50 protein-coding genes are annotated in these 57,521 nt (G+C 60.5%); 10 read left to right on the top strand and 40 right to left on the bottom strand.

Going from position 1 to position 57,521, the window contains the following annotated elements:
* Nucleotides 1-140: 140 nt before the first annotated feature.
* A complete protein-coding gene (locus FQ192_RS31910; RefSeq protein ID WP_149662031.1) occupies nucleotides 141-1,379 on the bottom strand; it encodes an acyl-CoA dehydrogenase family protein in 1,239 nt (412 codons plus the stop codon).
* A gap of 367 nt (nucleotides 1,380-1,746) precedes the next feature.
* Between FQ192_RS31910 and sfnG the strand changes: the two genes are divergently transcribed.
* Nucleotides 1,747-2,841: a dimethylsulfone monooxygenase SfnG gene (gene sfnG / locus FQ192_RS31900; protein WP_149662029.1), complete on the top strand. Its 1,095-nt coding sequence runs from the start codon at nucleotides 1,747-1,749 to the stop codon at nucleotides 2,839-2,841.
* A 135-nt stretch (nucleotides 2,842-2,976) separates the two neighbouring features.
* On the opposite strand, the gene FQ192_RS31895 is transcribed toward sfnG, so the two are convergent.
* Complete coding sequence (locus tag FQ192_RS31895) at nucleotides 2,977-3,456, bottom strand: nuclear transport factor 2 family protein (protein WP_133836485.1); 480 nt, start codon at nucleotides 3,454-3,456, stop codon at nucleotides 2,977-2,979.
* 49 nt (nucleotides 3,457-3,505) lie between these two features.
* Complete coding sequence (locus FQ192_RS31890) at nucleotides 3,506-4,075, bottom strand: TetR/AcrR family transcriptional regulator (protein WP_149662028.1); 570 nt, start codon at nucleotides 4,073-4,075, stop codon at nucleotides 3,506-3,508.
* Between the two features lie 218 nt (nucleotides 4,076-4,293).
* Here FQ192_RS31890 and pssA point away from each other — a divergent pair, with 218 nt between their 5' ends.
* Nucleotides 4,294-5,637 (top strand): CDP-diacylglycerol--serine O-phosphatidyltransferase, encoded by a 1,344-nt coding sequence (gene pssA, locus FQ192_RS31885; RefSeq protein WP_149662027.1) that lies wholly within the window; start codon nucleotides 4,294-4,296, stop codon nucleotides 5,635-5,637.
* Nucleotides 5,638-5,798: 161 nt separating this feature from the next.
* Here pssA and efeO (FQ192_RS31880) read toward each other — a convergent pair whose 3' ends face one another.
* The 7 genes from efeO (FQ192_RS31880) to FQ192_RS31850 form a co-directional block, all read right to left on the bottom strand.
* Nucleotides 5,799-6,623 (bottom strand): iron uptake system protein EfeO, encoded by an 825-nt coding sequence (efeO, locus tag FQ192_RS31880; RefSeq protein WP_149662026.1) that lies wholly within the window; start codon nucleotides 6,621-6,623, stop codon nucleotides 5,799-5,801.
* Between the two features lie 21 nt (nucleotides 6,624-6,644).
* Nucleotides 6,645-7,940 (bottom strand): iron uptake transporter deferrochelatase/peroxidase subunit, encoded by a 1,296-nt coding sequence (gene efeB / locus FQ192_RS31875; RefSeq protein ID WP_149662025.1) that lies wholly within the window; start codon nucleotides 7,938-7,940, stop codon nucleotides 6,645-6,647.
* Nucleotides 7,941-7,958: 18 nt separating this feature from the next.
* On the bottom strand, nucleotides 7,959-9,158 hold the full coding sequence (efeO, locus tag FQ192_RS31870) for an iron uptake system protein EfeO (protein ID WP_149662024.1): 1,200 nt from the start codon (nucleotides 9,156-9,158) through the stop codon (nucleotides 7,959-7,961).
* Nucleotides 9,159-9,166: 8 nt separating this feature from the next.
* Nucleotides 9,167-10,006, bottom strand: a complete 840-nt coding sequence (gene efeU / locus FQ192_RS31865; RefSeq protein WP_149662023.1) for an iron uptake transporter permease EfeU — start codon at nucleotides 10,004-10,006, stop codon at nucleotides 9,167-9,169.
* A gap of 113 nt (nucleotides 10,007-10,119) precedes the next feature.
* On the bottom strand, nucleotides 10,120-11,127 hold the full coding sequence (locus FQ192_RS31860) for a DUF3829 domain-containing protein (RefSeq protein ID WP_178129302.1): 1,008 nt from the start codon (nucleotides 11,125-11,127) through the stop codon (nucleotides 10,120-10,122).
* Nucleotides 11,124-12,848: a J domain-containing protein gene (locus FQ192_RS31855; protein WP_149662021.1), complete on the bottom strand. Its 1,725-nt coding sequence runs from the start codon at nucleotides 12,846-12,848 to the stop codon at nucleotides 11,124-11,126. Before FQ192_RS31855 ends, FQ192_RS31860 begins: the two co-directional genes overlap by 4 nt.
* The gene (locus tag FQ192_RS31850) at nucleotides 12,845-14,548 is read right to left on the bottom strand and encodes a molecular chaperone HscC (protein WP_149662037.1); all 1,704 of its coding nucleotides are present in this window, start codon (nucleotides 14,546-14,548) and stop codon (nucleotides 12,845-12,847) included. Before FQ192_RS31850 ends, FQ192_RS31855 begins: the two co-directional genes overlap by 4 nt.
* Before the next feature lie 156 nt (nucleotides 14,549-14,704).
* Here FQ192_RS31850 and FQ192_RS31845 point away from each other — a divergent pair, with 156 nt between their 5' ends.
* The 6 genes from FQ192_RS31845 (at nucleotide 14,705) to FQ192_RS31820 (ending at nucleotide 21,743) form a co-directional block, all read left to right on the top strand.
* Nucleotides 14,705-15,721 carry an AraC family transcriptional regulator gene (locus FQ192_RS31845; protein ID WP_149662020.1) on the top strand — a complete coding sequence of 339 codons (1,017 nt, stop codon included), beginning with the start codon at nucleotides 14,705-14,707 and terminating at the stop codon, nucleotides 15,719-15,721.
* A gap of 314 nt (nucleotides 15,722-16,035) precedes the next feature.
* Nucleotides 16,036-17,700, top strand: a complete 1,665-nt coding sequence (locus tag FQ192_RS31840) for an AMP-binding protein (RefSeq protein WP_149662019.1) — start codon at nucleotides 16,036-16,038, stop codon at nucleotides 17,698-17,700.
* A gap of 16 nt (nucleotides 17,701-17,716) precedes the next feature.
* Complete coding sequence (locus FQ192_RS31835; protein WP_149662018.1) at nucleotides 17,717-18,478, top strand: SDR family NAD(P)-dependent oxidoreductase; 762 nt, start codon at nucleotides 17,717-17,719, stop codon at nucleotides 18,476-18,478.
* 12 nt (nucleotides 18,479-18,490) lie between these two features.
* On the top strand, nucleotides 18,491-19,684 hold the full coding sequence (locus tag FQ192_RS31830; RefSeq protein ID WP_149662017.1) for an acetyl-CoA C-acyltransferase: 1,194 nt from the start codon (nucleotides 18,491-18,493) through the stop codon (nucleotides 19,682-19,684).
* A gap of 144 nt (nucleotides 19,685-19,828) precedes the next feature.
* A complete protein-coding gene (locus FQ192_RS31825; RefSeq protein WP_149662016.1) occupies nucleotides 19,829-20,956 on the top strand; it encodes an acyl-CoA dehydrogenase in 1,128 nt (375 codons plus the stop codon).
* A gap of 13 nt (nucleotides 20,957-20,969) precedes the next feature.
* The gene (locus tag FQ192_RS31820) at nucleotides 20,970-21,743 is read left to right on the top strand and encodes an enoyl-CoA hydratase (protein WP_149662015.1); all 774 of its coding nucleotides are present in this window, start codon (nucleotides 20,970-20,972) and stop codon (nucleotides 21,741-21,743) included.
* 92 nt (nucleotides 21,744-21,835) lie between these two features.
* Here FQ192_RS31820 and FQ192_RS31815 read toward each other — a convergent pair whose 3' ends face one another.
* From FQ192_RS31815 to argH, 11 genes are all read right to left on the bottom strand, one after another.
* The gene (locus FQ192_RS31815) at nucleotides 21,836-22,987 is read right to left on the bottom strand and encodes an acyl-CoA dehydrogenase family protein (protein WP_149662014.1); all 1,152 of its coding nucleotides are present in this window, start codon (nucleotides 22,985-22,987) and stop codon (nucleotides 21,836-21,838) included.
* 3 nt (nucleotides 22,988-22,990) lie between these two features.
* On the bottom strand, nucleotides 22,991-24,097 hold the full coding sequence (locus FQ192_RS31810) for an enoyl-CoA hydratase/isomerase family protein (RefSeq protein ID WP_149662013.1): 1,107 nt from the start codon (nucleotides 24,095-24,097) through the stop codon (nucleotides 22,991-22,993).
* A gap of 300 nt (nucleotides 24,098-24,397) precedes the next feature.
* Nucleotides 24,398-25,093 carry an HPP family protein gene (locus FQ192_RS31805; protein WP_149662012.1) on the bottom strand — a complete coding sequence of 232 codons (696 nt, stop codon included), beginning with the start codon at nucleotides 25,091-25,093 and terminating at the stop codon, nucleotides 24,398-24,400.
* A gap of 158 nt (nucleotides 25,094-25,251) precedes the next feature.
* The gene (locus tag FQ192_RS31800) at nucleotides 25,252-26,430 is read right to left on the bottom strand and encodes an MFS transporter (protein ID WP_149662011.1); all 1,179 of its coding nucleotides are present in this window, start codon (nucleotides 26,428-26,430) and stop codon (nucleotides 25,252-25,254) included.
* Between the two features lie 21 nt (nucleotides 26,431-26,451).
* Nucleotides 26,452-27,891 carry an MmgE/PrpD family protein gene (locus FQ192_RS31795; protein WP_149662036.1) on the bottom strand — a complete coding sequence of 480 codons (1,440 nt, stop codon included), beginning with the start codon at nucleotides 27,889-27,891 and terminating at the stop codon, nucleotides 26,452-26,454.
* 29 nt (nucleotides 27,892-27,920) lie between these two features.
* Nucleotides 27,921-28,808 carry a polysaccharide deacetylase gene (locus FQ192_RS31790; protein ID WP_149662010.1) on the bottom strand — a complete coding sequence of 296 codons (888 nt, stop codon included), beginning with the start codon at nucleotides 28,806-28,808 and terminating at the stop codon, nucleotides 27,921-27,923.
* Nucleotides 28,801-29,649 carry a polysaccharide deacetylase gene (locus FQ192_RS31785; protein ID WP_149662009.1) on the bottom strand — a complete coding sequence of 283 codons (849 nt, stop codon included), beginning with the start codon at nucleotides 29,647-29,649 and terminating at the stop codon, nucleotides 28,801-28,803. The genes FQ192_RS31790 and FQ192_RS31785 overlap by 8 nt, the downstream gene beginning before the upstream one ends.
* 373 nt (nucleotides 29,650-30,022) lie before the next feature.
* The gene (locus FQ192_RS31780) at nucleotides 30,023-30,847 is read right to left on the bottom strand and encodes an ABC transporter substrate-binding protein (protein ID WP_149662008.1); all 825 of its coding nucleotides are present in this window, start codon (nucleotides 30,845-30,847) and stop codon (nucleotides 30,023-30,025) included.
* Nucleotides 30,848-30,900: 53 nt separating this feature from the next.
* Nucleotides 30,901-31,665, bottom strand: coding sequence for an amino acid ABC transporter ATP-binding protein (locus FQ192_RS31775; protein ID WP_149662007.1), 765 nt, complete (start codon nucleotides 31,663-31,665; stop codon nucleotides 30,901-30,903).
* Between the two features lie 10 nt (nucleotides 31,666-31,675).
* Nucleotides 31,676-32,554 (bottom strand): amino acid ABC transporter permease, encoded by an 879-nt coding sequence (locus FQ192_RS31770; protein WP_133839463.1) that lies wholly within the window; start codon nucleotides 32,552-32,554, stop codon nucleotides 31,676-31,678.
* A gap of 209 nt (nucleotides 32,555-32,763) precedes the next feature.
* Nucleotides 32,764-34,191, bottom strand: coding sequence for an argininosuccinate lyase (argH, locus tag FQ192_RS31765; protein ID WP_149662006.1), 1,428 nt, complete (start codon nucleotides 34,189-34,191; stop codon nucleotides 32,764-32,766).
* A gap of 295 nt (nucleotides 34,192-34,486) precedes the next feature.
* Here argH and FQ192_RS31760 point away from each other — a divergent pair, with 295 nt between their 5' ends.
* Nucleotides 34,487-35,452, top strand: coding sequence for a LysR family transcriptional regulator (locus tag FQ192_RS31760; RefSeq protein WP_149662005.1), 966 nt, complete (start codon nucleotides 34,487-34,489; stop codon nucleotides 35,450-35,452).
* 295 nt (nucleotides 35,453-35,747) lie between these two features.
* Here the strand turns inward: FQ192_RS31760 and FQ192_RS31755 are convergent, their stop codons facing one another.
* From FQ192_RS31755 to arnB, 12 genes are all read right to left on the bottom strand, one after another.
* Entirely contained in the window at nucleotides 35,748-36,461 is a 714-nt protein-coding gene (locus FQ192_RS31755) for a DUF4225 domain-containing protein (protein ID WP_149662004.1), read from the bottom strand.
* The gene (locus tag FQ192_RS31750) at nucleotides 36,449-36,943 is read right to left on the bottom strand and encodes an Hcp family type VI secretion system effector (protein WP_149662003.1); all 495 of its coding nucleotides are present in this window, start codon (nucleotides 36,941-36,943) and stop codon (nucleotides 36,449-36,451) included. The genes FQ192_RS31755 and FQ192_RS31750 overlap by 13 nt, the downstream gene beginning before the upstream one ends.
* A 107-nt stretch (nucleotides 36,944-37,050) precedes the next feature.
* On the bottom strand, nucleotides 37,051-37,569 hold the full coding sequence (locus FQ192_RS31745; RefSeq protein ID WP_149662002.1) for a GNAT family N-acetyltransferase: 519 nt from the start codon (nucleotides 37,567-37,569) through the stop codon (nucleotides 37,051-37,053).
* Nucleotides 37,570-37,665: 96 nt separating this feature from the next.
* Nucleotides 37,666-39,192, bottom strand: coding sequence for a glycosyltransferase family 39 protein (locus FQ192_RS31740; protein WP_256672425.1), 1,527 nt, complete (start codon nucleotides 39,190-39,192; stop codon nucleotides 37,666-37,668).
* A gap of 62 nt (nucleotides 39,193-39,254) precedes the next feature.
* Nucleotides 39,255-40,634, bottom strand: coding sequence for a UDP-glucose/GDP-mannose dehydrogenase family protein (locus FQ192_RS31735; RefSeq protein ID WP_149662001.1), 1,380 nt, complete (start codon nucleotides 40,632-40,634; stop codon nucleotides 39,255-39,257).
* Nucleotides 40,631-41,044, bottom strand: coding sequence for a 4-amino-4-deoxy-L-arabinose-phosphoundecaprenol flippase subunit ArnF (gene arnF, locus FQ192_RS31730; protein ID WP_149662000.1), 414 nt, complete (start codon nucleotides 41,042-41,044; stop codon nucleotides 40,631-40,633). Before arnF ends, FQ192_RS31735 begins: the two co-directional genes overlap by 4 nt.
* Complete coding sequence (gene arnE / locus FQ192_RS31725; RefSeq protein WP_149661999.1) at nucleotides 41,041-41,385, bottom strand: 4-amino-4-deoxy-L-arabinose-phosphoundecaprenol flippase subunit ArnE; 345 nt, start codon at nucleotides 41,383-41,385, stop codon at nucleotides 41,041-41,043. Before arnE ends, arnF begins: the two co-directional genes overlap by 4 nt.
* Entirely contained in the window at nucleotides 41,382-43,031 is a 1,650-nt protein-coding gene (arnT, locus tag FQ192_RS31720) for a lipid IV(A) 4-amino-4-deoxy-L-arabinosyltransferase (RefSeq protein ID WP_149661998.1), read from the bottom strand. Before arnT (FQ192_RS31720) ends, arnE begins: the two co-directional genes overlap by 4 nt.
* On the bottom strand, nucleotides 43,028-43,912 hold the full coding sequence (arnD, locus tag FQ192_RS31715; protein WP_149661997.1) for a 4-deoxy-4-formamido-L-arabinose-phosphoundecaprenol deformylase: 885 nt from the start codon (nucleotides 43,910-43,912) through the stop codon (nucleotides 43,028-43,030). Before arnD ends, arnT (FQ192_RS31720) begins: the two co-directional genes overlap by 4 nt.
* Entirely contained in the window at nucleotides 43,912-45,903 is a 1,992-nt protein-coding gene (arnA, locus tag FQ192_RS31710; protein ID WP_149661996.1) for a bifunctional UDP-4-amino-4-deoxy-L-arabinose formyltransferase/UDP-glucuronic acid oxidase ArnA, read from the bottom strand. The genes arnD and arnA overlap by 1 nt, the downstream gene beginning before the upstream one ends.
* Nucleotides 45,900-46,919: an undecaprenyl-phosphate 4-deoxy-4-formamido-L-arabinose transferase gene (arnC, locus tag FQ192_RS31705; RefSeq protein WP_149661995.1), complete on the bottom strand. Its 1,020-nt coding sequence runs from the start codon at nucleotides 46,917-46,919 to the stop codon at nucleotides 45,900-45,902. Before arnC ends, arnA begins: the two co-directional genes overlap by 4 nt.
* A complete protein-coding gene (gene arnB / locus FQ192_RS31700; protein ID WP_149661994.1) occupies nucleotides 46,916-48,064 on the bottom strand; it encodes a UDP-4-amino-4-deoxy-L-arabinose aminotransferase in 1,149 nt (382 codons plus the stop codon). Before arnB ends, arnC begins: the two co-directional genes overlap by 4 nt.
* Before the next feature lie 374 nt (nucleotides 48,065-48,438).
* On the opposite strand from arnB, the gene xerC reads away from it, so the two are divergent.
* Complete coding sequence (gene xerC, locus FQ192_RS31695) at nucleotides 48,439-49,377, top strand: tyrosine recombinase XerC (RefSeq protein WP_372242378.1); 939 nt, start codon at nucleotides 48,439-48,441, stop codon at nucleotides 49,375-49,377.
* 33 nt (nucleotides 49,378-49,410) lie between these two features.
* Here xerC and FQ192_RS31690 read toward each other — a convergent pair whose 3' ends face one another.
* The 7 genes from FQ192_RS31690 to FQ192_RS31655 form a co-directional block, all read right to left on the bottom strand.
* On the bottom strand, nucleotides 49,411-50,913 hold the full coding sequence (locus FQ192_RS31690) for a glycosyltransferase family 39 protein (protein ID WP_149661993.1): 1,503 nt from the start codon (nucleotides 50,911-50,913) through the stop codon (nucleotides 49,411-49,413).
* A gap of 145 nt (nucleotides 50,914-51,058) precedes the next feature.
* Nucleotides 51,059-52,780: a lipid IV(A) 4-amino-4-deoxy-L-arabinosyltransferase gene (arnT, locus tag FQ192_RS31680; protein ID WP_149661992.1), complete on the bottom strand. Its 1,722-nt coding sequence runs from the start codon at nucleotides 52,778-52,780 to the stop codon at nucleotides 51,059-51,061.
* A gap of 149 nt (nucleotides 52,781-52,929) precedes the next feature.
* Complete coding sequence (locus tag FQ192_RS31675) at nucleotides 52,930-53,607, bottom strand: histidine phosphatase family protein (RefSeq protein ID WP_372242377.1); 678 nt, start codon at nucleotides 53,605-53,607, stop codon at nucleotides 52,930-52,932.
* A 326-nt stretch (nucleotides 53,608-53,933) separates the two neighbouring features.
* Nucleotides 53,934-54,482 (bottom strand): membrane integrity-associated transporter subunit PqiC, encoded by a 549-nt coding sequence (locus tag FQ192_RS31670; RefSeq protein ID WP_149661991.1) that lies wholly within the window; start codon nucleotides 54,480-54,482, stop codon nucleotides 53,934-53,936.
* A gap of 17 nt (nucleotides 54,483-54,499) precedes the next feature.
* Nucleotides 54,500-56,155 carry an intermembrane transport protein PqiB gene (locus FQ192_RS31665; RefSeq protein ID WP_149661990.1) on the bottom strand — a complete coding sequence of 552 codons (1,656 nt, stop codon included), beginning with the start codon at nucleotides 56,153-56,155 and terminating at the stop codon, nucleotides 54,500-54,502.
* On the bottom strand, nucleotides 56,136-56,783 hold the full coding sequence (locus FQ192_RS31660) for a paraquat-inducible protein A (RefSeq protein WP_149661989.1): 648 nt from the start codon (nucleotides 56,781-56,783) through the stop codon (nucleotides 56,136-56,138). The genes FQ192_RS31665 and FQ192_RS31660 overlap by 20 nt, the downstream gene beginning before the upstream one ends.
* Entirely contained in the window at nucleotides 56,780-57,376 is a 597-nt protein-coding gene (locus FQ192_RS31655) for a paraquat-inducible protein A (protein ID WP_149661988.1), read from the bottom strand. The genes FQ192_RS31660 and FQ192_RS31655 overlap by 4 nt, the downstream gene beginning before the upstream one ends.
* Nucleotides 57,377-57,521: the final 145 nt, after the last annotated feature.

Raw genomic sequence — 57,521 nt, 5'->3', positions numbered from 1 at the left:
AAGGCCGGTATCTTACCCATATCGAACCTTTGCGGCGACCCGTCTGGCCTCTTCGCGGGCAAGCCTCGCTCCTACAGGGGAACGCATTCCAAAATGTAGGAGCGAGGCTTGCCCGCGAAGGCGTCATCCCTGACGACACATTACTTACGCTCAGGCCCATTCCCGATCTGCCACACAAACGGCGGCTCGGTTCCGTTGATTGCCCAATCCCCGATAATCCGCGCCTTGTAGATCACCGGATTGTGCGACGACACCGTCCGCGCATTGCGCCAATGCCGGTCCAGGGATTTCCCTTCACGAATGTCCGAAGCCCCCAGGGCATTGAACAGCTCGGTGGTTGCGCGCTGGATCAATTCGGTGACCACCACCTGCGCCTTGCCCGATTCGATTTCCGCCGCGACATTGGCGGCACGCTCCAAAACGTCATCGCCAGAGAAGCGTGCCTCATAAGCTTTCTGCGCCGGTTGCGCCGCCCTCAAGGTACTGGCCTCGGCGGCATACACCAACGCCGCAATCTCACCGACTACTTGCTGAATCTGCGCATCCTGACTCACATGCTGCGCATTGCCATGGCTGTAGATGCGTTTGCGCTCGCGCACCTGCTGCGCCACATCGCGCAGCGCCGCGCGACCGATGCCGGCCAGGGTCGCCAGCAACACCAATTGATAGAACGCAGTCTGGTATTTAAAGCGGGTGGCGAAATCGATGAGGTTCTCGGCGTCGACTTCGGCATCGATAAACCGCGACGTGCCGCTGCCGGTGGTGCGCTGACCGAAACCGTCCCAGTCATCGCTCTGCACAATGCCGGGCTGGCGAGTGCGCACGGCGGCGATCACGTCGCCACCGGTGTCGCTGCGCCGGGCGTAGACGTCGATCCAGTCGGAAAACAGACTGCCGGTGCTGTAGAACTTCTCGCCGTTGAGCCGCCATTGATCGCCATGGGGCGAGACTTTGGTGATCACATCGCCGATGGCCACGCTGCCGATTTCAGTCCAGGCGCAACCGACGATGTCGCCGGCCACAAAGCGCTTGAACCAGACGTCCCGTGCCGGGCCGGGGGCGGCGTTGAGGCGATCCTCGGCAAAGGCGAAATGCCCGCGCAAGGCTTGCGGGACATTGGAATCGGCTTCGGCCAGTTCGATTAACAGTTCGAACAACTGCGGCACCGAGGCACCGCCACCGCCGTACTCCACCGGCACGCGCACCGCGCCGAATCCGGCCTCCTTGAGCCATTGGATCGGTTCGTAGGGCAAGCGGCGGGTTTGTTCGCGTTCAACGGCGCCGGCGGCGATGCGCTCGAAGATTGGCCGGAATCGTGCTGCGAGGGTTTCGTAGTCGGTGCCGGTGGAGAGGGGGTTGATTACCTGGTGATCGGTCATGGGGCTGTTCCTGAGTCGGCAGTAGAGACAGGGTCGATTGCACGGTCCATGCCGAAGCGGTCGGGCCAGGTTTTATTGCGCTAAGTGGATTTCAGCGAGACGTCAGGTGTTGCTGCACCAACAGCGCAGCAGCAAATTGTCCGGGAGACAGCCTCTATCTATGGCAAACGGCACTTCCTGTGGCGAGGGGGCTTGCCCCCGTTGGACTGCGCAGCAGGCCCCTGCTTTTCAGGGATAAGCGGGGCCGCTTCGCGACCCAACGGGGGCAAGCCCCCTCGCCACAGTTCTCGTTCGCCAAAAGAAATTCGGTGCTGGCACGGTTGCTGCTCTGTCCCAAAGACTTCTCCAACGTCCCGAGGACACGCCAATGAGTCAGCAAGCCGTCAAATTTGCCTACTGGGTACCAAACGTCAGCGGCGGGCTGGTGGTCAGCAAGATCGAGCAACGCACCCACTGGGGCATCGACTACAACCGCAAACTGGCGCAACTGGCCGAGGCGGCGGGATTCGAATACGCCTTGACCCAGATTCGTTTCACCGCCGGTTACGGCGCCGAGTTCCAACACGAATCGGTCGCCTTCAGCCACGCGCTGCTGGCCGCCACCACCACCCTCAAAGTCATCGCGGCGATCCTGCCTGGCCCATGGCAACCGGCGCTGGCAGCCAAGCAACTGGCGACCATCGATCAACTCACCAATGGCCGGGTAGCAGTGAACATCGTCAGCGGCTGGTTCAAAGGTGAATTCCAGGCCATCGGCGAACATTGGCTGGAACACGACGAACGCTATCGCCGTTCCGAAGAATTCATCCGCTCGCTCAAGGGCATCTGGAGCCAGGACAACTTCACTTTCCGTGGCGATTTCTATCGTTTCGACAATTACAGCCTCAAGCCCAAGCCACTGGGCCAGCCGGAAATCTTCCAGGGCGGCAGCTCACGCGCCGCCCGAGACATGGCGGCGCGGGTGTCGGATTGGTACTTCACCAACGGCAATACCCCGGAAGGCATCAAGGCCCAGGTCGATGACATTCGAATCAAGGCGGCGGCGAACAATCACTCGGTCAAGGTTGGGGTGAATGCTTTCATCATCGCCCGCGACACCGAAGAAGAAGCCCGCGCCGTCCTGGCGCAGATCATCGACCAGGCCGATCCGGAAGCGGTGAATGCCTTTGGTGATGCGGCGAAACAGGCGGGCAGGGCGTCGCCGGAAGGCGAGGGCAACTGGGCCAAGTCGACGTTCGAGGACCTGGTGCAGTACAACGACGGGTTCAAAACCAACCTGATCGGCACGCCACTGCAGATTGCCGAGCGCATCGTGGCGTTGAAAGCGGTGGGCGTGGACCTGGTGCTGGCGGGGTTCCTGCATTTCCAGGAAGAGGTGGAGTATTTCGGCAATCGGGTGTTGCCGTTGGTGCGGGAGCTTGAGGCCAAGGCTGGCGTGAAAGAACAAGCGGCAGTCGCCTAAACACCCTAACCCTTGCCTAATGATCGCTCCCACGCTCCGCGTGGGAATGCATCCCGTGACGTTCTGCGTCACATCGAACGCGGAGCGTCCGTGGCGGCATTCCCACGCAGGCGCGTGGGAACGATCGGTCTCGGTTTACAGACCGAGATCGGACAGGCCCGGATGATCGTCGGGACGTCGCCCCAGCGGCCAATGGAATTTACGCTCGCTTTCCTTGATCGGCATGTCGTTGATGCAGGCAAAACGGTTAGCCATCAAACCATTCTCATCGAACTCCCAGTTTTCGTTGCCGTAGGAGCGGAACCAGTTGCCCGAGTCATCGTGCCATTCATAGGCGTAGCGCACGGCGATGCGGTTGTCGGTGAAGGCCCAGAGTTCCTTGATCAGCCGGTAGTCCAGTTCCTTGGCCCATTTGCGGGTCAGGAAGCCTTTGGCTTCTTCGCGGTTGTAGGCGAATTCGGCGCGGTTACGCCATTTGGTGTCCAGGGTGTAGGCCAGGGACACACGCTGCGGGTCGCGAGAGTTCCAGCCGTCTTCGGCCAGACGAACTTTTTCAATGGCCGATTCACGGGTGAACGGCGGTAATGGCGGACGAACTTCGGCATTAGATGACATTTGAGTGTCTCCTTATAAAACTAAAGTTAACAACGGCTTGATTAAGCAGTTACAGGTCCAATAACTTTCGCGCCATGCATTGCGCATTATCGGCGGCACTGTGATCACCCATCACAAGCGCTACGGTAATGGCTCCATCGATCAGGATCAGCAGCTGTTTGGCCAGTGCCTGCGGATCGGTGGCGCCATGTTCGGTGCAAAGCTCGCGCACGTAGTCGAGCAGTTTCTGTTTGTGGTCCTTGGCGACTAGGCGGACCGGGTCTTGCGGGTCGCCGGTTTCGCCGCTGGTGTTAATAAAGGCGCAGCCGCGAAAGCCTTCGGAGTTGAACCAGCGGGTGAGCACGGTAAACAGGTTGAGCAGCCGGTCGGCCGGGGTCGGGGCCGGGGCCTTGTCGACTTCAGTCCTGAACCAGAGCATCCAGCGCTCGTCGCGGCGTTGCAGGGCGGCGACGGTCAGCTCCTCCTTGTTGGCGAAGTAGCGGTAGATACTCTTTCTGGAGACCCCGGCGGTTTTCACCAGAAGATCCATGCCGGTGGCAGCGATGCCACTTTTGTAGATCAACTTTTCGGTGACATCCAGGATGATGTTGCGTGTGTCGTTGCTAGTAATTTCGTTCATGGGGCAAACAGTAGAACGATCGTTCTCCTTGGTCAATCGGATATTTTTGGTGCCTGTGAAATTGTCTTCGCGGGCAAGCCTCGCTCCTACAGTTAAACGCACTCCCCTGTAGGAGCGAGGCTTGCCCGCGAAGAGGCCTTCACAGACACTCACAAGACCCAAGGCGATCCATGGTGTAAGCTCTCGGGTTCTTCGGATTCGACCTTTTTGCGAGCCCTATGCCGTCGCTTTTCAAACGCTCTCTGCTGCCCAAACTGCGCAGTTTTCCGCTGACCGCCGATGCCGTCACCATCCTTTCTGGCGCCGCCGAATACCGGCGTTGCCTGCTGGAGAAGATCGCCCAGGCGACGCAGCGCATCTATATCGTCGCGTTGTACCTGCAACAGGACGAAGCCGGCCAGGAAATCCTCGATGCCTTGCACGCCGCCAAACTGGCGCGTCCGGAGCTGGACGTGGTGGTGGTCGTTGACTGGTTGCGCGCCCAGCGTGGCTTGATCGGCGCCGGCAAGCAGCCGGGCAACTCCGCGTGGTATCAGGAAATGACCCGCACCCACGCCAGCGTTGTGCCGGTGTATGGCGTGCCGGTGCAGACCCGCGAACTGTTCGGCGTGCTGCACTTGAAGGGTTTCGTGATCGACGATTGCGTGATCTACAGCGGCGCGAGCCTGAACAACGTTTACCTGCACAAATTCGACAAGTACCGCTACGACCGCTATCACCTGCTGCAGAACAGCGCGCTGGCCGATTCCATGCAGCACCTGATCCAGCACGGCCTGATCGCCTCCAAAGCGGTGCATCGCCTCGACCTGCCGAACCTGCCGACCACCCGCAGCCTGCGCAACGACATCGGCGACCTGCGCAGCCGCCTCAAGCACGCGACGTACGACACCACACTGGGCAGCACCGCCAAAGGTGGTCTGTCGGTCAGTCCGTTGCTCGGCGTAGGCAAGAACAACCCGCTAAGCCGGGTAATCTGCGAGTTGATCGCCAGCGCCCAGCATCAGCTGACCATCTGCACGCCGTACTTCAACCTGCCGCTGCAAGTCACCCGGGAAATCAACCGGGCCCTGGCTCGTGGGGTGAAGATCGACATCATCGTCGGCGACAAGACCGCTAACGACTTCTACATCCCGCCGAGCGAGCCGTTCAAAGTCATCGCGGCGCTGCCATACCTTTACGAGATCAGCCTGCGTCGCTTCGCCAAGCGCCATCAGCGCAACATCGACAGCGGCCAGTTGAACCTGCACCTGTGGCGCGACGGCGACAACACCTATCACCTCAAGGGCATGTGGATCGATCAGCGCTACACCTTACTGACCGGCAACAACCTCAACCCACGGGCGTTCCGGCTCGATCTGGAAAACGCCTTGCTGATCGACGACCCGAAAAGCGAATTGCAGGCACCGCGCAATAAAGAACTGGCAGAGATTTTCGAGAACACCCGGCGCGTCGAGCGTTACCTGGACCTCGAAACCCTGCCGGAATACCCGGTGGCGGTGGCCAAGTTTCTCAAGCGGGTGAGTCGAGTGCGGATTGAGCGGTTGCTCTATCGGATGTTGTGAGGGGTAACACAGGCTGGTTGCTGTATTGCTTTTGAGAATGCCTTCGCGGGCAAGCCTCGCTCCTACATTGGTTTTGTGTCAAATCACAATAATGTGACCGACCCATAACCCCGTAGGAGCAAGGCTTGCCCGCGAAGGGGCCCAGCCAGACGCTAAAAAACTCAGTTCAGCCCCAGCTTCCCACGCAACGTCGACAAATCTTCAGCCAAGGTATTCACCGGCCCAACCAGCGCCTTACGGTCAGCTTCCTTCACTTTGTCGTAAGTCTCGAAACCGCCATCCTTGGTTTTGTACTTGGCCAGGATCTTGTCCACGGTCGCAAAGTTCTTGTCGACTTTGGCGATGAACGCCGCGTCTTGCTTCTCGATCTGCGGGTGGAACAGGTCGACGATTTTCTTCGCGCCGTCGATGTTGCCCTGGAAGTCATAGAGGTCGGTGTGGCTGTAGCGGTCTTCTTCACCGGAAATCTTGGTCGCTGCAACTTCTTCCAGCAGGGCAGCGGCACCGCCGACGACTTTCTCAGGCGGGAAGGTCAGGCCGGCGACGCGGGCTTGCAGGTCCTTGACGTCTTTGTTCAGGCCGTCGGCCAGTGCGTCCAGACCCTGGGTGCTTTTTTCCGAGAACAGCGTGTATTCGATGCGGTGGAAACCGGTGAAGTCTTCGGCTTTCACGCCTTTTTCGTGGTCGTCGACCCGGGAGTCGATGGACGCATCCAGGTCACTGAACAGCTCGGCAATCGGTTCGATCGACTCGTAGAACACGCGGGTCGGTGCGTAGAGCTTTTGCGCGGTGGCCAGGTCGCCTTTCTTCACGGCGTCGGTGAATTTCTGGGTGTGCTCGCCCAGTTGGTCCAGTTGTTCGGTGACGTAGATCTTGTAGTCCGAGACCGGTCCCACCAGATCCAGCGGCGCCGTCGCCGCAAAAGCCGAAAACGGGGTGTTGAGCAAGCCAAGGGTCAGCATTAACGCGAGTGGCGACTTTTTCATGGGACGGTTCCGTGTTGGGGGCTATGCAGTTTTTGTGGGTTGTGTCGCGGCAAGCAGCGAGCGACCGATAAAGTCCTTGTCGCCCGAGACACCCGGCAAGGTGAAGAAGTACCCGCCGCCCACTGGCTTGAGGTATTCCTCCAACGGTTCACCGTTGAGTCGGGTCTGGACGGTGATGAAGCCTTTTTCCAGGTCCGCTTGGTAGCAGATGAACAGCAGGCCCATTTCGAGCTGGCCGTTCTTGTTCACGCCGTTGGAGTAGTTGAACGGTCGGCGCAGGATCAGGTTGGCCTGGGTCGCGGCGGTGCGCGGGTTGGCCAGGCGGATGTGCGCGTCGAGCTTGGTCAACTTGCCTTGCGGGTCCTTGGCGTAGTCCGGGACCTGGCCTTCATGCTCGCCGCCCATCGGTGCGCCGGTGCTTTTGACCCGGCCGAGGATGCTTTCCTGTTCCTGCAGGGGCGTGCGGTCCCAGCGTTCGACGAAGTTGCGGATGATCCGCACCGCTTGATAGCTGCCATTCGCAGCCCAGGCCGGTTCGTCGCTGCCAGGCTGGACCCAGACGATGCTGTCCATGGCCTTGGCATCGTTGGAATCGGGGTTGGCCGAGCCATCACGAAAGCCCAAAAAGTTACGCGCGCTTTGCGCCGGCACACCGGGTTTGGCCGGGGCTTGCGGCGGCACGCTGCCTTCCTGTTTCCAGCGCACCAGCAGCAGGTCCGGCAGGTTTTTCACGATGTCGCGCAGGGCGTGGATGTTGGTGTCGGTGGTGTTGGCGCAGAACTGCAAGCTCAAGTCGCCATGGCAGCAATCCGCTTCCAGGGCATCGTTGGGAAAACCGACCATGCGGATCAGGCGCTTGGGTTTGGCGTTGGCCAGGCCGAAGCGCTCGTCGAACAGCGACTCGCCGACGGACACGGTGATGGTCAGGTTGTCCGGCGTGACCACTGGGCCGAGGATCCCCGAATCCACCGGCGGCAACTTCGGATCGACTTGGGTCACCGGGCCGCCCTTCATCAGGAACGCGATGCGCTCGTTGAGGGTGCGGAACAGCCGCTCCAGGTCTTCCCGGTCGCTGGCCAGTACATCGAACGACACCAACATGCCCGACGCCGGGCGCGGCGTGACGATGCCGCTCTGGTGCTGGCCGTAAAAGGCGTGGCGGTCTTCGGTCTTTTCGCTGCTCGGGGCTTCGGTCACCTGGCTGGACGCGGCCATCGCCGGGCAGCTCAGGGCACTGCCGGCCAACGCGACACCGGCGGCGCCCATGCCCATCAAGACGCGGCGACGCTGGGCGGAAAACTGTTCTAAGTCTTTCATCTAAAAGTCGTCTTCTGCTTACAGGCCGGAAAGGCCAAGGGCTGGATCGATTTCGTCGAGCAAGGCGGCCAGGGCCTTGGCCTTGTCGGCGATCTGTTTGCGCTGCTCGGCACTGACCGTGTCGTAGCTGGCGTAGCCATCCTTGACCTGGAAGCCGTTGAGTTCGGCGTCGAATGCGGCGATGGCGCTGTCGATCTTCGGCAGCAGCTCGGCGGCCGACTTGCTCAGCAACGGCCGCAACAGGTCGACCACTTTGCGGGTCACGTCGAGGTTGGCGACGAAGCCGTTCAGGTCGGTGTGGCTGTAGCGCTCCTCTTCACCGCTGCTGGCGCGTACGTCGGCGATGCTGTTGAGGGTGCGCACCACGATGCTCACCAACTGCTCCGGTGGCAGGGATTGGGCGAGCAATTGCTGTTTGAGCGTGGTGATGTCGATGATCAATTGCATGGCCACCGGCGTCAGGGCGTCGAGTTTGCGTTGCTGGAACAGCGCGTATTCGAGGCGATGGAAACCGGTGAAGGCCGGATCCTGTTCGCGTTTTTCGAAGTAATCGGCCCGGGCGTTGACGGCGTTGTCCAGCTCGGCCAGCCGCTGTGCCGCCGGGGCGATCCGCTGATAGGCGACGCGGGCCGGCACGTAAAGCGCCTGGGCTTGCGCCAGGTCGCCGGCCTCGATGGCGTCTTTGAGCGCGGTCGTGGCTCTGATCAGCGCGCTGCTCTGGCTGCTCAGGTACACGCGAAATTCCGACAGCGGCCCGATGAACGCAACCATCGACGGCCGGGCCTTGGCGGCAGCATCGGACGCGGCGGTCGGCGTCACGTGCAAGGTGCCGCGCGGGTTGCTGAGCAAACCGCAAGTGATCGCATAGTCGCCGGGGGCCAGGTTGGCGTTGATCACCTGGCTCAGGCCCGGCGCGATGTTTTCCCGCTCTTCGACCACCAGCACGCCGTCGAGGATTTCCCATTCCACCGCCCGGTCGGAGCGGTTGACGATGCGGAAACTCGAATGCCCGGCCGGGACCGTCAGCGCATTCGGCTCACAACTTTTAGGGTGAATGTTCACCACCACTTCATCGTGGTTGGTCTGGCGCTTGGCCGCGGCCATTTTCGAGGCGTAGTAGAACAGGCCGCCGGCCGCGATCATCACGATCACCGAACCGGCCACCGCCCAGCGCAGCGCGCGGGGAGGGGAAGCCACGGGAGGAGTTGGCGTTGACATGAAAGCCCTTACTGGCTGGAAACGGAAGAAGGTTGCTTGGTGGGCGCGGGGGCGGGGAGGAAGAACATCACCAGCGCCACCACCAGATAAATCAGATATGCGCCGAGGGTGCTGACGGTGGGTGCGTCCTGGTAACCGAACATGCCGGCCAGCACCGAGCCCAGCGGGCCGTCCATCGGCAGCGTGGCGCTGAAGTCGAAGAGCACGGTTTGCAGGTGATTCCACACGCCGGCTTCGTGCAGGGCTTGCACCGAGTTGGAGAGGATGCCGGCGGCCACCACGAGGATGAACAGGCCAGTCCAGCGGAAGAACGCGCCGAGGTTCAGGCGCATGCTGCCGGTATAGATGAGGAAGCCGACGATGATCGCCAGGACCAGACCGAGCAGGGCGCCAATCGGTGCCCCGGGGCCTTCGCTTTGCTGGAACACCGCGAGCAGGAAAAATACGGTTTCCAGGCCTTCCCGGGCCACGGCGAAAAACACCATCGCGATCAGCGCCGTGACCTGATGCTTGGAACCGGCCAGGGCGTGATCGAGGGACACGTGCAGGGAATGCTTGATCGAACGCGCCACCTTGCGCATCCAGAACACCATCGAACTGAGGATGCCGACGGCGACCAGACCGACGATGCCTTCGAACAGTTCCTGTTGCTTCTGCGGGAACTCGGCGCTCATCAACTCCAGGCCACCGCCGACCAGCAGGGCCAGCGCAGCGGCGAGAAACACGCCAATCCACACGGCGGGCATCCACTGGCCACGACCGGTCTGCTTGAGGTAACTGGCAATGATGCCGACGATCAACGCGGCTTCAATGCCTTCGCGCAGCATGATCAAAAAGGGAACAAGCATTCAGCACCGTAGTGTTAGTTAGGTTGCTAATTTGTAACATAATGACACTCATTCTCATATGCCATCTATTGACTTTAGCTGAACCTAAGCTGAACACCTGATCAAGTGCCCCTTTAAAACAGTGGATTCACCCGGTCGTTGTACACCTCGATCAACTGATCATAGCGGCGTCCGATCCGCTCATAGTCGTCACTCAATTGTTGCGGCGGGGCTTTGGCGGCCCAGTCGTCGCGCAGTGTGTTGACCGCGTCCAGGTAATGCTTGCCGGGCAAGCGCACGTAGTTCCAGATGGTTTCCGGGTAATCGGCATTGCTGGTGGCCGGGTGGGCTTGCAGGTATTGGCTGCCGTCGTCCCAGGCTTGTTGCAGCGCAAGGGTCGCGCCGCTCAGGTCATTGGCACTAAAGCGCTGCTCACGAACACGCTCGTCGAGCTTGAGCATCAGGGTTCGCGCTTCGAGCATGTAGGTGAGGATGTGCGCGTACTTGAGTTGATCCCGCGTCTTGAGCTGTTCGAGCTGGACCTGGCGCAGAGCCTGGTCCTGTGTATCCAGCGCACGGCGCAGTTGGTCAGAGGCGTCGAGGTAGTCGTTGACCAGCGGGATAAACAGGGCGTCGCGCTCGGCCTTGTCAGCGGGACTGACGGAATAGAGGGGTTTGGGGCTGAAAAAATCGAAGCTCCCGGCCGCTTCGTTGGCGGCCGTCAGCATCGCTTCAAAACGATTTTGCAACGGTAGCAACTCAGGTGCCGACTTCTGCAGATTGTCTTTTTGCGCGGTGTTCAGCCGACAGCCATACGCCGCGTGAACACTCGGGTAGTCAAGCCCCTCGCGCACGCTGACCATCGGCTCGAAGTCTTCGGGGAAACGCGCTTTCAGGGTCGGATCGACGGGTCTACCGCGCTTCAAGTAGTGGCTATAGGCATGACGCCAGCGGCTGTCGACCGCGTTCAGGCAGGCAATCAACGGACGCAGGGCAGTGGCTTTTTCCTGCTCTGCGAGGCCGGGCTGTTGGAGCCAACGCTGAATCGGCGCCAGCAGGGTGTTCTGATGTTCCCGCAACATGCCAAGAAAAGTCACTGTGAGCACGGCGGTGATGACGATTGCCTTGATGCGTCTGCTCATGGCCGAACCTCCCGTGCAGGTGATTGCCCATACCATTGCGCCTGGGTGGGGGCGATCCGGCATTCCTGACGGCTGTCCAGAGATCCGTTGCAGCCACGCTTGGCAAACGGTTGCAAACCTTGATCCGGGCCCATCAACTGACTGCTGACAATGATGTAAACCAGGAACGTCGTACCGATGACCCCGATCATCAGCGCTATCGATGCTGCCGCGCTCAAGGCAGGCAGCCGCACCTCGGGCCGCTTGATGGTTAACGCCTGCGGCCAGGCCACGCGACTCAATCCGCCCAGCGTCAGCAGCACCACGGTGTAGCTGGCAAAGGCTGCTGCGCCACAGCAGGCCCAGGTCAGCGCCCCCATCAACCAACAAGGCAGCAACTCACGCAGCACCAGTGGAGCAGGGCGCCTGAAACTGAGCCGGGGCGATAAAACGCTGCTCAAGCGCACATCCAATGACCAGAACCGGTCCGCCATCGGGCACCAGGCCCACAGCAACGCCGCGCCAGGCGTCGCCAGCACACAGAGCCAGAACAGCATTGCGGCGAAGCTGGCGCCGAGCCCGGATTGATCACTGAGGTATTCACCGGCGGCCCACGTGAGCGATGCCCCAAGCAACCCGGCGAACATCGGCCAGGCGCGGCGGGGCTGCATCAGCGCCTTCCAGAAATACGGATCGCCGTTGGGCATGGCTTGGCATCGCGCCGGGTCCAGGCGCCGCAGCTTCTCGCTGAGCGTGCGGCAGGCGTTCCAGTCCGCTTCAAAGAAACGCCGAGCGAAGGCGCTTCGCTCGGTGTCGGTCATCGGCGTCAACAACAAGCGCGATGCGCGGCTCAGGGGATCACGATCATTCAGGACCGCCAGGCGTTCCAGTGTTTCAAGAAACGCTTGCTCGTCTTGACGCTGCACCAGTGCCGACCAATAAGCGGGCGGGCAACGCCCTCCATTTTCGGCCGCATTCCACTGCTGATGGGAGCACAGCGTTTCGAACACATGCTGCGACCAGAAACTCGACTCCAACAGTAAACGGGCCAACGTTGCATTGAACCAGTCGTGGCGTTCGAACGACTGCAGCCAGTCGACTTTCTTAAGCACCCGATAGCGCTTGATGAAGGCGTCGACCTGGCCTGCGTCCAGCCGCTCGCGCAAATCCTCTTCCACTTGCTCGCAGTGTGCGCGAAGCACCCACTCAAGCTCGTGCGGCGATAAATCCGGGCGTTGCCAGGCGGTGAACCAGCGGAACTGCTCCATCCCCCAGGCGATCAACAATCGCCTGTCGTCGCGCGGTGACAGGCATAACGTTAGTAACTGATCTTCGAACTCCCGGCTGCAATGAGACACCCGGGCCTGGGCCAGACGCTGATCGAGTTGATCAGCCGTAACGTCTTCGAGTAACTGCGCCGCCCGATGTGCGCCGTGGGTGCGCTCAACCTCCAGATGCTCCAGCTCAAAACTGAGCACCGGTTCAAGCGGCGGCGCGGCAGGCTCTGTTTCCGTGGTGACGGGGTGCTGAGTGAGCGGCGCCATCGCCGGTTCACGAGGCCTCGATTCCATCGCCGGTTCGCGGCGGCTCCATTCCAGCGCCTGTTCGTAGGCTTCGCGCAGACGCTGAAAACCGCTGGGGTCTTCATCCGGGCGGTGGGCTTTGAGCAGGGTTGCGTATTGGCGCTTGATGCTGCGTGAATCGGCATCGGCTTCCAGCCCCAGAATGGCCCAGCAATTCACCGCCACACGCCTTGTTCCAGCTCATCGAGCTGTTGCGTCAGTTGCAGGCGCAGTTCGCGAATCGCGCGTTCATCCTGGGTATCGAGCACTTGCTGGAAGCGATTGGCGATTTGATCGATGCGTTGGCGCAAATCGCCGAGGCTTTCCTGATACAGCCGCTCGAGACGGGCATTGAGCAGGCTGTTGACCTGCTGCTCGCGCGGATGAACCTTGAGGTTGGCCAGTGCGGCCAGGCGTTGCTGGATCTCATCGGGAGCGAGGACGCCGGGATTGTTTTCGATCACCAGGACCCGGCGCTCACCCGTGCGGTTGATCAGCGCCTCGGCTTCGAGCAGGCCGTTGTTATCGTAGGTGAAGCGTACATCGATGCTGATCTCGCCCGCCGGCGCCACGGGCACCTCAATGTCCATTTCCCCCAGGTAAATGTTTTCTTTTACCCAGCGACTTTCGCCCTGATAGATCTTCAACTGCACCACGCGCTGATGGTGGCGCAGGGTTGAGACCGTTTTGACCCGGCTCACCGGCACCACACAGTTACGCTCGATAATCGGCAGGTAGTGACCGGCTTGCGCATTTTCGCCGACGCTGACCGCGACTTCGATCCCGAGGGTGTACGGGCAAACGTCGGTCAACACCACCTCTTCCAGTGCCGCATCCCGGGCCTTGAGGGCCGCTTGCACCGCCGCGCCCAGCGCAATCGATTCGTCCGGGTTGAGCGCAATCGAAGGAAACCGGCCGAACAGCCCGGCGACCATGCGCCGAATCATCGGCATGCGGGTCGTACCGCCCACCAGCAGCACTTCATCCAGCTCCGACGGCCGAATGCGCGCGTCGCGCAGCGCGGTTTCGATCGGCGTACGCAGGCGCATCAGCAGCGGCGCGCAGAGGTCGGCCAGTTGCGCCTGGGTGAACGTCTGCTCCCATTGGCCGTCGCCATGGCGCAGGACGAAGGTCGCGCTGTCGGCCTGGCCAAGGGCATGGCGCACACGCTCGGCTTCGCGGCGCAAACGATGGGCGATCGTCGGCTCGGTCAGCGAGGGCAGGTCGATGCGATTGGCGTGGGCGGCGGTAAAGGCCTGCACCAGCACGGTGTCGAAGTCTTCACCACCGAGAAAGTTATCGCCGGCGCTGGCGCGCACTTCCATGACGCCATCGAACAGTTCGAGGATCGACACATCGAATGTACCGCCACCGAGGTCGAACACCAGGAACGAACTGGCGCTGTCACGTTGATGCAGTCCGTAGGCGAGGGCGGCCGCCGTCGGTTCGTTGATCAGCCGCTCGACCTTGAGCCCGGCCAGTTCGCCGGCGATTTTCGTGGCTTTGCGCTGCCCGTCATTGAAATAGGCGGGGACGCTGATGACGGCTTCAGTGACCGTTTCGCCATAGTGGCGCTCGACGTCTTCCTTCAGGCTGCGCAGCACCAGTGCCGACAACTCTTCCGGGCGGAACGAGCGGGTGCCAAGGCGCAGTTCATGGGCACTGCCCATGTGGCGCTTGAACAATGCCGCCGTCAGGTGAGGATGCGTCTGCAAACGCTCTTTGGCGGCCTGACCGACCAGCACCCGACCCTCGTCATCGAGGCCCACCACGCTTGGGGTCAACAGGCTTTCCAGGGCGTTGGGGACCAGTTCGGGCGCGCCATTGCGCCACACCGCAACCAGGCTGTTGGTCGTGCCCAAATCAATGCCGACGATCATAACGTTCACAACTCCATGTCCATTACCGGAATTCCCGGCAACAGCCTATCGGCCATCCGCTGCGGTAATTGAGTCGGCTTTTGCACAAGACTGGCTTTTTACGGCGTGCTGCCTAAGATGGCCGACAGATTATTCAGTGCGCTCGAGTGACGTTCAATGTCGGAAAAGGACACCATCTCTATCCAACTGGTGCGCGAAGCGCTGCTGCAAAGCTGCGCCCCCGGCACCGCGACTGACGAGGTGTTGCATAAAGTCGGCATCGATCCGGCGTTGCTGTTGAGCCCCGGCGCCCGGGTTCCGGCCACCGCATACGCTCGTTTGTGGCGCCTGCTGGCCCGGCGCGGCGACGATGAGTTTTTTGGCATGGACCCGCGCCAGCTCAAATCCGGCAGCCTGGCGTTTCTGTGTCGCTGCGCCATGGTCCAGCCGAACCTCGCCGCAGGCCTCACTTCGGGCCTGGGCTTCTTGTCATTGATGCTCGAACACCTGCCCGCGCAACTGGTGCGCCAGCAAAGCCTGGCGGAAATCGTCTTGCTCGAAGACGACCAGGCCCCACGCCGGGCCTTCACCTATTTCACCTACTGGATGATCGTGCACGGCGTCGCCTGTTGGCTGGCGGGGCGGCGGATTCCGATCATGGCCATCGAACTGCGCTGCCCGGCGCCGGATTTTTGCGATGACTATCAGGTGATGTTTTCCGAGAACCTGCGCTTCGACCGGCCGCGCACACGGATGATTTTCGCCGCCGATTGCCTGGACCTGCCGATCAAGCGCAGCCCCGAAGAGCTCAAACGCTTCCTGGCTCACGCGCCGGCCAACATCCTGGTCAAATACCGCGACCCGGAGAGCCTGGCCAGTCGGATCAAGCATGACCTGCGGCAACTGCCCGCCGAGCAATGGCCGGAAACCGAAGCCCTGGCGCATCAGTTGTGCATGTCCGCCTCGACGCTACGCCGGCGCTTGGCCGAAGAAGGGCAGACCTGGCAGGGCCTCAAAGACAGCGTGCGCAAGGAGTTGGCCATTGTCTGGCTGGCCGAACCCTCAATCAGCTTTGTCGAGATAGCGGCGCGCTTGGGGTTTGCTGATGCGAGTTCGTTCTACAAGGCGTTTCGCAAGTGGTCGGGGACCAATCCGGGGCATTATCGAAGCCTTATCCTTAACGAAGCCAGCTAGACACCGATCGTTCCCACGCTCCGCGTGGGAATGCCTCAATGGACGCTCTGCGTCCACTGTTGGGACGCGGAGCGTCCCGGGCTGCATTCCCACGCAGAGCGTGGGAACGATCAGGGGGTGTGTACGCCCCGGTCCTGTAGGAGCGAGGCTTGCCCGCGAAGGCGGCCTTCCAGGCGCCACGCCTCTCAATCCTTGGCCAAACCAGTCACGCAACTTGATAGCTTTGACCATTGCCCCACACCCCGCGCAGCGCGAGTATTCCTCTGTTAATTACGGTTCCCCCCACCTAATAAAAATACAGAGGGATTCTGGCAATGCGCGATTACTTGTCTGCCACATCGAAGTTCGATTACCAGCACACCGTAAATGCCGCGCTCGACGGCGATTTGACGGCGCTTAATGCCTGTATTGAATGCTGCGACCGCCATGCATTGCCGGGGCGCATCGCGCTGTTCTGGGAAGGCCGCGACGGCTCCAGCGCGACCTACACCTTCAGCGATTTGCAGGACAAAGCCGCGCGTTTCGCCAATTTTCTCCTGGCCCAGGGCGTGCAGAAGGGTGACAAGGTCGCCGGCCTGCTGCCACGCAATATCGAATTGCTGATCGCCGTGTTCGCCACCTGGCGCATCGGCGCGGTCTATCAGCCGTTGTTTACCGCGTTCGGCCCGAAAGCCATCGAACACCGTTTGAGCAGTTCCTGCGCCAAAGTGGTGGTCACCGACGCGGTCAATCGGCCAAAACTTGCGGAAGTCGCCGATTGCCCGACCATCGTCACCGTCGGCGGGCCCAAAGGGCAGGGCATTGTCCGGGGCGACTACAGTTTCTGGGCCGAACTGGCCAACTATTCCTCCGAGTGCGAACCGGTACTGCTGAGCGGCGAAGACCCGTTCCTGCTGATGTTCACCTCGGGCACCACCGGCCCGTCGAAAGCCTTGTCCGTACCGCTCAAAGCCATCGTCGCGTTCCAGAGCTACACCCGCGACGCCGTGGACCTGCGCCCGGAAGACGCATTCTGGAACGTCGCCGATCCGGGTTGGGCCTACGGCATTTATTTCGGCGTGACCGGCCCGATGTCGATGGGGCATCCGATCACCTTCTACGATGGCCCGTTCACCCTCGAAAGCACCTGCCGGGTGATCAACAAATACGGGATCACCAACCTCACCGGCTCGCCGACCGCTTACCGTTTGCTGATTGCCGGCGGCAACGAGTTCGCCAAGTCGATCAAGGGCCGGCTGCGCATTGTCAGCAGCGCGGGCGAGCCGCTGAACCCGGAAGTGATCCGCTGGTTCGCCGACAACCTCGGCGTGGTGATCCACGACCATTACGGCCAGACCGAACTCGGCATGGTCCTGTGTAACCACCATGGCCTGGACCACCCGATCCACATGGGCGCCGCCGGTTTTGCCTCGCCGGGCCACCGCATCGTGGTGCTGGACGATGAGTACAAGGAACTCGGCGTCGGCCAACCTGGCATCCTGGCCATCGACCGCACCCAGTCGCCGATGTGCTGGTTCAACGGCTATGAAGGCGCGCCGACCAAGGCCTTCGTCGGCAACTATTACCTGAGCGGCGACACCGTCGAGTGGAACCCGGACGGCAGCATCAGCTTCGTCGGCCGCAGCGACGATGTCATCACCACCTCCGGCTACCGCGTCGGCCCGTTCGACGTGGAAAGTGCATTGATCGAACACCCGGCCGTGATCGAAGCCGCCGTGGTCGGCAAACCTGACCCGGAACGCACCGAGCTGGTGAAAGCCTTCGTCGTGATCTGCGAGCAGTACCGCGCCACACCCGAGCTGGCCGAAGAGTTGCGCCAACACGTGCGCAAGCGCCTGGCCGCGCACTCATACCCCCGTGAAATCGAATTTGTCAGCGAGTTGCCGAAAACCCCAAGCGGCAAATTGCAGCGCTTTATCTTGCGCAACCAGGAAATCGCCAAGGCTCAAGAGGCCGCGGCTCACAAAGCTTCTGCTTGAATCGAAGGAAAATTAGATGCAGATCGAAAACAAGGTTTTTCTCGTCACCGGCGGCGCGTCCGGCCTGGGTGCCGCCACCGCTGAAATGCTGGTGACTGCCGGCGCCAAAGTGATGCTGGTGGACATGAATGCCGAGGCCGTTGCGGCTCAGGCTCAGCGTCTGGGCGCGCAAAGCGTGGTGGCCGATATCAGCAACGAAGCCGCCGCCGAAGCCGCTGTTGCGGCGACGGTGAAGGCCTTCGGTGGCCTGCACGGCCTGGTGAACTGCGCCGGCATCGTGCGGGGCGAGAAGATCCTCGGCAAAACCGGCCCGCACGGGTTGGCCAGTTTCAGCCAGGTGATCAACGTCAACCTGATCGGCAGCTTCAACATGCTGCGCCTGGCCGCAGCGGCCATCGCTGAAACTGAGGCGGATGCTGACGGCGAACGCGGCGTGATCATTAACACTGCATCGGCGGCCGCCTACGACGGCCAGATCGGTCAAGCCGCCTACGCCGCGTCCAAAGGCGCCATCGTCAGCCTGACCTTGCCCGCCGCCCGTGAACTGGCGCGCTTCGGCATCCGCGTGATGACCATCGCTCCCGGCATCTTCGAAACACCGATGATGGCCGGCATGACCGACGAAGTCCGCGCATCCCTGGCCGCTGGGGTGCCGTTTCCGCCGCGCCTCGGTAAACCGGGCGAGTACGCCGCGCTGGTCAGGCATATCATTGAAAACAGCATGCTCAACGGCGAGGTGATCCGTCTCGACGGTGCCTTGCGTATGGCCGCCAAGTAAGGAGGATTTGTCATGACCCTTTCCAACGATCCGATTGTTATCGTCAGCGCCGTCCGCACCCCGATGGGCGGTTTCCAGGGCGAACTGAAAAGCCTGACCGCGCCGCAACTCGGTGCGGCGGCGATCAAGGCTGCCGTTGAGCGTGCCGGCGTCGCTGCCGACGCGGTCGATGAAGTCCTGTTCGGTTGCGTATTGCCCGCCGGCCTCGGCCAGGCGCCGGCACGTCAGGCCGCATTGGGTGCCGGGCTGGATAAGTCGACCCGTTGCACCACCGTGAACAAGATGTGCGGTTCCGGTATGGAAACCACGATCCTCGCCCACGACATGCTGGTCGCCGGCAGTGCCGAGGTGATCATCGCCGGCGGCATGGAAAGCATGTCCAACTCGCCGTACTTGCTGGACCGTGCCCGCAGCGGTTATCGCATGGGCCATGGCCGGGTGCTGGATTCGATGTTCCTCGACGGCCTCGAAGACGCCTACGACAAAGGGCGCCTGATGGGCACCTTCGCCGAAGATTGCGCCGAGACCAACGGTTTCACCCGTGAAGCCCAGGACGCGTTTGCCATCGCCTCGACCACTCGCGCACAGCAGGCGATCCAGGACGGCAGCTTCAAGGCCGAAATCGTGCCGCTGACCGTGACCGTCGGTAAAGAACAGGTGCTGGTCAGCCACGACGAACAGCCACCGAAAGCCAAACTGGACAAGATCGCCTCGCTGAAACCCGCGTTCCGCGACGGCGGCACCGTGACCGCGGCCAACTCCAGTTCGATTTCTGACGGTGCGGCGGCGTTGGTACTGATGCGTCAGTCCGAGGCGCAGAAGCGTGGGCTCAAGCCCTTGGCGGTGATTCACGGCCACGCGGCGTTTGCCGATACCCCGGGCCTGTTCCCGGTGGCGCCGGTCGGTGCGATCAAGAAACTGATGAAGAAAACCGGTTGGTCGTTGGACGAAGTCGAGTTGTTCGAAATCAACGAAGCGTTCGCGGTCGTCAGTCTGGTGACCATGACCAAACTGGAAATCCCCCACGAGAAGGTCAACATCCATGGCGGCGCTTGCGCCTTGGGCCACCCGATCGGTGCGTCCGGCGCGCGGATCCTCGTGACCCTGCTCTCGGCCCTGCGCCAGAAAGGCCTGAAACGCGGCGTTGCAGCGATTTGCATCGGCGGCGGTGAAGCCACCGCCATGGCCGTGGAATGCCTCTATTGATGCGCCCCCGTTCTCTGTAGGAGCGAGGCTTGCCCGCGAAGGCGTCCGTCCAGTCGATATTGATGTTGACTGACACACCGTCTTCGCGGGCAAGCCTCGCTCCTACAATGAAAGGCGCACCAAGACTCAAATTAAGGATTCACCATGATTCCCAATGACGAACAAATGCAGATCAGCGAAGCCGCCCGGCAATTCGCGCAGGAGCGGCTCAAACCGTTCGCCGCCGAATGGGACCGTGAGCATCGCTTCCCCAAAGAAGCCATCGGCGAGATGGCCGAGCTGGGTTTCTTCGGCATGTTGGTGCCCGAAGAGTGGGGCGGTTGCGACACCGGTTACCTGGCCTACGCCATGGCCCTGGAAGAAATCGCTGCCGGCGACGGCGCTTGCTCGACGATCATGAGCGTGCACAACTCGGTCGGTTGCGTGCCGATCCTCAAGTACGGCACCGACGAACAGAAAGAACGCTTCCTCAAGCCACTGGCGAGCGGTTCGATGCTCGGCGCCTTTGCCCTGACAGAGCCCCAGGCCGGTTCCGACGCCAGCGGTTTGAAAACCCGTGCGCGCCTGGAAGGCGATCACTACGTGCTCAACGGCTGCAAACAGTTCATTACCTCCGGGCAGAACGCCGGGGTGGTGATCGTGTTCGCCGTGACTGATCCAAGCGCCGGTAAACGCGGGATCACCGCGCTGATCGTGCCCACCGATTCACCGGGCTACAAAGTCGCCCGAGTCGAGGACAAACTCGGTCAGCACGCCTCCGACACCTGCCAGATCCTGTTCGAAGACGTGAAGGTGCCGGTCGCCAACCGTCTGGGCGAGGAGGGCGAAGGTTACCGGATCGCCCTGGCCAACCTGGAAGGCGGGCGGGTCGGCATCGCGTCGCAATCGGTGGGCATGGCTCGCGCGGCGTTTGAAGCGGCTCGCGATTACGCCCGTGAGCGCGAGAGCTTCGGCAAGCCGATCATCGAGCACCAGGCTGTCGCATTCCGCCTGGCGGACATGGCGACCCAGATCGCCGTGGCCCGGCAGATGGTGCATTACGCCGCCGCGCTGCGGGATAGCGGCAAACCGGCCCTGGTCGAAGCCTCGATGGCCAAACTGTTCGCCTCGGAAATGGCCGAGAAGGTATGCTCCGCCGCGCTGCAAACCCTGGGCGGTTACGGTTACCTGAACGACTTCCCGCTGGAGCGGATCTACCGCGACGTACGGGTGTGCCAGATCTACGAAGGCACCAGCGATATTCAGCGCATGGTTATTTCGCGCAATCTTTAAGAAGGAAATCTTTATGACCTATGAAACGATTTTGCTGGAAACCCACGGCCGCGTTGGCCTGATCACCCTCAACCGTCCGCAAGCCTTGAACGCGTTGAACGCGCAGATCGTCAGCGAACTGAACCACGCCCTCGATGGCCTGGAAGCCGATTCCAACATCGGCTGCATCGTGCTGACCGGCTCGAAAAAAGCCTTCGCCGCCGGTGCCGACATCAAGGAAATGGCCGAGCTGACATACCCGCAGATCTACCTCGATGACCTGTTCAGCGACAGCGACCGCGTGGCCAATCGCCGCAAGCCGATCATTGCCGCCGTTAACGGCTTCGCACTGGGCGGTGGCTGTGAATTGGCGCTGATGTGCGACTTCATCCTCGCCGGCGACAACGCCAAATTCGGCCAGCCGGAAATCAACCTCGGCGTATTGCCGGGCATGGGCGGAACCCAGCGCCTGACCCGCGCCGTGGGCAAGGCCAAAGCCATGGAAATGTGCCTCAGCGGCCGCTTGATCGATGCGGTGGAAGCGGAACGTTGCGGGATTGTTGCGCGGATCGTGCCGGCCGATGAGCTGCTGGACGAAGCGCTGAAAGTCGCGGCGTTGATTGCCAAGAAGTCGTTGCCGATTGCCATGATGATCAAGGAAAGCGTGAACCGCGCGTTTGAAGTCAGCCTGTCGGAAGGTGTGCGCTTTGAGCGTCGAGTGTTCCATGCGGCGTTTGCGACGCAGGACCAGAAGGAAGGGATGGCGGCGTTTATTGCCAAGCGTGAAGCCGAATTCCAAGGCAAGTGATGTAGCGTTCCGATCGTTCCCACGCTCTGCGTGGGAACGATCAACGTCAACAATCTGTAGGAGCGAGGCTTGCCCGCGAAGCTTTTAAGGCTTCACACCAGATAGTTCTTCAGTTCCCGCGCAATCACCATCCGCTGTATCTCGCTCGACCCTTCATAAATCTGCGTAATCCGCGCATCCCGGTAATAACGCTCCACCGGGTAATCCTCCAGATACCCGTAACCGCCATGAATCTGCATCGCTGAGGAACACACCTTCTCGGCCATTTCCGACGCAAACAACTTGGCCTGTGACGCCTCCGACAGACACGGCTTGCCGGCACTGCGCAACCGCGCGGCGTGCAGGATCAACAACCGCGCCGCGTTCAGCCGGGTGTGCATGTCCGCCAGCATATTCGCGATGCTCTGGTGTTCGTTGATCGTCTTGCCGAATTGCACCCGCTCCCGGGAATAGGTCAGCGCCGCTTCAAACGCCGCACGGGCGATGCCCAGTGCCTGCGCGGCGATGCCGATGCGGCCGCCTTCGAGGTTGGAGAGGGCGATGGCCAGGCCTTTGCCGCGATCACCCAGCAGGTTGGCTTCGGGAATCGTGCAATTGCTCAGGGTCACCGCGCAGGTGTCGGAAGCGCGGATGCCCATCTTGTGTTCGGTGCGATCCACGATGAACCCCGGCGTTTCGGTCGGCACCAGGAACGCCGAGATGCCGCGTTTGCCCAGGTCCGGATCGGTCACCGCAAACACAATCGCCAGTTTCGCCCGCTTGCCGTTGCTGACGAATTGCTTGGCGCCGTTGAGCACCCACTGGCCGTCCCGCAGTTCGGCGCGGGTGCGCAGGTTGTGGGCCTCGGAGCCGGCTTGCGGTTCGGTCAGGCAGAAGCAGCCGATGGCCTGACCGCTGGCCAGGTCCGGCAGCCAGGTTTTTTTCTGTTCTTCAGTGCCGTAGTTCAAAACCGGCCCACAACCCACGGAGTTGTGGATGCTCATCAACGCGCCGGTAGCACCGTCGCCGGCCGAAATCTCTTCCACAGCCAGGGCGTAGGCGACGTAATCAACGTAAGTGCCGCCCCATTCCTCAGGCACCACCATACCCAGCAGACCCAACTCACCCATCTTCGCCACCAGAGCGTCGTCGATCCAGCCAGCCTTTTCCCAAGCCTGGGCGTGTGGCGCGATCTCGCCACGGGCAAAGTCCCGGGCCATGTCGCGGATCATTACTTGCTCTTCGCTCAATTCGATATCGTGCATGACTCAGTTCCCGCTCTGCTCAAAACCGGTGAAGAAACTCTCGACGTGCTCGGCATGCAGCGCCTGCAAGGTCGGCGGGTTCCAGCGCGGTTTTTTGTCTTTGTCGATCAGCAAGGCGCGCACGCCTTCGATCAGGTCGCCGCGCTCGAACCACTGGCGGTCCAGGTGCAGCTCAAGGGCGAAGCATTGTTCGAGGCTCAGCTTGCGCCCGCGCCGAAGCATTTCCAGGGTTACGCCCATGGCCAGCGGCGAACGGCTTTCCAGCAGGTCGGCGGTGGTTTTCGCCCATTCGTGGCTGTCGGCGACGGTTACTTCGCGCAGTTGCTCCACCATACTCGCCACGTCCGGCAGGGCGAAGAAGTGGTCGATGGCCGGGCGCAGCGCAATCAGCGGCGCGTCGGACAGCTGTTGCACGGCGAGTTTGGCCAGCACGCCTTGCAGGTCCTTGAGCGGCGATTCGCGCCATTCAAGGTGATCGAGTTTTTCGTCCAGCGTGCCCAGCTTGACGCTTTCCAGGTACCAGTCGGCCAGGCCGCAATACAGCGCATCGGCGGCGCGGATCTGCACGCCGCTCACGCCCAGGTAAATCCCCAGTTCGCCGGGAACCCGTGGCAGGAAGTGACTGCCGCCAACATCCGGGAAATAACCAATGGCCACTTCCGGCATCGCCAGACGGCTGCGCTCGGTCACCACGCGCATGTCGGCGCCTTGCACCAGGCCCATGCCGCCGCCCAGCACATAGCCGTCCATCAAGGCCAGGACCGGTTTGCAGTAGTGGTGGATGGCGAGGTCGAGGGCGTATTCCTCGACGAAGAAGTCTTCGTGCAGGGTCTCGCCGTTTTTGTAGCTGTCGTACAGCGAACGAATATCGCCGCCGGCACAGAAGGCTTTCTCGCCAGCGCCGCGCAACACCACGGCGTTGACCTGCGAATCCTCGGCCCAGGCATCGAGCTGGCGTTGCAGGCGGCGGACCATGTCCAGGGTGAGGGCGTTGAGACCGGCGGGGCGATTGAGGGTCAGATGACCAATGCGATTGCGAACCTCGGCCAGCACTTCAATTTGCGTGGCATCCATGGCAATGGCCTCCTGGGATGAAACCTGAGCAGTCATCGATAACTCCCTGCTTTTATTGTTCTTTATAGAGAAACTCGCGCGCGAGCGATGCTGGATCGTAACAGTGCAAATTTGTGATGTACAACCGGCATACGTGCAGGTTCTTTCTGCGTTTTTACCTTAGTGCAAAATCAAAAGATCGCAGCCTGAATCGTTTATTGAAGGCGCACGAACCCTGTGGCGAGGGAGCTTGCTCCCGTTGGACTGCGCAGCAGGCCCTTTCTTTGATGGGAAAAACGAGGGCCGCTTCGCAGCCCAGCGCGAGCAAGCCCCCTCGCCACAGGGGCTAGTGTTTGTTCAGGTTCTGCTGCTGAGCACTTCGCTGATACTACGCCGCTTGGCATGCAATTCACTGGCGTGAATCAACTGCTCAAGGTCTTGCGGGGTGACGTCGAAAAACGCCTCCATTTCCGCCAACGCCAGTTTCAAATCCTCGGCGGTAATCGCCTGACTGTCCGCCGACGGCATGACCGGCACAGCCTCTGCCGGGCGCTTGGGATAGCGAATCCGCGTCAGGTTGTTATACGCCAGCGCACTGAGCAGCATCGCCGAGGCACTGAGCATCACCGGGCCGAGGGCTTTCCAGTCCAGAGCGATGGTCGCCGGGTCGGCCAATACCAACAACAACGCCAAGGCGCCGGCCGGTGGGTGCAGGCAACGCAGCCAGCACATCAACATCAGTGCCATGCCCGCCGCCAGGCAAGCGCTGCCCAGGGTTCGGCCGAGCACGTGCGCCACCAGCAGTGAAACCACCCCGGCGCTCAAATAACCGCCGAGGATCGACCACGGCTGGGCGAGGGCGCCGGAGGACACGGCGAACAGCAACACCGCCGAAGCACCCAGCGGCCCGACCAGGTGCTGCGCCACTTCAATGCCGAACACCTGGCTGCACAGCCAGACGCTGAACAGCGTGCCCAGGGACATGCCGATGGCCGCGCGGCTCCATTCCGAAGGGCGGGTGTTGATGGTGGCGGGTAACCAGCGAGCGAGCATGAGGTTGATCCGTTGACAAAAAACCTAAGCAAAAAAAAGGCTTAGCTGGGAAACCCAGAAAGCCCTTGAAGGTGTTCCAACTATTGGGGGAGGAACGGGGCACAGTGTGCCGCCCATTCCATCTGCTGACAAATTCATATTAATGCAGTTTCAGTGCATTATTTTTGCAGTATGGCCACCCGCCGACCGGCCATGAAACACAGTGATCCGCCCATGGCCGTCAACGCACAGAGGGCGTAGAACATCGTCGGCGCCGGGGTGTGCATCAGCAGGAAACCGCAAATCACCGGACTCAACGCGCCACCCAACGCCGCCAGGTTTTGCGCGCCGTAGTAACTGCCACGCAGCTCTTCCGGGGCCAGGGTGTCGACGAACAGGAATTCCGCCGGGTAAATGATCATTTCCCCGAGGGTGAAAATGAACATCGCCACACACCAGCTCACCAGGCCATCGGCCAGGCTGAAACCGATCAACCCGAGGATGAACAGACTGGTGCCACCGGCAATCCAGTAGCGCAGTTGTTCACGCTTGAGGAAGCGGCCGATCTGGTATTGCAGCAGGATCACGCTGATGGCGTTGCAGGCGAGCAGGGCGGCCATGGTTTCCAGGGCGCGCTTGGAATCGTGGGTCACCAGCAGGTATTGCGACAGGTACAAGGTGAAACGGCCGTGAACCACGGTGCTGAACAGGCAGCCGCAGGTGAACATGATCAGTGTGCGGTCGTTCTTTAGCGTGGTCAGGGTCTTGAGAAAGCTTTGCGGCTGGCCGATGGCGGGCACCCGCGCGGGGTCTTTCGGGATCCCGCTCATCAGGAAGATGCTGAAGAAGGCAATGCCGCCAGCGATCAGAAACGGCGCAATCGGGTACACCCCGGCGATCACCACGCCGAGCATGGGACCGGTGGCGTAGCCGATGTTGGTCAAGGTGTAGCGCAGGGAAAACGCCTTGGCCCGTTGGCCCATGGGCAGGTTTTCACTGAGGATCGCCTTGGAGCCGATCAGGAACAACGCCGAGGCGGTTTCGGTGATCACCAGAGTGGCGGTGGTCAGGTAGAGGTTCTCGGCGAAGGTCAGCAGCACAAAGCCAATGGCGCTGGAGAGCATGGCCAGGATCAAGAGCCGGCGCTTTTCCAGGCGATCAATGATGTATCCGCCGTAGAGCGCGAGCAGGGTGGCGATAAACACCGCGATGCCCAGCAGCAGGCCAACGTCCTGTTGGTTGAGGCCGAGTTTGTTGCTCAGGAACAGCGTAAGCAACGGGCTGGTGATGGCGCGGCTGACGACGATGGTCAGCGAGCAGATCATCAACCGGCGGATAACGAGCGAGTAAGTGGCCACGGTGGTGCACAAGTCCTTGTCTTAGTGATGATCGTTCCCACGCTCGGCGTGGGAATGCCTTACCGGACGCTCTGCGTCCGCTTCTGGAACGCGGAGCGTCCCGGGCTGCATTTCCACGCGGAGCGTGGGAACGATCGATGTTTCAATAGAGTCCAGTTCTTCCAACCGCCACAACTGCCCCAGCAACTCTTCAGCCTGCCGCCGCACCATCACCCGTCCGGCCAGACTGAAAAACTTCTCTTCCAGCGCCGCATCACTCAGCGGATTGCCCGGCGCCCCCAGCGGCACCTCGACGCACAGGCTCGCCTGCCGACCGTCCACGGTCCGCACGCTCACCACGGGCTCGCCATCCTCGGACAGTTGCGGGTCCACTTCAAGCCGGATGCGCGACATCCACTGCGCCAAACGCGGGTCGCTGCGACGGGCATCGTCATAGGCTTCCAAGCGGCAGTGGCCAAGGACCAGCCGTGCGGCGAGGGCGTAGCGCAAGCTCATTTGCGCCGCTGCCAGACTGACGATGTCCTGCCCGCCGCACATGTCCTGCAGGAACCCGCACAGCGACACCTCAATGTCCTCGACCTGATCGGCGCTGACCTGCAACTGCGTCAACAGCAAGCCGAGGGCATCGATGGCCGAATGCGTCCCGCGACACGCGGCATAGGGCTTGATCGAGCAGCGGGCGAGTTTCCACATCTTGCCCAGATCCGCATCCAGCGCTTCGGGCACGGCCGCATCGCCCGCGAGGGTCTTGAGGAAACCGCCCCATACATCCTCGAACAACTTCGTCGGCCCGGTGATGCCGCGCTGGGCAAACCGCGTGGCCAGCAAACCACCTTCGGCAGCGCGACCGCTGTGGAGTTTTTTGCTTTGGGAACCGTCATGGATAAAGGCCCAAAGCCCACCGCTGAAACTGCCGGCAATGCCGAGGGCCGACAGGGTTTGTGCCGCATCCAGGCCGAGGATCCGCGCACTGGCCGCCGCTGCGCCGAACACGCCGCAGGTGGCCGTGGAATGCCAGCCGGCGCCGTTATGCGCCGAATAACTGCCGCAGGCTTCAAGCACCCGACGGCCAACTTCGTAGCCGATGACCACGGCGGTGATGAACTCGCGGCCATTGACCGGTTTCTCCGCCATCGACACCGCGGCCATCACCGCCGGCAACACCACCGCGCCGGAATGGTCGCAGCCACCGGTATCGTCCAGTTCCAGGGCATGGGCGGCGATGCCGTTGAGCATCGCGGCTTGCGCAGCACCGACGTGCCAATCGGTGCCCCAGACCGGCGTGTTGCCGGTTTCGCCTTCGAATACCTGGCGCGCCTGTTTCGCCACATCACTGCCAGCCCCGGCCAGGGTCGCGCCGAAGGTGTCGAGGATGTGCCGCTTGGCTTGCTCAACCAGCGCCGGCGGCAAATCCTCAAAACGCGTATCAACGCAAAATTGCGCCAGGTGCTCCATGCGCATCACGCCTTGGTAGGCACTGCCGAACTCACTCATACCCCGTAATCCCGATAATGCCGCTCATACACCGCCGCCGGATGATCCTCCGTCACAGCCACCCCCGAATCCGCCCACCATTGCGCGACCTCGCCAGCGGTGGCGATCCATACGTCCTGATGCAGTTGAATCCCCTGCAGCAACTCGCGCAGCACGCCAATCCGCCCCGGTGTCGCGATGATCTCCGGGTGCAGGCGCAGCACGTAACACAGGCCGAACCGATAAAACCCGGCGAAGTCCATTTGCAGGTTGCCCAGGGTGTGGCTGTAGGACGCAATCCGCGATTGCGCGGGTGGCACGGCAGGGCTGAGGTTGAAGGCGAAGTAGGGTTCGTCTTCCAGTTCGTAGTGCAGTGGCAACTCGATCACCTCGGGCGCCGTCGGGTGGGCGAACGGCAAATCATCGCCGCGCCAGGACGATGACCAGCGAATGCCTTGGCTCCGCAGCGCCTCGATAAACCCCGGTGCGCCGTTGCCGGCGGGGATGCGAAATCCGGTTGGACGCATGCCGGTGAGCGCGGTCAAGGCGTCGCAACCTTTGGCGATCTCAGCGCTCTGCTCGGCGAGCGTCAGGGTGTCGTAGTTCTGATGGCGATACCCGGCGCAGGCAATCTCATGTCCACCGGCCAGGATCGCTTTTATAGGCTCGGGATTTTCCTCGGCGACGATCCCGGGAATGCACCAGCTACTGCTGACGCCCAATTCTTCAAATAAACCGAGCAAACGATCCACGCCGCGCTGGCTGCCGTAGCGCCAGACCGACAGCGTCTTGTCGCGCCCGGCGACTTCCGGGGCCTGGGTCAGGATGCCGTGGATGTCGTTGTAATCGACGGTCAGCACGACCGCGCAGCGGTGGCCGTTGGGCCAGACGGTGGAATCAGACATGGTGATGCTCCTTGAGCCACCACTGGGCGACATCGCGGCAGGTGGCGAACCACACGTCGTCGCGCTGGCGCATGTGTTCGAAGAGTTTTTCCAGCAACAGGATGCGTCCCGGTTTGCCGGTGATCTTGGGGTGGAACAGGGTGGTCAGGCACAGCCCTTCATCCATCGCGCCGTCGAATTCACGGCGCCAATTGTCCAGGGTCAGCGCGTAGCTGGCGGTGCGATCCAGCCCGGAAGGAAAGTCCGGGGCGCGGGTGTAGGCGAGGGAGGCGTAGTCGTCCATTTCCCAGCGGCCGGGGATTTCCACCAGCGGCGTGTCGAAGCCGGGGACGTTGACCAGATAAGGCCGGTCATCGCCACGCATGCTGCTGGAATAGGTCACGCCGGCTTCCACCAGCATCGCCGGGGTTTCGGCGCGCCAGTCGCCGGACGGCGTGCGGAAACCTTCGGCGCGGATGTTCAGGTGCTTCCAGAACACCTCACGGGATTTCTTCATCACGTCCTTCTGCTGGTCCAGCGTCAGGGCGTAAAAGGATTCATGTTTGTAGCCGTGGTACGCCACCTCATGCCCGCGCTCGACAATCGCCTGGCACTGTTTTGGCCAGTTCTCCACGACCCAGGCCGGGACGAAGAAGGTCGTCGGGATCTGGAAGGCGTCGAGCAAGTCGAGGATTCGTGGCAGCGCGCGATAAGGGCCATAACCGCCGAAGCCGAAGTACTCGGGCTTGCGCCAGATCGAGCCATTGAGCATGGCATCACCGGTCGGGCCGTCGAGGTCGAAAGCCAGGGCCAGGCAAGCCTTGTGCGGGGCGGGCCAGGTAGGTTGAAGCGAGGAGGACATCAGGTGGCTCTCCATTGATGTTCAGGTAAAACACAATTCCCGTAGGGGCGAGGCTTGCTCGCGAAGAGGCCGGCACATTCAACATCGTCGTTGACTGACACACTGCCTTCACGGGCAAGCCTCGCTCCTACATTGGATTTGGGTTGTTTGTGAACCTGTAGGAGCGAAGCTTGCTCGCGAAGAGGCCGGCACATTCAACATCGTCGGTGACTGACACACTGCCTTCGCGGGCAAGCCTCGCTCCTACATTGGATTTGGGTTGTTTGTGAACCTGTAGGAGCGAAGCTTGCTCGCGAAGAGGCCGGCACATTCACCATCGTCGGTGACTGATACACCGCCTTCGCGGGCAAGCCTTGCTCCTACAGGGCAAGCATTACTTGCCGGCGTTAACTGTCACTGTCTTGATCGCACCCAACTCCAGGTCCCACTTCTTGAGGATGGTCTGGTAGCTGCCGTCATCGATCATGCTCTGCAACGCCACTTTCACCGCCTCGCTCAACTCAGGCTTTTTCTTGCTCACGCCCAGGCCGGTGAATTGCACGGAGATCGGCAGGCCCACGGTCTTGTACATGTCCTTTTCCTGAGTCTTCAGGTAGGACAAGGTCTCGCTGCCCTGCATCGCCGCGTCGATCCGGCTCTGGCGCAGTTGCGCACGGGCGTCCGCCGAGCCTTCGGTGCCGATCACCACAATGGCCGGTTTGCCCGCCGCTTCACAGTTGGCCTTGCTGTATTCAGCAATTTCCGCCGGGAAGGTCGTGCGGCGGCTGGTGCCGACTTTCTTGCCGCACAGGTCGGTGATTTCGTTGAAGTCCTTGTTCTTCTGCAAGGTGTAGAACTGCGGACCGCTGGTGAAATAGTCGACGAAGGTCACGCTGGCCTGGCGCTCGGCGGTGTCGGTCATGCCCGACAGCACCATGTCCACGCGGTCAGTGGTCAGCGCGTTGATCATTTGCTCGAAGCCGGTTTCCTGCCATTTGATCTTCACGCCCAGCCGCTCGGCCAGGGCGTTACCCAGGTCATAGTCCAGGCCGGTCAGGGTGTTGGTGGCCGGGTCCTTGAAATCCATCGGCGGATAATTGGGCATGATCGCCACAACGATCTCGCCCTTGGCCTTGATGCTGGCCGGCAATTCGGCGGCGAAGCTGACGCTGGAAGCCATCAGGCCGGCGAGTACTGCTGGAATTACGAAATTCTTCATGGTCGTTCTCTTATGAGTGTTTTGACGCAGCTCTTGGTTTGCGAGGCTGGCGCTTAGGTTCGAACGGCAGAAATGAAGCTTTGGGTGCGCGGGTTTTGTGGGCTTATTAGTATTTCTTCGGGGCTTCCAGCCTCCACGATCTGTCCGCCGTCCATAAACACCATGCGGTTGGAAACCTCGCGAGCGAAGCCCAGTTCATGGGTGACGACGATCATGGTCATGCCGGTTTGCGCCAGATCGCGCATCACCGACAGCACCTCACCGACCAGTTCCGGGTCGAGTGCCGAAGTGGGTTCATCGAACAGCATCAGCTTGGGCCGCATGGCCAACGCGCGGGCAATCGCCACCCGTTGCTGCTGGCCGCCCGAGAGTTCAATCGGGTAGCTGTTGCGTTTGTCGGCCAGGCCGACCCGGGCCAGCAGCTCCACGGCTTCTTCGTGCGCCTCTTTGGGCGAACGCTTGAGCACCTGGCACGGGCCTTCGATGATGTTTTGCAGCACAGTCATGTGCGGGAACAGGTTGAAACGCTGGAACACCATGCCGGTGGACAGGCGCTGCCGAGCGATTTGCGACTCGTTGAGTTCGTGCAGTTTGTTGCCGACCACGCGGTAACCCACCAGTTCGCCGTCGACCCAGAGGCCGCCCTTGTCGATCTTTTCCAACTGGTTGACGCAGCGCAGCAAGGTGCTTTTGCCCGAGCCGGACGGGCCGATGATGCACAGCACTTCGCCTTGCTCGACTTCGATGTTGATGTCCTTGAGCGCGTGGTACTGGTCGTAATACTTGTTCAGGCTCACGGCCTTGACGATGTTTCTCATGGGAGGCTCCTCAAGAACGCTTGCCGGCGCCGCGAGCGAAACGACGCTCCAGACGGCTTTGACCAAAGGACAGCACAGTGACGGCAACCAGGTACCAGATACCGGCGACGATCAGCAGCTCCATCACGCGGGCGTTGGCGTAGTAGATGTTTTGGGCGTTGTAGAGCAGTTCCGAGTATTGGATGACGCTCGCCAGGGAGGTCATTTTCACCATGCCGATGAATTCGTTGCCGACTGGCGGAATGATGATGCGCATGGCTTGCGGCAGGATGATCCGGCGCAGGGCTTGCAGGCGCGGCATGCCAATCGACTTGGCGGCTTCGTACTGCCCGGTGTCCACCGAGAGCAAACCGGCACGCACCACTTCGGCGGTGTAGGCACCCTGGTTGATGCTCAAGCCGAGCAGGGCGGCCACGAACGGCGTCATCAGGCTCACGGTGTCCATTTCGAACAGGCCGGGGATGCCGATAGTGGGAAAAATCAGCGCCAGGTTGAACCACAACAACAGTTGCAGGATCAGTGGCGTACCGCGGAACAGCCAGGTGTAGGTGATCGCTACGTAGCGCAGGATCGGGTTGGCCGACATGCGCATGATTGCCGTGATCACCCCGAAGACAATGCCCAGCGCCATCGCCAGCACCGCCATGACGATGGTGTTGAACAAGCCCCAGAGGATCGCCTGGGAAGTGACGAACTGGCCGATGTAGGACCATTCGATCTTGCCTTCGGCGAAGGCGCGCACCAGGCCGAGAATGGCGATGACGATCACAGTGGCAAAGAAAATCCGCCCGTAATAACGCCGTGGCACGTGGTGGTACTGGGTGATATCGAACTGGTTTTCCGCCAGTTTGCGCTCCGACTGGAGACGTTCTGCCTGAGTCTGGCTCATGATGTTTCTCCGTACGCCGCCCAGTGACTGCGGCGCGTGCTGCTGTGGTTCAAAACGGCGTCGACGGCCCACCGCTGATCTTCGTGTTAAACGCGACCCCCTGTAGGAGCGAGGCTTGCCCGCGAAAGCGCTGGGTCAGATGTCATAAATGTTGCCTGACACACCGCCTTCGCGGGCAAGCCTCGCTCCTACAAGGTTTTCGCTCTGATTCAGAGACGGAAGCCTTGATAGTTTTCAGTCCACTCATGCTGGGCGGCGAGGGCGGTTTTCAGGCGACCGATTTGCTCGCGCACCCGTTCTGGCGCGGTGCCGCCCCAACCGCTGCGGGCAGCGATGGCGGCTTCCAGGGTCAGGCTGTCGCGCACTTCCGGGGTCAGGCGTGGATCGATCTCGGCCAGCAACGCCGGGGAGGCTTCCCACAACTCGATGTCATGTTTCTCACAGGCCTGGACCAGCGCACCGGTGATTTCATGGGCTTCCTTGAATGGCACGCCGCGCATCGCCAGCCAATCCGCGACTTCAGTGGCCAGGGTGAAGCCCAATGGCGCCTGGCGACGCAGCTCTTCGACATTGACCTTCATCGTCGCAACCATCCCGGCCATGGCCGGCAGCACCAGCAACAGGGTGTCGACACTGTCGAGCACACCGTTTTTGTCTTCACTCAAGTCGCGGTTATAGGACAGCGGCAGGGATTTGAGGGTGGAGAGCAATCCGGTCAGGTTACCGATCAAGCGACCCGCCTTGCCCCGAGCCAGTTCGGCGATGTCCGGGTTTTTCTTCTGCGGCATGATCGAGCTGCCAGTGGCGTAGGCATCGTCCAGCGCGACCCAGCGAAATTGCCGCGACGACCACAGGCAAAACTCTTCAGCGAGGCGGGAAATGTTGATCCCGAGCATGCTGGCGATAAACAGGAATTCGGCCACGTGATCGCGGCTGGCGACCGCGTCGATGGAGTTTTCGCACACGCCGCTGTAGCCCATTTCCTTGGCCGACTGCTGGGGCAGGCGCGCGATGGCGGAACCGGCCATCGCTGCGGCGCCCAGTGGCGACAGCGAGGTGCGCGCGTCCCAATCCACCAGGCGTTGTACGTCACGCAGCATCGATTGGGCGTGGGCCAGCAAGTGATGGGCGAAAACGATCGGCTGCGCTTGCTGCAAGTGAGTGAAGCCGGGGCAGATGCTTTCGATGTGCTGCTCGGCCTGATCCACCAGCGCTTGTTGCAGGGCCAGCACTTCAACGGCCAGGGTGCGCACGTGGTCACGCAGGAACAGGCGCAGGTCGTTGGCAGTCTGGTCGTTACGGGAACGACCGGCGCGCAGCTTGCCGCCCAGAGCGCCGAGGCGTTCGGTCAGCAGGCGTTCGATAAAGGTGTGGACGTCTTCGTCGTCCAGCGTCGGGGCGATGCTGCCGGCTTTGAAGTCAGCGCCGATCTGATCCAGGGCACCGAGCATGGTGCGGGTTTCTTCTTCGGTCAAAAGACCGGCGCGGTGCAGTTCACCGGCATGGGCCTTGGACCCGGCGAGGTCGTACGGCGTGAGGCGGAAATAGCGCTCAGGGCAACGGGACAGGGCCGCCAGGGCTTCGGATGGGCCGCTTTTGAAGCGTGCACCCCAGAGACGGTCGGTGGTTTGAGACATTGTTGTTTTCCTCGTCGGTAAAGCGAACTGAATACGATCTGCCAAGCCCTGGCACCCGCCGAAAATCATTCGGACGCAGTGGGGCTCAAGCAGTTTTCAAAAGGGCAGTTGCGAAAGGGCGAGAGCTGATCGAAGTGTCAGCTTTTAACAGTGCAAAATCAGTGAGTTGGCACTCAGGTACGGAATTTATTAGCGGTTGCCAAGCCTTGTTTTCTGTGTTCATTATTATTGGCCAGCTATGTTTTTGTTGTTGGGCACAGATTGTTTGCTAGGGCGCCAGAGGTAAATAAGCATTATGGAAACCCCACTTTCCAATTCCGGAAACCCCGCGCCGAAACCGACTCAGCGAGCGCCATTGGCACTCAGTGGCCTGGACTTCAAACTGCTCAAAGTGTTCAAGGCAGTGGTCGAAGCTGGGGGTTTCAGTGCTGCGCAGAACGAGCTGAATGTGGGCCTGGCGGCCATCAGCAAACAGATCTCGGACCTTGAGATTCGCATCGGCATGCGCCTGTGCACCCGAGGGCGCGAGGGGTTTCACCTGACCGAAGAAGGGCGTCTGGTGTATCAGGCGTCGATTGATTTGTTTGCTTCGGTTGACAACTTTCGTGATCGGCTTAGTTCTGCGCAGAATGAACTTATTGGTGATCTGGGTGTGGGAGTTATTGATAACACGATAACCGATCCCGGTTCGCCGTTAGTTGCAGCGCTAAGACTGATTAATGAAGAGTCGCCAAAGGTCCGGTTTCAACTTCAAGCTTCGCAACTGGATGAAGTAGAAAGAGGGGTGGTGGAAGGTCGACTGGTGGCAGGTATCGTGCCGGTCTATCAACGGCGGGAAGAGTTTGATTACTTCGTCCTTTACGAGGAACGCTCCGAAGCTTACTGCGCCGTCGGACACCCTCTGTTTGAGGTGCCTGATGAGCAAATCGGCGGGGAGGTGCTCAAGCAATATGAGTGGGTCAATCACCGTTACGCGATCCACCGGGACAAGCTGAATTTTGCTGCCTACGACAGCTTTTCGGCCTCTGCCACTCAAGTGGAAGCCGTGGCGTTGTTGGTCAAGACCGGACGCTTTCTCGGGTTTCTTCCCAAACATTACGCCAGCGCCATGGTTGACCAAGGGCAACTGCGCGCCCTATGCCCGGCATCGATTTATTTCGATACGCCTTTCCATTTGATCTTGCGGCATAACACTTTGCGCAGTCCGTTGGTGAAGGCGTTTGCTCAGGCATTGAAGGTTGATTTGAGGGTGGGTGGGTGAGGTCCAGTAATTTTATCTCCCTTCAAGCTTTCGGAGTTCTTTGGGTGCGACTTTTAGGGCATATATAAGCACAACAACAAAGCAAATAATGATCGTCGCCCTAGTTGCAAAAACATCCAACTCAAAAGAATGAGCTATCAGCAGAGAAATCCATACAGTATGGAAGCCGGAGCAGGCAACTATTAAACAGTACATTCTTGCTTCGGAAATTATTTTTTTGAGGGTAAGCACTTTACCATCCGTATAATCATCAGCAGGTTGCAGTCTAGGTATTGGTATCGCAAAAAAAAGCCAACTATTTTTTCACCTCGTCATACACTTGGCGCCCTGTTTGATGAATGATATGCCCTTCAAGCAATAGTGCTTTAGGGGTCATAGTTCTGTACGCACGCACATAATCCGTCCTGACATATCTAAATAATCGCCAAGCATCCGGTCTAAGCACAAGTCGATTAAGACCATACACAGACATACCAATATCCAACGAGCCATAAGCAATATTGCCTTCTCGTTCAGACTTTCCAGCTATTTTGGCTAACCCGTGGTAGGCCTTTCGGGTAGGCCCGGTCGTATCATTTCGTCCCTCTAGCAAATTGCGCCCACCCTCATAAACGTTATTCGCGCCATGAAGCATCATAGGTCCACCGACGAGAAGGCAAAATGTCCCGGCTGAACCGTAGCAAATGCCAGCACCTGTCAGAAATTGCATCCCTCCAGCGATCGTAGCCGCCCCTTTCTTGGCAATTTCCCATGATTGACTCAGCAAACTACTCTGTTCGCTCTTTATCTCCTTCAACCCCTGATCAGCACTCTTCCTTCCCTGCGCCACATCATTAACAATCCCTCTCGCGTAATAAGAAACCTCGCGATTGAATTGCAATCGCAACGTCCCATCCTTGATATGTCGCGCAGACAGCGTACACGCCTGGCTCGTCAAATTACCCGCCGCCTTACTGACCGCCCAATAATCACAACTGCCAGGTTCGCAGCGATCCTTTAGCTGTCCCATTCGTTATTTCCCCAAGAGCCGTGCCCACTTGTTCCCGCGAGGTGGTGGCGCCATGTGATTTCGCGATAACGAATGGCGACGTGCTCTTGTGGCTCGGCGTCGTTCTGTAAAACAACGTGAGGCATGTCGAGTGTCAGGTCGGCAATGATGCCGCCTTCAATTTCAATGGTGAAAAACTTCTCTTGAAGGCCATAGGCGGACACTCGATAAAAGCTGATTGCACAGCTGATTTCTTCTCTGCTTGAGAGTGCTTGAGCGAGTAACGGAGAGGATTTATCGACATTCTTCGTAATGATGAGTGGGCTGTGTGTTGGCTTATTGATATTTCCAATATTGGCCATGTTATGGCTGTATGAAAGCACCATGATCTCGTCGGTGTGTCCCGATTGACATTTATTGCCAATAGAATCTTGTGTCGAACAACCCGCTGATATCAATCCCTGAGATTTTCCCTGGATGATCATGTAACCGTGATTCGCCATCGCTGCCACTCCTGTTTGCTGGCGAAGCACTTTATGGCAAACGTCTTAGGGCTAATGTAGGGAGATTCCCTATAGCTTGTAGGAAGGGTGCATTTTTACTGATCTGCCTAGAGCAGGGGCAGACACATCGCACAACGCCGCTCACCGGGCAAACCGTGGGCGACTTCTTGACGCAGAATTGCCAATAAACGTGGGCTGGTTTTAGCCAGGCTCAATGTTTCAAAGCCCAACCGTCGATAAAACGGTTCATTCCACGGCACGTCGCGAAACGTGGTCAGGGTCAGACCGCCGAGTTCTCGTTTCCGTGCATGTTTAATCGCCACTAACAGTAACTTTCGACCAATGCCTCGGCCCTGGAAGTGTTGGCTGACGGACAGTTCCTGAATATGCAGTTGATCGTCGACTTGTTCAGCGCTGAGAAACCCCGCAAGTGCACCATCGGCGGATTGCGCGACCCACACGTCGGCGGTTTCTATGGCGCGCAGATGTTGTTGTGCGTCGGCCACGGGCGAGTCAGCGAGCCAGGCGAGGGAAGGGTCGTTGCGAAACAACGCCGCTGCGGAACGCTCGATGGCGGGGAGGGCGGCAGCGTCAGCGAGTTGGGCGCGGCGAAGGGTAATGGTCATGATGATCGTGTAGGAGCGGCCGAAGGCTGCGATCTTTTGATCTTAACGGCAACGTCAGAAGATCGCAGCCTTCGGCAGATCCTACAGGGTTATGCGTCAAGGTTTGAGATGGAGCAGGACGTAATCGTTTTTGTCGAAACGCCCGGTCAATGCGGGCTCCAGCGAACCCAGCGAAGTGCCTTGCATGGCTTTGTAGTCACCCTGATCCATGATCACCCACATTGGCGGCTTGATGGTTTCCAGTTCCTGGACCGATTCGGTGAACACCGGTTGCAGGTCCTGCTCGATATTGACCATGAACTTGATCGCCTTCGCGTCCTTGCCCATGCCGAACAGTACCAGCGGCGCGGGTTCCTGCTGGACTTGCGCAAAAGCTGCACGGCTGAAGCTGCGGGTGTCGTAGAGCTGTCGCTCCACCGGTTCGAACACCAGGATGTAGACCGACCACAATCCCAGCACCGCACAAAACGCCAGGATCGGCGCTCGTCGGGCCGGCTTGAAAAATGCGGCCAAAGCGATCGCTTGCAACACGCCCAGCACGATCAAGATCGGTACCGGGGAGGTCAATACCCCGGGGAAGCGCCGCTGGCCGACCATCAATGCCACGATCAGTAGCCCCGGAATCACTAGCCACACGCCCTGCATCAGCCCCCGCAATACGGCGAACAATCGCCCTTGCATCACCTGAAACGGATACGCCGCGATAATCGCCGCCATCGGCAACATCGGCAGCAGGTAACGGGCTTTTTTCGCCTGGGGAATCGACAACCCGACCATCACGATTAACCCGGCCGCCGCGCAGTACTGCACCAGACGCAACGCCGGTCCGGCCTCGCGCGGATTGCTCAGGACGATCGCCGCGAGCGCCAATAACCCCAATGGATACGCCAGCGCATAGTTGCCCATGGAACTGGTGAAGTAATACAGCGAACCGCTGACGCCTTCACTGCCGTCCATGCGCCCCATGAACTGCATGCGAATCACGTCCTGCATAAACGCCGGGCCACCGCTGAGTTTGGCGAGCAACAACAGCAATCCGACGCAGCCCGCCAGCAGCATGGCGGCGAGCAGTCCGAAGGCGAGCAATCGTTGCCACTGCCGATTGAGCAGGAAGTAGCTGCACAACATGCCGGTTGGGACGACGAGGCCGATCGGTCCACGAATCCCGAAACCCAGCAACAACAGGGCAAAGATCAGCGCCCAGCGCCGGGGGGCCTCGAAATGGTCGGCGGCATAACCCAGGTAGAACACCGAAAACGCCACCGCTGCCAGCATCACGTCCAAGGACACGGCGCGGGTTTCAGTGACGAAGGTGTTGGTCAGCAGGAGCAGGGCGATACTCAGTAATGCCCAGCGCGTGGAGTAGGGCGCCAGCAAGCGGTACATCAGCGTGACGATGACCGCCGCGGCAATTGCACTCGGCAGCCAGGCACTGAAGGCATTCACCTGGCCGAATGGCAGCGACAGCAACCAGACGAACAGCGTGCTCAGGGCCGAATAGTCTGCATAGGGCTGGCCATAAGTCGTCGGGAACACCGTAGGCCCGTGGCGCAGCATTTCCTGGGCGAACAGCACGAACCGCGAATCGAAGCCGATCGCAGTCTGCTGATAAACCCCGGCCATGAACAGCAGCAGCGCCAACAGCCCCGCGCCGAGGGACTGTCGACGAATGGTGGCATTCACGGTCAGGCAACCGACGAAATGGCAGACCACTGCTGGTATGGAATCGGCAGATTGCGCGAATCCCCACGGCCCATCGGGAAGTACAGGAAACCGGCGCGGGACAGCCGCTCGGCGTCATACAGGTTGCGTCCGTCAAAGATCACCGGCGCGGCCAGGCGCTGACGGATCAGATCGAAATCAGGGGCCTTGAACTGCTGCCACTCGGTGCAGATGATCAGAGCATCGGCGCCGGCCAGTACCGATTCCGGCGTGCCCATTAGCATCAGCTTCGATTCGTCCGGGTACAAATGCTGGGTTTCCTGCATCGCCTCCGGGTCGAACGCCCGCACATTGGCCCCGGCCGCCCACAAGGACTCCAGCAGCACCCGGCTTGGCGCGTCGCGCATGTCATCGGTATTGGGTTTGAACGCCAGGCCCCACACGGCGAAGGTCTTGCCGGCCAGATTGCCCTTGTAGAACGCATTCACCCGTTCGAATAGCTTGTGTTTCTGCCGTTGGTTGATCGCTTCCACCGCTTGCAGCAAATCGCTGGAGCAGTGCGCCTGTTCGGCGCTGTGGATCAGCGCGCGCATGTCCTTGGGAAAGCACGAGCCGCCATAACCGCAGCCCGGATAGATGAAGTGGTAGCCAATGCGCGAGTCCGCGCCGATGCCCAGGCGCACGGATTCGATGTCGGCCCCCAGGTGTTCGGCCAGTTCGGCGATCTGGTTGATGAAGCTGATTTTGGTCGCCAGCATGCAGTTGGCGGCGTACTTGGTCAGCTCGGCGCTGCGCAGGTCCATGAACATGATGCGATCGTGGTTGCGGTTGAACGGTGAATAGAGCTCGCGCATGACGTCGCGCACTTCGTCACGTTCGCAACCGATGATGATGCGGTCCGGGCGTCGGCAGTCGGCGACCGCCGAACCTTCCTTGAGAAACTCGGGGTTGGAGACGATATCGAATTGCAACTGGCGGCTGGCCTCTTCCAATCGGCCCTCGATGTGTGCGCGCAGGGTGTCGCCGGTGCCGACCGGCACAGTGGATTTTTCCACCAAAATCACCGGTTGCTCACGATGACGGGCCACGGCATCGCCCACCGACAGCACGTATTTCAGATCGGCCGAGCCGTCCTCGCTGGAAGGCGTGCCCACCGCAATGAACAACACTTCACCGTGCTGCACCGCCAGTTTCTCGTCGGTGGTGAACTGCAGGCGCTTGGCTTCCAGGCTTTCCCTGACCAGACTGGCCAGCCCCGGCTCGAAAATGCTGACATGGCCCTGCTGGAGCAATTCGACCTTTTTGGCATCGATGTCCATACAGATCACATCGTGGCCGACTTCAGCCAGAACGGCGGCCTGTACCAGGCCAACGTAACCACTACCAAATACACTGATTTTCATGGGTCATTCCTGAGAACGGAGACGCGAGCAGGTCGAGAGTTGATGGTGACGACACCCAAAACGACAAGGGCCACCCCAAGGCTTTTTGCAAGACTGAAATGTTCGTTGAATACCGGCAGGCTGGCGGCCAGCAGGTACACCAGCGCATAGCTGATGCTGAGCAGTGAATAGGCCCGGCCCAGCGGCACGTCACGCAGGGCCAGCAGCCAGCTGAGCATCGACAATCCATAGGCGAAAATTGCCGCCAGCACCACGCCGATAGCGGCCGGATCGACGCTGCCATTGCCCAGGGCGGTCAGCCATTGATCCGGTTGCGGCAATCGGCTCATGCTCCAGCGCATACCCAACTGCGCGGCGCTGGCGAGCATCACGCTGCCCAGGGCGAAGGTGATTCCACGGCGCAGGCTCATGTGTGCTGCCCCAGCAAAACCACACCGCCGATCACCAGCGCGACACCGAGCCAATGGCGCCGGTCGATGGATTCATGAAAGACGAAGCGGGCGACCAACGTGATCAAAACGAAATTGAGGCTGAGCATCGGATAAGCGACGCCGACTTCCAGGCGTTGCAACACCAGCAGCCAGACCAGCAGCCCCAAACCGAGGGAGAACAACGCCAGCCACAGCCACGGCGAGCGCAGTTTGTCGCCCCAACCGGAATCCTTGCCGCGCCAGCTCTCCACGGCGTATTTCTGGGCCACCTGGCCCAGGCACGTCAGCAGGCATGCGGTCAGCAACAGAAACAGGCTCATGCCGCGTCCTTGGGGATAATCAGAATCACCAGGTTGCCTTGCTCATAACGCTTGCCCTCTTTTGGCAGCAATTCCACTTCCTGCAGTTCGTCGTCACCCTTGACCCGCATGACCACGCCCACAGAACCGTGCTTGCGAGCATCGCGCATCCACTGTTGCACTTTGTCGACAGTGATCCGCCGATTACGCGCTTCGGGGTAACTAAGGCCGTATTTCAGCTCGCCGACGGTGTTGTACAGCGCCACTTGCGGGCGTTGCAGGCGCCAGGCCAGGGCTGATGCGGCGCCCAGGTCGTTGCTCATCAATTGGGTGGTCTGGCTCAGTTCCTGGGCGTGTTCGAGGATGAATTGGTCAGGGGTTTTGTTCGACACCACCGCGTTGGGCAGCGCGGCCGGGATCAGGCCGATGAACAGCAAGCTGCCAAACGCCGGCGCCGCCCAGCATTGCAGCGGCCGGAAGGCTTGCAGCAGGTTGGCCATGATCCAGCCCATCAGCGCGATAAACACCAGCACCAGGTTGTGCAGTTCCAACTCGTACAGCGGCTTTTTCAGTTGCAGGTAAACCAGGGCCAACAGGACCGTCAGGCCCAGCAGCAGGTTCAGTAAACCGTTGAGCCCTAGCGCCCGGCCTTGCTCAAGCCGCAAGCGGTCGGCCAGCGCATGGCCCAGCAGCAACGCCAGGGGCAGCAGGCACGGCAGAATGTAAGTCGGCAGTTTGCCGTTGCTCAGGCTGAAGAACACCAGAGGCATAACCAGCCACAGCAACAGGTAGGCAATGTGCGCCTGGTCCCGGGTCTGCCAGGCCTGTTTCAGCGCCGGCGCCAGCAACACCGCCCACGGCAGGCTGAACGCTACCAGCAGCGGCAGGTAAAACCACCACGGCGCGTCGTGCTGCGCATCGTCGCCGGCAAAGCGCCGAATGTGTTCGTGCCAGAAGAAGAACCGCCAGTAGTCAGGCTCCTGGGCGTGCACGGCCAAGGCCCACGGTAGGCTGACGGCGATGGCGATGATGATCGCGAGTGGGCCGTAGATCAGCAGTTCACGCCAGCGTTTTTGCCAGAGCATCCACGGCAGGGCGATCAGCACCGGCAGCAACCAGGCCAGAAAACCCTTGGTCATGAAACCCATGCCGCAGGCCAGTCCCAACACGGCCCAGCCCAACAGTCGTTGGTCAGTGCTTTTGCTGTCTAGCGCAAACCACAGTGCCACCAGACACAGATTGACCCAAAAGGTGAATTGCGGATCGAGGTTGGCGTACCCGGCCTGGCCGGCCACCACGGTGAAACTCATGTACAGCAAGGCGCAGGCAAAGCTTTTGCGCGGGTCGTTCCACAAACGGCGAGCGATCAGGAAGCACAGCAACACACTCAGTCCGGTGCTCAGGGCCGAAGCGAAGCGCACGCCGAACAGGTTGTCGCCAAACAGCGCCTGGCCGAGGGCGATCATCCAATAACCGGCTACCGGTTTCTCGAAATAGCGCAAACCCATAAAGTGCGGTGACACCCAGTTACCGTCCAGCAGCATGTCTTGGCTGATCTGGGCATAGCGGGTTTCGTCGGGAATCCACAGGCCATGGGTGCCCAGCGGCAACAGGTAAGCGAGCAGCATAATTGCCAGCAACACTGGCAAGGCCCAGCGTTTAGTCATGCGCCTTGCACTCCCAGCCAGCCTTCACGGCCTTCGAGGGCACCACGCACCACGCGGCCGACCGGCAGGCTGGCGAATGATTCGGGCAACAGTTCGCCCAAGGGTTTGAAACGGATGTCACGCTGGCGCGCATCGGCCAGCAGTTGACGAAAATCGTTAGCCATCAGAATCCCTTCTACCTCGGCATGGATTGTGTAGACGTTGAGCTTTTCGGGGGTGAAGCGGTCAAGGATGAACCCGTTGAAATCCTTGGCGGCCATGCTCGGCCCGACCACCTCGTCAAAGGTCGGCAAGTCCACCGGGATTTGCGGCGCACCCAACAGGCCATTGGCCAAGGTCGGCTGGAACACGCTCTGGCCCCGGCAATCGCTGTTGTAGCGAAAGCCGAACGCCTGCTTGGCTTCGATCACGCGCTCGTCCGCGCGCCAACCAGCGGAGGCCGAGCAGTCGACTTTTGCCCCGAGGATGTCGCTGAGGCTGTCGACGCCCCGGCGAATCTGCTCGATCAGTTGTGCATCGCTCCAGCGCCCGGCATTCGCTTGCCAGCCATGGTGATCCCAGGCGTGCAGGCCGACTTCATGCCCGGCGTCCCGGGCCTGACGCATCAGGTGCCCGAGATCACGACCAATCGGTTTGCCCGGCCACGCCGTGCCGGCCAGCAAAATGTCCCAGCCATACAGGCCGGCGGCGTTGGAACGCAGCATTTTCCAGAGGAATTGCGGGCGGATCAGGCGCCACAAGTGGCGCCCCATGTTGTCCGGCCCGACGCTGAAGAAAAACGTCGCCTTGACCTGGGCCTCATCGAGGATTTCCAGTAACCGGGGCACCCCTTCGCGGGTGCCTCGGTAGGTGTCGACATCGATTCGAAGGCCTGCCTGCATCAGCGCTTGTCCGCGATTTCGAGCATGGCTTCACGCAGGAAGAAATCCAGCGTGTTGCCGATGGTTTCGCTCATCTCGACGGTCGGCGTCCAGTCCAACAGGCGCTTGGCGTTGTCGATGCTCGGTTTACGGTGCGACACGTCCTGATAACCGGTGCCGTAGAACGCCTTGCTTTCCACGTCGCGGAAACCGGCAAACGGCGGGAAGTTACTGCGCAGCGGGTGCGCTTCGAACTGGCGCAGCAACTCTTCGCCCAACTGGCGGATGCTGGCTTCGTTGTCCGGGTTGCCGATGTTGATGATCTGGCCGTTACACACGTCATTGTCGTTGTCGATGATCCGCGCCAGTGCCTCGACGCCGTCAGCGATGTCAGTAAAGCAGCGTTTTTGCTCGCCGCCATCGAACAGTCGAATCGGCGTGCCTTCCACCAGGTTCAGGATCAGTTGGGTGATTGCCCGGGAGCTGCCGATCCGTGCCGAATCCAGACGATCCAGACGCGGGCCCATCCAGTTGAAAGGACGGAACAGCGTGAAATTCAGGCCTTTCTGGCCGTAGGCCCAGATCACGCGGTCGAGCAGTTGCTTGGAGACCGAGTAGATCCAGCGCTGCTTGTTGATCGGGCCGAGCACCAGATTGGAGGTGTCTTCGTTGAAGCGCTCGTCCTGGCACATGCCATAGACTTCCGAGGTCGACGGGAAGATCACGCGCTTGTTGTACTTGACGCAGTAGCGCACCAGTTTCAGGTTTTCTTCGAAGTCGAGTTCGAACACACGCAGCGGGTTGCGGGTGTATTCGATCGGCGTGGCGATGGCCACCAGCGGCAGGACCACGTCGCACTTCTTGATGTGGTACTCGATCCACTCGGAGTGGATGCTGATGTCGCCTTCCACAAAGTGGAAATTCGGATGGCTGCGCAGGCGGTCGATGGCGTCGGAACCGATGTCCAGGCCATAGACTTCATAACGGTCGTCACGCAGCAGGCGCTCGGACAAGTGATTGCCGATGAAGCCGTTGACGCCGAGGATCAGCACGCGGGTGCGACGGGGTTTGCGCCCGGACTCAGCGCCCCGCAGGACCGAACCGTCGACCAGGCCCAGCTCGTTGGCCAGTTGCGGGCCGCTCAGGTACAGGCCGTTGTCGTTGCGCTGGCCGGCGGTGATCACCAGCGAGTCTTCGCCGCAGGCAATACGCAGCGGGTCAACACTGATGACTCGGCCCGGTGCCTGACCTTCATTGCCCTTGGCGACCTGTGCGCCCCAGACAATCAGCTTGTGTTCGCCGACGTCGCAGAACGCGCCCGGATACGGTTGGGTCACGGCGCGAACCAGGTTGAACAGTTCTTCGGCCGGTTTTTTCCAGATCAGCTTGCCGTCCGCCGGGGTGCGACGACCAAACACGGTGGCTTTGGATTCGTCCTGCGCGGTTTCGGTGATTTTGCCTTGCAGCAGCGCCGGCAGGGTGTCGCGCAGCAGCGCACTGGCGGCGTCACGCAGTTTTGCGTGCAGGGTCAGCGCGGTATCGCTGCGCTCGATCCCGACCTTTTGCTGGGCGAGGATGGCGCCGGCATCGGCGCGCTTGACCATGCGGTGCAGGGTCACGCCGGTTTCGGTTTCGCCGTTGACCAGCACCCAGTTGGCCGGCGCGCGACCGCGATAAAGGGGCAGCAACGAACCGTGCAGGTTGAACGCGCCTTGACTGGCGGTGGCCAGCAGTGGCTCGCTCAGCAGATGGCGGTAGTAGAACGAAAAGATGTAGTCCGGGTTGAGCTTGGCAATGCGCTCGATCCACAGTGGATGGTTGGCATCCTCCGGGGCGTGCACGGGGATGCCTTGATTGGCACACAGTTGCGCCACGGAGCCATAGAAGGCGTTTTCCTTCGGGTCATCGGCGTGGGTGAACACCGCCGCAATCTCAAAACCTGCGCCAAGCAGGGCGTCGATGCCGGCACAGCCGATATCGTGATAGGCGAAGACAACAGCTTTTTTGCTCATGAGAGAACCTGATCTGAAGGAGTTGAAGTGAGACCGTCGACAGTGACAACGGGAGCAGGGGAGGCGGGTTGGCTACGCAAGACTTTTTCGATGAAGAACCGTGGGCGGGCCCGGACGTCGCTGTACATGCGGCCCAGGTATTCACCCAACAGGCCCATGCCAATGAATTGCCCGCCGGTGAAGACGAACAACACGGCGAACAGGACGAACGTACCGTCGCCAGCCCAGCCAGCGCCAAAGGCCAGGCGCAGGACAATCAGCGCGATGGCAAACAGCACGCCAAGACCGGCCATGCAGAAGCCGACGATGCTGAGCAGGCGCAGCGGGGTGGTGGTCATGCAAGTGATCAGGTCGAACATCAGGTTGACCAGGCGCATCGGGCTGTACTTCGATTCGCCGTGTTCACGCTCGGCGTGGGTCACGAGGATTTCCGTGGTGTGGCGGGCGAAGCTGTTGGCCAAAATCGGGATGAAGGTGCTGCGTTCGCGGCAGGCGAGCATCGCGTCGACGATGGTCCGGCGGTAAGCCCGGAGCATGCAGCCGTAGTCGCTCATGGCCACGCCGGTGGAGCGTTGCACCGCCAGGTTGATCAGCTTCGACGGCCAGCGGCGCAGGGCCGAGTCCTGACGGTTGTTGCGCACGGTGGCAACCACGTCGTAGCCGAGTTCGGCCTGGGCCACCAATCGGGGGATCTCTTCCGGCGGGTTTTGCAGGTCGGCGTCGAGGGTGATCACCACGTCGCCCTTGCACTGTTCGAAGCCGGCCATGATCGCCGCGTGCTGCCCGTAGTTGCGGTTGAGGATGACCGCCACCACCGGGCTGCACTCGTGGCTCGCGGCCTCTTCCAGGATCTGCGCCGAGTTGTCGCGGCTGCCGTCGTCCACCAAGACGATTTCGTAGTCGTGGTGCAATTGCTGGCACGCGGCTTCGGTGCGCCTGAGCAACTCGGGAAGGCTGTCTTGCTCGTTATAGACCGGGATGACGATCGATACGCAACGGATCGGATAAGGTTTCACAGGCGGGCGTCCATAATGTTTTCGATGGCACCGACGACACGTTCAACGTCGTCAGTGGTCATGTCGGGGAACAACGGGATCGAACACAGCCGCGCCGAGTTCCATTCGGTATTGGGCAGGTAGATGTCCGGGAAGCGCTGGCGGTAGTAGGTGTGCAAGTGGGTGGCGATGAAATGGATGCCGGTGCCGATGTTCTGCTCCTGCAAGGCCTTCATGAAGGCTTCGCGGTCGAGGCCGCAGCGTTCGGCGTCGATGCGCAGGATGAACAGGTGCCAGGCGTGCTGCTGCGGGTACGCCGGGATGGCCAGCGGTTGTACCGGCAGGCCTTCGAGGCGTTGCAGATAGGTCTGGGCCAGTTGCGTGCGCTTGGCGTTGATCTCGTCCAGTCGTTCCAGTTGCACCAGGGCGATGGCGGCATTGATGTCGGCCAGGTTGTATTTGAACCCGGGCTCGATCACCTGGGCCTGGGGTTTGCGGCCACCGGTCAGGCGGTCGTAGGCGTCAACACCCAGGCCGTGGAATTTGAGCATGCGCACCCGAGCGGCCAGGTTTTCATCGTCGCTGACAAACATCGCGCCTTCGGCACAGGTCATGTTCTTGATGGCGTGGAACGAGAAGATCGCCGTGCCCTGTGAGCCAACGTGGCGACCTTTGTAAAAGGTGCCGGCCGCGTGGGCCGCGTCTTCGATGACGGGAATGCCGTGTTTGTCCGCCAGGGCATAAAGCGGATCGAGGTCGAACGCCGCGCCAGCGTAATGCACCGGGATGATTGCCTTGGTCCGTGGCGTGATCGCCGCTTCGATGCTCTGCAAATCAGTCATCAGGGTGTCGCGATCGACATCGACAAACACCGGCGTCGCACCCAACAGACAGATCATGTTGGCGGTGGACACCCAGGTCTGGGACGGCGTAATCACTTCATCCCCGGGACCAATACCCAAGGCCAGCAACGTGATGTGCATGCCCCCGGTGGCCGACGACAATGCCACGGCATGCTTGCAGCCGACGTAGTTGGCGAAGTGTTCTTCCAGTGCCTGGTTTTTTGGCCCGGTGGTAATCCAGCCCGAGCGCAATACTTGCTCTACGGCGGCAATTTCTTCATCGCCGATACTGGGGCGTGAGAAGGGGAGAAAAGCCTGACTCATGGAGACCTCGGGGGTATAAGCAGCAACGAAATTTCAGGTGCAGTGATTCGGATCCATTTTAAGCGTAGTCGCTAAAATGAAAGCTGCATCAATTAGTTACTAGAGAAATGTGACAAATTGTCTAGGTTGACTTTTGACTGCCGGCTCGTCAGGTTGTGCTGGCTGACTACCGGTGGCCCGACTCATTAAGGTTAAGCGCGAAAATGTGAAAGGGACATGAAAAACCGGTCGGCGAATCGTTTATCTGAAGTCCAGACAGCTAGAGTTCAGACTTCTACCGTTTATCGCGTTAATCCACCGTTGAGTACTCCTTACAGCAAGTAACCAAACTCTTTAGTTGTTGTGTTGAACAGTTTTCATTCAAGGCTTTTTGTGTGACTGACTTATCCGTTAATGAACCAAGGGTGGCCAAAGCCAACCCATTGACCGTGTATCTGGCGCGCCTGGCGTCGTCCAGCCAACTGACCATGCGTTATGTGCTGCAAGACGCGGCCGATCGTCTGGGCTTCGAAGACATGAACATCGAGGAGATTCCCTGGCACGAACTCCAGCCCGAGGATGTCATCGCCTTGGTCGCCGCCTTACGCACTGATGGTTATGCGCCGAATACCTCTTCGCTGTATGTGAACGCCGTACGCGGGGTGATGAACGAAGCCTGGCGCATGAGCCTCATCAGCCAGGAACACTTGCTGAAGATGCGCTCGGTCAAAGGCATTGCCGGCACGCGGCTGTCCCAGGGGCGCAACCTCAAGCGCACGCTGATTCAGGAATTGATGGCAGTCTGCGCGGCGGATCCGCGGCCACAAGGCCTGCGGGACGCGGCGATCATTGCGGTGCTGTACGGCTCGGGCATGCGCAAGTCGGAATCGGTGAACCTCGACCTGAACCAGGTCGACTTCAGCGAACGCAGCCTGCGGGTCACGGCCAAGGGCAACAAGCAGTTGATCAAGTACGCACCGGCCTGGGCCTTCGCCAAACTGGAGGCGTGGCTGGAATTGCGCCGCTCGCAACTGGGCGAAGGTCTGGAGGACGACCCGTTCCTGTTCAACCGCATCCGCCGTGGCAGCCACATTACCCGCGAGCGCATCACCAAACATGCGATCTATTACATCGCCCGCCAGCGCGGCGCCCAGGTCGGGGTGAAGATCATGCCCCACGACTTCCGTCGTTCGTTCATCACCCGGGTGATTGAGGAACACGACCTGTCGATTGCGCAGAAACTGGCGCATCACAGCAATATCCAGACCACCGCCAACTACGATGTGCGTGATGACAATGAGCGGCGGCGGGCGGTGGATCGCTTCGATTTGTGAGTCGGCAAGCTATCTCTGCCGGGGTGGTGTGGGTCAGGGCTGCGGGATAAACGCCACGCTCTGGTCCTCCCGACCATGGAACATCCGCTCACCGTTAGTGGGCGTGGTGGTGATGACCTGATGGTCGACACTCAGATAGCCCAACGGCAAGGCATCACCATTGCGGTATTGCGCCACGATGATGGTGCGCTGCGGGTCCCAGTGTTGGCCGCTGGTGGCATCAAGCCAGGTCATCAAAGCGGCGCTGTCGCCCGTGCGTGGGTAGTTCTGGTTTTCCTGCACGTAATAGAAGGGCGCACCGCCGGTTTGCAGGTACATCGGCACTTTGTTGTCGACTTCGATCATGACCAGGCGCCAGTCCTTGAGGGGCGCACGCTTGCTCGCCTCAAACTTGACCGTCTCACCGAATTGAACCACGCCGCCACCACCGTTGGTCCACGGATAGAGCACGCCCAGCACCGCGAGCAATAACACGGTGGCCGCACCGAAACCGATCTTCCAGCCACGACTCACCGGGTTGCGTTGGGTGATCCACCAAGCCCCAAGCAATTGCGCAAATGGCACCAGGGGCAACACGTAGTAACTGCGCCGACTGCCGCTGGCGGTGAAGAACAACATCAACAACCCCAGGCCCCAGATCAGCCAGCGGGTATTGGGTTCGATGCTGCGCCAGTGGCGCAGGGCGACCCACAACGCGATCAACCAGCACGGCGCCCAGGGCAGGGTGTAGACCGGCAGGTAAATCAGGTAGGTGTAAATCGGCCCGATGTTGTCGAACGGCTGGAAAAACCGCACGACGTTTTCCCGCAGCACCAGGCCCAGGCCACTTTCGCCATAGGTTGGCGCGCCGTAGACGTGGGACAGTACAAACGGCGTCATGTAGAACGCGCCAGCGATCATCAAGGCCAGGCACAGCCGCAGATTGAGATGGCGTTTCCAGCGCCCGTCCTGCAGCACATGGGGCAACAGTAGCAAGCCCGGCAGAATGAAGCCGATCAGGCCTTTGAACAGCGAGGTCAGTGACAGCAGCAGGAAAAATCCCAGGTAGCGCGACAGGCGAGTGTCTTGCGGCCCGCGCCAGTACCACCACACCGCCGCCAGTACACCGCACACGGTCAGGATGTCAGCCGTGGCCACCCGCGCCCAAAACACGAAGTAGAACGTGGTCGCCAGCATCCACCCGGCAATCAGCCCGGTGCCTTTGCGAAACAATTGCTCGCCCAGCAGGTACACCAGCCACACGCTCAACCACGCCGAAATCACCGAAGACAGGCGCAGCGACCAGTGTCCCAGGCCGCCGGTCAACCACGCCGTGGCGGTGATCAGCCAATAGGACGGCAGTGGCTTGTCGTAATACGGCCCGCCCTTGAGGTACGGATCAAAATAGTCACCGCTCTGGAGCATCTGCAAGGCGATGTTGGCCCAGCGGGTTTCCGCGCCCCAGAGCTCGCGCGAACCTAAACCCAACAACAACATCAAGGCAGTCGCGCCCAGCAGGAGCCACAGCGCGGCCCTGTCACTTGCGTGGAACTTCATGGAGGGTTTCCTAAAACTTGAATGAGCACCGCAGTCCCTTGTGGGAGCGGGCTTGTTCGCGAAGACGTCGTGTCAGTCGCCACCTGCTTTGACTGATGCACCGTATTCGCGAGCAAGCCCGCTCCCACAGGTTTGGTGTTTGTCGTTACGGACTTTGCGGGAAAATCAGGATTTCAAGATTGCCACGCTCATAGCGCTTGCCATCCACCGGCAACAACTCGACTTCCTGGACCTCTGGCACACTGTTGACCCGCATCACCACCCCCACCGAGCCTTTCTTGCGTGCTTCAGTCATCCATTGACCAACGTTGTCCTTGGTGACTTTGCGCGAATCCATGGCCGGATCGTCCAGACCATATTTCAGCTCGCCAATGGTGTTGAACAGGTCAACCTGAGGTCGCTTCAGGCGCCAGGACAAGGCCGACGCCGCGCCCAGGTCGTTACTGAGCAGGGAGGAGGTCTGGCTCAGCGCTTCCAGGTGTTCGGCAATGAACTGGTCAGGCATCTTGCTGTTGACGATCGTCGCCGGCATCGCCGCTGGCAGCAGCGCCACCAGTAGCCAGCTGCCCAAAGCCGGCGCAGCCCAGAACTGCAAGGGTCGTGAGACTTGCAACGCATTGGCAATGATCCAGCCGGCCAACACGATATAGGCCAGGGACAGGCTGAACATCTCAGTGTTTTCGAAGATTTCCTTGGTTGCCTGGATGTATATCAAGGCGATCAGGCCAACGCAGCCCAACACCACATTGATGGCACCGTTGAAACGAATGGCCCGGTCTTGCGCCTGATCGATAAGGCCCGTCAGGGCATGCCCCATCAGCAACGCCAGCGGCAGCAGGCACGGCATGATGTAGGTCGGCAACTTGCCGCTGCTCAGGCTGAAAAAGGTCAGGGGCAACAGCAGCCACAACAGCAGGAAACCCATGGCCGGTTCACGCTTGTTTTTCCAGGCCTGGATAAAGGTCGACGGCAACAACGCCGCCCAAGGCAGGCTCGAAGCCACCAGCAACGGCAGGTAGAACCACCACGGCCGGGCGTGTTGCGCGTCGTCAGCGGCAAACCGGCGAATGTGCTCATTCCAGAAGAAAAACCGCCAGAAGTCCGGTTCCTGATGGTGAATGGCAAGCACCCACGGCAGGCAGGTCACGGCAGCCACAACCAGCGCTATCGGCCCGTAGCGCAGCAACTCGCCCAAGCGACGTTGCCAGAGCATGTAGGGCAGGGCGATCAGCACCGGCAACAGCCAGGCGAGGAAACCCTTGGTCATAAAGCCCATGCCGCAGGCAACCCCCAACAAGGTCCAGGCACCGAGGCGTTGTTTACCTGAAGGGTTATCGAGGGCGAACCACAACGCCACCAGACTCAAGTTCACCCAGAACGTGAATTGCGGATCGAGGTTCGCATAACCGGCTTGCCCGGCAATCAGCCCGAAACTCATGTAGAGCAACGCGCACGCGCCACTTTTGCGCGGGTCGTTCCACAGTCGGCGGGCAATCAGGTAGGTCAGCCACACGCTCAGCCCGGTGCTCAACGCTGAGGCGATCCGCACACCGAACAGGTTATCGCCGAACACCGCCTGGGCGATGGCGATCATCCAGTAGCCGGCGATGGGTTTTTCGAAATAACGGATGCCCATGAAATGCGGGGCGATCCAGTCACCGCTCAGGCGCATTTCCTGGCTGATCTGGCCATAGCGGGTTTCGTCGGGAATCCACAAGCCGTGGCTCATCAACGGCAGCAGATAGAACAGCACGAAGGCCAGGAGCAAACCGGGAACGATCCAGCGTTCGACGGCGGTGGGTGCAGGGGCGGGGCGTCTGTGCAGCTTCGCCGCCGGGTGTTGCAACAGATTGTGATGGGACGTCATGAGAAATCCTTAACGCGAGGACGCTGTGGATCCAGCGCACTATCAGCCATCCTCGCTGAACAGCGCCTGAAGGAATTCAAGCCAGAGAGATGTTTATTGATGAGTAGCGAACTAACAGTCTCAACTTTAAATCACTAACGACCGCAGCCTTACTTCAACGATTTATCGTTCAACAGCGAACGCCAATCAGCGTCATTCAATACGCCCAGTACTTGAAGTTGCCCATCGCTGCCAATGCTGGCAAACAATGAACTGCTGTATTCGGCGGTGGCCGCGTGCTTGAAACCGGTCTGGACCTCGAAATCGCTGATGCAACCGCTGTGGGTGACCAGCACTGTATTGCGATGGGCCACCTTGTGCGCGATCACATCGTCGCGCAGGGTGTCGCCACAACTGGCCAGCCAGGCCTGGGTCACCGCTTCCTTGCCGAACATATAGTGCGCGGTTTGTTGGGTGCGCGTGACCGGGCTGGTAAAAACGTCGGCCTGAGCCATGCCCAGGCGCATAAAGCCTTGGCCCACCGAGGCTGCAGACTGACTGCCGAGTTCGGTAATGCCGTCCGCCGGACCCAGGCAAGGGTTGCTGGAGCGGTCGCAGCGCTCGGCATGACGCACCAATACCACCACGTCGCCGGCGCGCCAGTGCCGGAGCAGTTCGGCGCGAGCCTGGGCATTCGCATTGCCCAGGTTGACCGGGGATCGATGCCACACGACGAAACCGGCGACCAGCGCTGCCACTGTCAACAAGACTGACACGCTGATAATCCTGACGAGTTTCGACGGTCGCCAGCGGCGCGACGGCATGGCGGATGACACTGATTCGATCACGGTGCTGCCCCTTATACGACAGTATTGAAACCTGCTTAGTCAAACTTTCAGGATTGCTCGGCACACTAAGGGGCGGCGCGTATGAGCACGGTGAAACGAATGTGAAAAATTTGCGGAGAAAGGCTCTGTTATTCACGAAACTGTTTCCTTTTAGTTTCAGTGGTCGGAGCGTAGTCGATTAAGTCGAATGGCGTGGGTGTGTTTGAAAACTAATGTCAAATACGACGAGAGAAACAGTTAAAGTTACTCCGGCATTACGAATAGGAAATAACAACTCAACGGCAGGTATTTCGCCGTTGAGCGGGTCCATTGCAGAGCAGGTATTTTCAGAGAGGCGCCGGGCAACCCCGTTGCGTGGCCGCCGCTTGACTGATCACCGCAGCCAGGCGTTTGACGTTGTTCTGCTGCGCCGTCACCAAATCCTCAATGGAAGGCCCCGACGGCGTCTGCAACGTACTGCGGCACGTCACCAGCGAGTTATCGCCGGCCCCTAATGGCCGCAGGCGCCATTTGACGTCGATCAAGCCGTACTGGCCGGGAATCGAGTCGAAACGCTGCACATCCACCCGCAACGACACCTTGCGTTGGGAGTTGGCGTTGGACAGTTGATCCACCAGCGCACTGCGCAACTCATCCGACAGGCTCGCGCCCCACCAATCGGTTTCAAGGATCGCCAGACCGCTGTTGCCCTGGCGAATGACGATCTGCGGCCGATCGACCTGGGGCGGCACGCTGATGCCTTCGATCTTGATTTCGTCGCCATTGCCCCTAGCCAGTTGCGCCGGGGTGAGGGTATGAAAGTGAATCGGGTCGCTGCGACACGCCGCGAGCAGCACCAACGCGGCGACCAGGGTGATCTTCGGCGAAAAAGCCATGGGTGTTGCTCCTGTGGTCAGTTACGCGGTGGCCCTTGCAGGTCGGCCGGCGCTGCATTGTCGGGGCGCCCGCGAATCAGCGATTCCGGGTGCCGTCCCAGGTAATCCGAGAGCTCACGCAGGGAACGCGACATGCGTTTGAGTTCGTCCAGGGTCTGGGTCAGTTGTTCCCGTTGCGGCGAATCTTCGGCGAGGGTCGAACTGGCCGAATTCAGGGTCTTGCTGACGTCCGCCAGGGTCGTCTGCACGCCGGGCAGGGTCTTGGCGTTGAATTGCGCCAAGCCTTTGCGCAACTCGACGAGGTTGCTGTCGAGGTTGCTGGCAATCCGTTCCACCGGCAGTTGGTTGATCTTGTTGACCATGGCCTCGAGTTTTTCCTGCAACTGTTCGAGGCTGCCGGGGATGGTCGGGATGCTGACCGGCCGCGCGTCCGGATCGAACTTGACCTTCTCCGCCTTGGGGTAGAAATCCAGCGAGATGTACAGCTGGCCGGTCAGCAGATTGCCGCTGCGGGCCTGTGCGCGAAGGCCGTTTTCGATAAACGTGCCCATCAGGCGCACGCCGGCGGCTTCGTCATTGGGGTCATGCATCAACGCCTTGATCATTTTGGTATGAGCCTGGCCGAGTCGTTGCGGGTAAATCACGATGCCGACGTTGACCGGGAAGCTGCGTTTCTTCTCGTCGAAATCCAGATTGATCGCCACCACCTTGCCGATTTCCATGCCGAGGAATTCCACCGGGGCATCGACCTTGAGCCCGCGCAGGGCCTGGTCGAAACGCAGGCTCAGGTACTGCGCCTTGCCATTGGGCGGGGCGAGGGCGGTGGTCTGGTCGTCGAACAGCTCGAAGGTCTTATCCTCGGCGGCGGGTTGATCGTTGGGGCTGTACTGCGGGGCGATGAAGGCAATACCGCCCACCAACAGCGAGGACAGCGATTCGGTCTTCACCGCGAACCCGTTGGCGCCGATGTTCAGGTCGATGCCGCTGGCGTTCCAGAACCGGGTGTTTTCGGTGACGTAGGCGTCGTTGGGCGAGTGCACGAAGACTTCAAGATTGACCCCTTTGCCGTCCGCATCCAGCGCATACGCCACCACTTGGCCGACCGGGATCTTGCGGTAGTAGACCGGCGAGCCGATATCCAGCGAACCGAGATCCTGGGAGTGCAGGGTAAAGCGCTTGCCCGGTTCGCCGTAGGTGATCGGCGGCGGGTTCTCCAGGCCGGTGAAGTTTTTCGCACGACCGTTGGCGTGACCGATATCGGCGCCGATGTAGTCGCCGGACAACAGCGTATCGATGCCCGAGACCCCACCCGCGCCGATGCGCGGGCGCACCACCCAGAACTGCGAGTCTTCGCGGGTGAAGGTTTCTGCCTGTTTGGCGAGTTTGATGGTGGCATCGACACTCTTCTGGTCTTTGCTCAACTCCACGTCAGAGACATGCCCGATTACCACGTTGCGGTACTTGACCTCGGTCTTGTTGGCGGTCAGGCCGTTGCCGGTCTTGAAGGTCACGACAATGGTCGGGCCTTCTTGCATGAGGCTGTGCACCACCAGGGAAATCCCCACCAGCACGGCCACGATCGGCACGATCCACACCAGCGAAACGCTGAAACGGCGAGTCTTGATACTGGCCTGTCCCGGGGCTTGCGGCCCGTCAGTGGCTTGCGACTTCATCCGTGACCTCCTCGTTATGGGGCGCTTTATCCCAGATCAATCGTGGGTCGAAACTCATCGCCGAGAGCATGGTGAAGACCACCACCAGGCCAAAAAACAGAATGCCGGGACGCGGCTCGATGTCAGCCAGGGCCTGGAATTTCACCAGCGAAGCGACCAGCGCGACCACGATGACATCGAGCATCGACCAATAACCGATGACCTCGACGAAACGGAACAGCTTCGAGCGCTCCTTGCGCGCCCACAGGCTGTCGCGCTGAACGGTGATCAGCAGCAGCGTCAGGGCGACGAATTTGATGCCGGGCACGGCGATACTGGCGATAAAAATGATCAGGGCAATGTCCCAGGCGCCGGCCTCCCAGAACTCCAGCACGCCGCTCATGATGGTGCTGTCGGCACCGGCACCGACCATTTTGGTGTTCATCACTGGCAACAGATTGGCCGGGACATAGAACGCCAGCGCGGCGAACAGGTAGGCCCAGGTCCGGGCCAGGGAATTGACCTTGCGCCGATGCAACGGGGCGCCGCAGCGTTCGCATTCCTGAGGATCGTTGGTCATGTCGCAGGCCATGCCGCAGCTGTGACACAGGCACAGGCCCAGTTCGCTGGCGACCGGCGGCGTTGTCATAGCTCGTCCCACAGTTCACGGATATCGCGCCCGGCAATGCGGATCATCATCAAGCTGAGAATGGCCAGGGCGAACAGGCCGATGCCGGGCAATACATCCAGCAAGCCGGCGAGTTTGATCACCGCGACCATCGCTCCCAGCAGGCAAACTTCCAGCATGCTCCAGGGCCGCAGGGTTTCCAGCCAGCGCATGCTGAAGCGAAACCCTGGCGCGCGCTGACGGGCGAGGGCGAAGCTCAGGACCCAGATCAACAGGACCAGTTGAATGATCGGCGCGATGATCATGGCGATTGCCGCCACCATGGCAATGAAGGTGATCGGGCCCAGGCTCAGGGCCAGCACCGAATCCCACAGCGTGGCGCTGTTTTTCAGGCCTTTGAGGCTGATACTCATGACCGGGAAAAAGTTGGCGAAAATCCACAACACCAGCGCCGTGAAGGTCAAGGCCAGGCGCTGCTCCAGCGTCAGGCCGTTATACCGCTGGAGCACGCCACCACAGCGGGTGCACAGGGTTTTCTGATGTTTGGCGAGCGTGACTTTTTCATACACGCAGTCGCAGTGCTCGCAGATGATCAACGGGTCAGTCGTGGCCATGGGTCGCATTCGCAAGGAAGTCAGAGCACCTCCTCAATATAGAAGTGCCTTGCGATAGAGCAAATCGAAAGGCGGTTCAAAGGGATGCGACGACCCAATGTAGGAGCGAGGCTTGCCCGCGAAGGCGTCCGTAAGATCGCCTTCG

Source organism: Pseudomonas sp. ANT_J12 (assembly GCF_008370045.1).
Taxonomy (GTDB): Bacteria; Pseudomonadota; Gammaproteobacteria; order Pseudomonadales; family Pseudomonadaceae; genus Aquipseudomonas.
The sequence above is the reverse complement of the archived record's forward strand: the minus strand, read 5'-3'. Positions and strand labels throughout refer to the sequence as shown.

Bases quoted from the DNA above. Each gene is read 5' to 3' on its own strand.
- FQ192_RS31760 (WP_149662005.1), top strand. From the start codon at position 34,487: ATGGAAACCCCACTTTCCAATTCCGGAAACCCCGCGCCGAAACCGACT.
- efeB (WP_149662025.1), bottom strand. From the start codon at position 7,940: ATGAAAGACTTAGAACAGTTTTCCGCCCAGCGTCGCCGCGTCTTGATG.
- FQ192_RS31770 (WP_133839463.1), bottom strand. From the start codon at position 32,554: ATGAGCCAGACTCAGGCAGAACGTCTCCAGTCGGAGCGCAAACTGGCG.
- FQ192_RS31670 (WP_149661991.1), bottom strand. From the start codon at position 54,482: ATGGCTTTTTCGCCGAAGATCACCCTGGTCGCCGCGTTGGTGCTGCTC.
- efeO (WP_149662024.1), bottom strand. From the start codon at position 9,158: ATGTCAACGCCAACTCCTCCCGTGGCTTCCCCTCCCCGCGCGCTGCGC.
- FQ192_RS31825 (WP_149662016.1), top strand. From the start codon at position 19,829: ATGATTCCCAATGACGAACAAATGCAGATCAGCGAAGCCGCCCGGCAA.
- FQ192_RS31890 (WP_149662028.1), bottom strand. From the start codon at position 4,075: ATGAACGAAATTACTAGCAACGACACACGCAACATCATCCTGGATGTC.
- argH (WP_149662006.1), bottom strand. From the start codon at position 34,191: ATGTCTCAAACCACCGACCGTCTCTGGGGTGCACGCTTCAAAAGCGGC.
- FQ192_RS31775 (WP_149662007.1), bottom strand. From the start codon at position 31,665: ATGAGAAACATCGTCAAGGCCGTGAGCCTGAACAAGTATTACGACCAG.
- FQ192_RS31815 (WP_149662014.1), bottom strand. From the start codon at position 22,987: ATGCACGATATCGAATTGAGCGAAGAGCAAGTAATGATCCGCGACATG.
- FQ192_RS31665 (WP_149661990.1), bottom strand. From the start codon at position 56,155: ATGAAGTCGCAAGCCACTGACGGGCCGCAAGCCCCGGGACAGGCCAGT.
- arnE (WP_149661999.1), bottom strand. From the start codon at position 41,385: ATGAGCCTGTTTCTGTTGCTGACCGCATGCCTGCTGACGTGCCTGGGC.
- efeU (WP_149662023.1), bottom strand. From the start codon at position 10,006: ATGCTTGTTCCCTTTTTGATCATGCTGCGCGAAGGCATTGAAGCCGCG.
- FQ192_RS31740 (WP_256672425.1), bottom strand. From the start codon at position 39,192: ATGGCCGGGGTTTATCAGCAGACTGCGATCGGCTTCGATTCGCGGTTC.
- FQ192_RS31745 (WP_149662002.1), bottom strand. From the start codon at position 37,569: ATGACCATTACCCTTCGCCGCGCCCAACTCGCTGACGCTGCCGCCCTC.
- arnT (WP_149661998.1), bottom strand. From the start codon at position 43,031: ATGACTAAACGCTGGGCCTTGCCAGTGTTGCTGGCAATTATGCTGCTC.
- FQ192_RS31795 (WP_149662036.1), bottom strand. From the start codon at position 27,891: ATGCGCATGGAGCACCTGGCGCAATTTTGCGTTGATACGCGTTTTGAG.
- FQ192_RS31790 (WP_149662010.1), bottom strand. From the start codon at position 28,808: ATGTCTGATTCCACCGTCTGGCCCAACGGCCACCGCTGCGCGGTCGTG.
- pssA (WP_149662027.1), top strand. From the start codon at position 4,294: ATGCCGTCGCTTTTCAAACGCTCTCTGCTGCCCAAACTGCGCAGTTTT.
- FQ192_RS31805 (WP_149662012.1), bottom strand. From the start codon at position 25,093: ATGCTCGCTCGCTGGTTACCCGCCACCATCAACACCCGCCCTTCGGAA.
- arnT (WP_149661992.1), bottom strand. From the start codon at position 52,780: ATGACGTCCCATCACAATCTGTTGCAACACCCGGCGGCGAAGCTGCAC.
- FQ192_RS31755 (WP_149662004.1), bottom strand. From the start codon at position 36,461: ATGGGACAGCTAAAGGATCGCTGCGAACCTGGCAGTTGTGATTATTGG.
- FQ192_RS31780 (WP_149662008.1), bottom strand. From the start codon at position 30,847: ATGAAGAATTTCGTAATTCCAGCAGTACTCGCCGGCCTGATGGCTTCC.
- FQ192_RS31830 (WP_149662017.1), top strand. From the start codon at position 18,491: ATGACCCTTTCCAACGATCCGATTGTTATCGTCAGCGCCGTCCGCACC.
- arnA (WP_149661996.1), bottom strand. From the start codon at position 45,903: ATGAGCAAAAAAGCTGTTGTCTTCGCCTATCACGATATCGGCTGTGCC.
- FQ192_RS31850 (WP_149662037.1), bottom strand. From the start codon at position 14,548: ATGATCGTCGGCATTGATTTGGGCACGACCAACAGCCTGGTTGCGGTG.
- FQ192_RS31910 (WP_149662031.1), bottom strand. From the start codon at position 1,379: ATGACCGATCACCAGGTAATCAACCCCCTCTCCACCGGCACCGACTAC.
- arnB (WP_149661994.1), bottom strand. From the start codon at position 48,064: ATGAGTCAGGCTTTTCTCCCCTTCTCACGCCCCAGTATCGGCGATGAA.
- FQ192_RS31895 (WP_133836485.1), bottom strand. From the start codon at position 3,456: ATGTCATCTAATGCCGAAGTTCGTCCGCCATTACCGCCGTTCACCCGT.
- FQ192_RS31655 (WP_149661988.1), bottom strand. From the start codon at position 57,376: ATGGCCACGACTGACCCGTTGATCATCTGCGAGCACTGCGACTGCGTG.
- FQ192_RS31835 (WP_149662018.1), top strand. From the start codon at position 17,717: ATGCAGATCGAAAACAAGGTTTTTCTCGTCACCGGCGGCGCGTCCGGC.
- FQ192_RS31810 (WP_149662013.1), bottom strand. From the start codon at position 24,097: ATGACTGCTCAGGTTTCATCCCAGGAGGCCATTGCCATGGATGCCACG.
- FQ192_RS31660 (WP_149661989.1), bottom strand. From the start codon at position 56,783: ATGACAACGCCGCCGGTCGCCAGCGAACTGGGCCTGTGCCTGTGTCAC.
- FQ192_RS31840 (WP_149662019.1), top strand. From the start codon at position 16,036: ATGCGCGATTACTTGTCTGCCACATCGAAGTTCGATTACCAGCACACC.
- FQ192_RS31735 (WP_149662001.1), bottom strand. From the start codon at position 40,634: ATGAAAATCAGTGTATTTGGTAGTGGTTACGTTGGCCTGGTACAGGCC.
- FQ192_RS31860 (WP_178129302.1), bottom strand. From the start codon at position 11,127: ATGAGCAGACGCATCAAGGCAATCGTCATCACCGCCGTGCTCACAGTG.
- arnD (WP_149661997.1), bottom strand. From the start codon at position 43,912: ATGCAGGCAGGCCTTCGAATCGATGTCGACACCTACCGAGGCACCCGC.
- arnF (WP_149662000.1), bottom strand. From the start codon at position 41,044: ATGAGCCTGCGCCGTGGAATCACCTTCGCCCTGGGCAGCGTGATGCTC.
- FQ192_RS31845 (WP_149662020.1), top strand. From the start codon at position 14,705: ATGTCGGAAAAGGACACCATCTCTATCCAACTGGTGCGCGAAGCGCTG.
- FQ192_RS31690 (WP_149661993.1), bottom strand. From the start codon at position 50,913: ATGAAGTTCCACGCAAGTGACAGGGCCGCGCTGTGGCTCCTGCTGGGC.
- FQ192_RS31820 (WP_149662015.1), top strand. From the start codon at position 20,970: ATGACCTATGAAACGATTTTGCTGGAAACCCACGGCCGCGTTGGCCTG.
- sfnG (WP_149662029.1), top strand. From the start codon at position 1,747: ATGAGTCAGCAAGCCGTCAAATTTGCCTACTGGGTACCAAACGTCAGC.
- FQ192_RS31785 (WP_149662009.1), bottom strand. From the start codon at position 29,649: ATGTCCTCCTCGCTTCAACCTACCTGGCCCGCCCCGCACAAGGCTTGC.
- FQ192_RS31750 (WP_149662003.1), bottom strand. From the start codon at position 36,943: ATGGCGAATCACGGTTACATGATCATCCAGGGAAAATCTCAGGGATTG.
- efeO (WP_149662026.1), bottom strand. From the start codon at position 6,623: ATGAAAAAGTCGCCACTCGCGTTAATGCTGACCCTTGGCTTGCTCAAC.